Origin of the sequence: Photobacterium leiognathi (assembly GCF_030685535.1) — a bacterium.
Classification (GTDB): domain Bacteria; phylum Pseudomonadota; class Gammaproteobacteria; order Enterobacterales; family Vibrionaceae; genus Photobacterium; species Photobacterium leiognathi.
Window position 1 is genome coordinate 2,998,915 of the sequence record NZ_CP131601.1, and the last position, 57,671, is coordinate 3,056,585.

53 protein-coding genes (2 of these 53 only partly in view) are annotated in these 57,671 nt (G+C 43.7%); 32 read left to right on the plus strand and 21 right to left on the minus strand.

Translation table 11 applies throughout. The features are described 5' to 3' along the window. The 4 genes in view from frdA to frdD are tightly spaced (at most 10 nt apart) and all read left to right on the plus strand, a layout consistent with a single transcriptional unit that may run on beyond the window. Nucleotides 1–2, plus strand: partial view of a fumarate reductase (quinol) flavoprotein subunit gene (gene frdA / locus Q7674_RS20580; RefSeq protein WP_045065591.1) — a 2-nt sliver only. It extends 1,822 nt beyond the left edge of the window; only 2 of the gene's 1,824 nt are visible here; its start codon lies off the left edge, out of view; the stop codon is cut by the window's left edge — 2 of its three bases fall inside, at nucleotides 1–2. Next, the gene (locus Q7674_RS20585) at nucleotides 2–742 is read left to right on the plus strand and encodes a succinate dehydrogenase/fumarate reductase iron-sulfur subunit (RefSeq protein ID WP_045065588.1); all 741 of its coding nucleotides are present in this window, start codon (nucleotides 2–4) and stop codon (nucleotides 740–742) included. The genes frdA and Q7674_RS20585 overlap by 1 nt, the downstream gene beginning before the upstream one ends. 2 nt (nucleotides 743–744) lie before the next feature. After that, complete coding sequence (frdC, locus tag Q7674_RS20590; RefSeq protein WP_008986074.1) at nucleotides 745–1,128, plus strand: fumarate reductase subunit FrdC; 384 nt, start codon at nucleotides 745–747, stop codon at nucleotides 1,126–1,128. A gap of 10 nt (nucleotides 1,129–1,138) precedes the next feature. Next, entirely contained in the window at nucleotides 1,139–1,501 is a 363-nt protein-coding gene (gene frdD / locus Q7674_RS20595) for a fumarate reductase subunit FrdD (protein WP_008986073.1), read from the plus strand. Nucleotides 1,502–1,656: 155 nt separating this feature from the next. Here frdD and efp read toward each other — a convergent pair whose 3' ends face one another. Beyond that, nucleotides 1,657–2,223: an elongation factor P gene (efp, locus tag Q7674_RS20600; RefSeq protein WP_008986072.1), complete on the minus strand. Its 567-nt coding sequence runs from the start codon at nucleotides 2,221–2,223 to the stop codon at nucleotides 1,657–1,659. A 33-nt stretch (nucleotides 2,224–2,256) separates the two neighbouring features. Here efp and epmB point away from each other — a divergent pair, with 33 nt between their 5' ends. The 3 genes from epmB (at nucleotide 2,257) to Q7674_RS20615 (ending at nucleotide 5,529) form a co-directional block, all read left to right on the plus strand. Next, nucleotides 2,257–3,279, plus strand: a complete 1,023-nt coding sequence (gene epmB / locus Q7674_RS20605) for an EF-P beta-lysylation protein EpmB (RefSeq protein WP_045065586.1) — start codon at nucleotides 2,257–2,259, stop codon at nucleotides 3,277–3,279. A 439-nt stretch (nucleotides 3,280–3,718) separates the two neighbouring features. Next, nucleotides 3,719–4,621 (plus strand): 30S ribosomal protein S6--L-glutamate ligase, encoded by a 903-nt coding sequence (rimK, locus tag Q7674_RS20610; RefSeq protein ID WP_008986070.1) that lies wholly within the window; start codon nucleotides 3,719–3,721, stop codon nucleotides 4,619–4,621. A 458-nt stretch (nucleotides 4,622–5,079) separates the two neighbouring features. Further along, nucleotides 5,080–5,529 carry a hypothetical protein gene (locus tag Q7674_RS20615; protein ID WP_008986069.1) on the plus strand — a complete coding sequence of 150 codons (450 nt, stop codon included), beginning with the start codon at nucleotides 5,080–5,082 and terminating at the stop codon, nucleotides 5,527–5,529. A 1,073-nt stretch (nucleotides 5,530–6,602) separates the two neighbouring features. Here Q7674_RS20615 and Q7674_RS20620 read toward each other — a convergent pair. The 4 genes from Q7674_RS20620 to Q7674_RS20635 form a co-directional block, all read right to left on the minus strand. Then, nucleotides 6,603–6,905: an Ea8.5 family phage-derived protein gene (locus Q7674_RS20620; RefSeq protein ID WP_045065584.1), complete on the minus strand. Its 303-nt coding sequence runs from the start codon at nucleotides 6,903–6,905 to the stop codon at nucleotides 6,603–6,605. Between the two features lie 36 nt (nucleotides 6,906–6,941). After that, nucleotides 6,942–8,630 carry a group II intron reverse transcriptase/maturase gene (gene ltrA / locus Q7674_RS20625; protein WP_305423240.1) on the minus strand — a complete coding sequence of 563 codons (1,689 nt, stop codon included), beginning with the start codon at nucleotides 8,628–8,630 and terminating at the stop codon, nucleotides 6,942–6,944. Between the two features lie 1,516 nt (nucleotides 8,631–10,146). Beyond that, the gene (groL, locus tag Q7674_RS20630; protein WP_023932144.1) at nucleotides 10,147–11,790 is read right to left on the minus strand and encodes a chaperonin GroEL; all 1,644 of its coding nucleotides are present in this window, start codon (nucleotides 11,788–11,790) and stop codon (nucleotides 10,147–10,149) included. Nucleotides 11,791–11,831: 41 nt separating this feature from the next. Beyond that, the gene (locus Q7674_RS20635) at nucleotides 11,832–12,122 is read right to left on the minus strand and encodes a co-chaperone GroES (protein WP_005372610.1); all 291 of its coding nucleotides are present in this window, start codon (nucleotides 12,120–12,122) and stop codon (nucleotides 11,832–11,834) included. Nucleotides 12,123–12,330: 208 nt separating this feature from the next. Between Q7674_RS20635 and Q7674_RS20640 the strand changes: the two genes are divergently transcribed. Further along, the gene (locus Q7674_RS20640) at nucleotides 12,331–13,698 is read left to right on the plus strand and encodes an MATE family efflux transporter (RefSeq protein ID WP_045065581.1); all 1,368 of its coding nucleotides are present in this window, start codon (nucleotides 12,331–12,333) and stop codon (nucleotides 13,696–13,698) included. Between the two features lie 81 nt (nucleotides 13,699–13,779). Here Q7674_RS20640 and Q7674_RS20645 read toward each other — a convergent pair whose 3' ends face one another. Continuing rightward, nucleotides 13,780–14,295: an FxsA family protein gene (locus Q7674_RS20645; protein ID WP_305423242.1), complete on the minus strand. Its 516-nt coding sequence runs from the start codon at nucleotides 14,293–14,295 to the stop codon at nucleotides 13,780–13,782. A 450-nt stretch (nucleotides 14,296–14,745) separates the two neighbouring features. Between Q7674_RS20645 and aspA the strand changes: the two genes are divergently transcribed. From aspA to Q7674_RS20675, 6 genes are all read left to right on the plus strand, one after another. Continuing rightward, complete coding sequence (gene aspA / locus Q7674_RS20650; protein WP_008986065.1) at nucleotides 14,746–16,209, plus strand: aspartate ammonia-lyase; 1,464 nt, start codon at nucleotides 14,746–14,748, stop codon at nucleotides 16,207–16,209. A gap of 130 nt (nucleotides 16,210–16,339) precedes the next feature. After that, a complete protein-coding gene (locus tag Q7674_RS20655) occupies nucleotides 16,340–17,647 on the plus strand; it encodes an anaerobic C4-dicarboxylate transporter (protein WP_305423244.1) in 1,308 nt (435 codons plus the stop codon). 166 nt (nucleotides 17,648–17,813) lie between these two features. Continuing rightward, complete coding sequence (locus tag Q7674_RS20660) at nucleotides 17,814–18,365, plus strand: thioredoxin fold domain-containing protein (RefSeq protein WP_305423246.1); 552 nt, start codon at nucleotides 17,814–17,816, stop codon at nucleotides 18,363–18,365. 173 nt (nucleotides 18,366–18,538) lie between these two features. Continuing rightward, complete coding sequence (locus tag Q7674_RS20665; protein WP_008986062.1) at nucleotides 18,539–19,174, plus strand: response regulator transcription factor; 636 nt, start codon at nucleotides 18,539–18,541, stop codon at nucleotides 19,172–19,174. A 205-nt stretch (nucleotides 19,175–19,379) separates the two neighbouring features. After that, nucleotides 19,380–19,646, plus strand: a complete 267-nt coding sequence (locus Q7674_RS20670) for a DUF4212 domain-containing protein (protein WP_008986061.1) — start codon at nucleotides 19,380–19,382, stop codon at nucleotides 19,644–19,646. A gap of 11 nt (nucleotides 19,647–19,657) precedes the next feature. Then, entirely contained in the window at nucleotides 19,658–21,361 is a 1,704-nt protein-coding gene (locus tag Q7674_RS20675) for a sodium:solute symporter family protein (RefSeq protein WP_045071167.1), read from the plus strand. Between the two features lie 88 nt (nucleotides 21,362–21,449). Here Q7674_RS20675 and Q7674_RS20680 read toward each other — a convergent pair whose 3' ends face one another. Then, complete coding sequence (locus Q7674_RS20680; protein ID WP_369526322.1) at nucleotides 21,450–24,896, minus strand: PAS domain-containing hybrid sensor histidine kinase/response regulator; 3,447 nt, start codon at nucleotides 24,894–24,896, stop codon at nucleotides 21,450–21,452. 244 nt (nucleotides 24,897–25,140) lie between these two features. Next, nucleotides 25,141–26,313, minus strand: a complete 1,173-nt coding sequence (locus Q7674_RS20685; RefSeq protein WP_045065577.1) for a 3-phenylpropionate MFS transporter — start codon at nucleotides 26,311–26,313, stop codon at nucleotides 25,141–25,143. A gap of 388 nt (nucleotides 26,314–26,701) precedes the next feature. Here Q7674_RS20685 and acs point away from each other — a divergent pair, with 388 nt between their 5' ends. The 10 genes from acs to fis all read left to right on the plus strand — a co-directional run bounded on the left by acs (nucleotide 26,702) and on the right by fis (nucleotide 37,417). Next, nucleotides 26,702–28,651, plus strand: a complete 1,950-nt coding sequence (acs, locus tag Q7674_RS20690; protein ID WP_045065575.1) for an acetate--CoA ligase — start codon at nucleotides 26,702–26,704, stop codon at nucleotides 28,649–28,651. A 497-nt stretch (nucleotides 28,652–29,148) separates the two neighbouring features. After that, nucleotides 29,149–29,601: a type II 3-dehydroquinate dehydratase gene (gene aroQ / locus Q7674_RS20695; RefSeq protein WP_008986056.1), complete on the plus strand. Its 453-nt coding sequence runs from the start codon at nucleotides 29,149–29,151 to the stop codon at nucleotides 29,599–29,601. Between the two features lie 27 nt (nucleotides 29,602–29,628). Further along, nucleotides 29,629–30,108, plus strand: a complete 480-nt coding sequence (gene accB, locus Q7674_RS20700) for an acetyl-CoA carboxylase biotin carboxyl carrier protein (RefSeq protein WP_305423250.1) — start codon at nucleotides 29,629–29,631, stop codon at nucleotides 30,106–30,108. Nucleotides 30,109–30,122: 14 nt separating this feature from the next. Further along, the gene (gene accC / locus Q7674_RS20705; protein ID WP_008986054.1) at nucleotides 30,123–31,466 is read left to right on the plus strand and encodes an acetyl-CoA carboxylase biotin carboxylase subunit; all 1,344 of its coding nucleotides are present in this window, start codon (nucleotides 30,123–30,125) and stop codon (nucleotides 31,464–31,466) included. A 138-nt stretch (nucleotides 31,467–31,604) separates the two neighbouring features. Further along, on the plus strand, nucleotides 31,605–32,993 hold the full coding sequence (locus Q7674_RS20710) for an IS4 family transposase (protein WP_305424176.1): 1,389 nt from the start codon (nucleotides 31,605–31,607) through the stop codon (nucleotides 32,991–32,993). A gap of 182 nt (nucleotides 32,994–33,175) precedes the next feature. Further along, nucleotides 33,176–33,457, plus strand: a complete 282-nt coding sequence (locus Q7674_RS20715) for a YhdT family protein (protein WP_023932135.1) — start codon at nucleotides 33,176–33,178, stop codon at nucleotides 33,455–33,457. Beyond that, nucleotides 33,450–34,907, plus strand: coding sequence for a sodium/pantothenate symporter (gene panF / locus Q7674_RS20720; protein WP_045065659.1), 1,458 nt, complete (start codon nucleotides 33,450–33,452; stop codon nucleotides 34,905–34,907). Before Q7674_RS20715 ends, panF begins: the two co-directional genes overlap by 8 nt. A gap of 163 nt (nucleotides 34,908–35,070) precedes the next feature. Next, nucleotides 35,071–35,955 carry a 50S ribosomal protein L11 methyltransferase gene (gene prmA / locus Q7674_RS20725; protein WP_023932133.1) on the plus strand — a complete coding sequence of 295 codons (885 nt, stop codon included), beginning with the start codon at nucleotides 35,071–35,073 and terminating at the stop codon, nucleotides 35,953–35,955. 176 nt (nucleotides 35,956–36,131) lie between these two features. Further along, nucleotides 36,132–37,097 carry a tRNA dihydrouridine synthase DusB gene (dusB, locus tag Q7674_RS20730; RefSeq protein WP_305423252.1) on the plus strand — a complete coding sequence of 322 codons (966 nt, stop codon included), beginning with the start codon at nucleotides 36,132–36,134 and terminating at the stop codon, nucleotides 37,095–37,097. Nucleotides 37,098–37,120: 23 nt separating this feature from the next. Further along, on the plus strand, nucleotides 37,121–37,417 hold the full coding sequence (fis, locus tag Q7674_RS20735) for a DNA-binding transcriptional regulator Fis (protein ID WP_005372656.1): 297 nt from the start codon (nucleotides 37,121–37,123) through the stop codon (nucleotides 37,415–37,417). An 83-nt stretch (nucleotides 37,418–37,500) separates the two neighbouring features. On the opposite strand, the gene Q7674_RS20740 is transcribed toward fis, so the two are convergent. The 3 genes from Q7674_RS20740 to malX form a co-directional block, all read right to left on the minus strand. Next, nucleotides 37,501–39,138: a methyl-accepting chemotaxis protein gene (locus Q7674_RS20740; RefSeq protein ID WP_045065658.1), complete on the minus strand. Its 1,638-nt coding sequence runs from the start codon at nucleotides 39,136–39,138 to the stop codon at nucleotides 37,501–37,503. A gap of 307 nt (nucleotides 39,139–39,445) precedes the next feature. After that, nucleotides 39,446–40,621: a MalY/PatB family protein gene (locus Q7674_RS20745; RefSeq protein WP_045065657.1), complete on the minus strand. Its 1,176-nt coding sequence runs from the start codon at nucleotides 40,619–40,621 to the stop codon at nucleotides 39,446–39,448. A gap of 73 nt (nucleotides 40,622–40,694) precedes the next feature. Continuing rightward, a complete protein-coding gene (malX, locus tag Q7674_RS20750) occupies nucleotides 40,695–42,275 on the minus strand; it encodes a maltose/glucose-specific PTS transporter subunit IIBC (protein ID WP_305423254.1) in 1,581 nt (526 codons plus the stop codon). 286 nt (nucleotides 42,276–42,561) lie between these two features. On the opposite strand from malX, the gene malI reads away from it, so the two are divergent. After that, complete coding sequence (malI, locus tag Q7674_RS20755) at nucleotides 42,562–43,587, plus strand: Mal regulon transcriptional regulator MalI (RefSeq protein WP_045065655.1); 1,026 nt, start codon at nucleotides 42,562–42,564, stop codon at nucleotides 43,585–43,587. 68 nt (nucleotides 43,588–43,655) lie between these two features. Here the strand turns inward: malI and ppnP are convergent, their stop codons facing one another. Then, complete coding sequence (ppnP, locus tag Q7674_RS20760) at nucleotides 43,656–43,937, minus strand: pyrimidine/purine nucleoside phosphorylase (protein WP_305423256.1); 282 nt, start codon at nucleotides 43,935–43,937, stop codon at nucleotides 43,656–43,658. 170 nt (nucleotides 43,938–44,107) lie between these two features. Here ppnP and Q7674_RS20765 point away from each other — a divergent pair, with 170 nt between their 5' ends. After that, the gene (locus Q7674_RS20765) at nucleotides 44,108–44,308 is read left to right on the plus strand and encodes a hypothetical protein (RefSeq protein ID WP_008986044.1); all 201 of its coding nucleotides are present in this window, start codon (nucleotides 44,108–44,110) and stop codon (nucleotides 44,306–44,308) included. Here Q7674_RS20765 and zntR read toward each other — a convergent pair whose 3' ends face one another. Continuing rightward, entirely contained in the window at nucleotides 44,309–44,773 is a 465-nt protein-coding gene (gene zntR, locus Q7674_RS20770; RefSeq protein WP_305424178.1) for a Zn(2+)-responsive transcriptional regulator, read from the minus strand. It lies immediately after the preceding gene. Nucleotides 44,774–45,014: 241 nt separating this feature from the next. Here zntR and purH point away from each other — a divergent pair, with 241 nt between their 5' ends. Further along, complete coding sequence (purH, locus tag Q7674_RS20775) at nucleotides 45,015–46,607, plus strand: bifunctional phosphoribosylaminoimidazolecarboxamide formyltransferase/IMP cyclohydrolase (RefSeq protein ID WP_045065653.1); 1,593 nt, start codon at nucleotides 45,015–45,017, stop codon at nucleotides 46,605–46,607. Nucleotides 46,608–46,725: 118 nt separating this feature from the next. Beyond that, nucleotides 46,726–48,012 carry a phosphoribosylamine--glycine ligase gene (purD, locus tag Q7674_RS20780; protein WP_305424180.1) on the plus strand — a complete coding sequence of 429 codons (1,287 nt, stop codon included), beginning with the start codon at nucleotides 46,726–46,728 and terminating at the stop codon, nucleotides 48,010–48,012. 67 nt (nucleotides 48,013–48,079) lie between these two features. Here purD and Q7674_RS20785 read toward each other — a convergent pair whose 3' ends face one another. Together Q7674_RS20785 and hupA are read right to left on the minus strand one after the other, a co-directional pair. Beyond that, entirely contained in the window at nucleotides 48,080–48,766 is a 687-nt protein-coding gene (locus tag Q7674_RS20785) for a DUF1481 domain-containing protein (protein ID WP_045065650.1), read from the minus strand. A gap of 44 nt (nucleotides 48,767–48,810) precedes the next feature. Then, the gene (gene hupA / locus Q7674_RS20790; RefSeq protein WP_008986039.1) at nucleotides 48,811–49,083 is read right to left on the minus strand and encodes a nucleoid-associated protein HU-alpha; all 273 of its coding nucleotides are present in this window, start codon (nucleotides 49,081–49,083) and stop codon (nucleotides 48,811–48,813) included. 226 nt (nucleotides 49,084–49,309) lie between these two features. Between hupA and Q7674_RS20795 the strand changes: the two genes are divergently transcribed. Next, nucleotides 49,310–50,371 carry a CNNM domain-containing protein gene (locus tag Q7674_RS20795; RefSeq protein ID WP_023932122.1) on the plus strand — a complete coding sequence of 354 codons (1,062 nt, stop codon included), beginning with the start codon at nucleotides 49,310–49,312 and terminating at the stop codon, nucleotides 50,369–50,371. A gap of 57 nt (nucleotides 50,372–50,428) precedes the next feature. On the opposite strand, the gene brnQ is transcribed toward Q7674_RS20795, so the two are convergent. The 3 genes from brnQ to Q7674_RS20810 all read right to left on the minus strand — a co-directional run bounded on the left by brnQ (nucleotide 50,429) and on the right by Q7674_RS20810 (nucleotide 52,910). Then, on the minus strand, nucleotides 50,429–51,736 hold the full coding sequence (gene brnQ, locus Q7674_RS20800; protein ID WP_305423258.1) for a branched-chain amino acid transport system II carrier protein: 1,308 nt from the start codon (nucleotides 51,734–51,736) through the stop codon (nucleotides 50,429–50,431). Nucleotides 51,737–51,849: 113 nt separating this feature from the next. After that, complete coding sequence (locus tag Q7674_RS20805) at nucleotides 51,850–51,972, minus strand: hypothetical protein (RefSeq protein ID WP_023932120.1); 123 nt, start codon at nucleotides 51,970–51,972, stop codon at nucleotides 51,850–51,852. A gap of 350 nt (nucleotides 51,973–52,322) precedes the next feature. Further along, the gene (locus Q7674_RS20810) at nucleotides 52,323–52,910 is read right to left on the minus strand and encodes a YjaG family protein (RefSeq protein WP_008986036.1); all 588 of its coding nucleotides are present in this window, start codon (nucleotides 52,908–52,910) and stop codon (nucleotides 52,323–52,325) included. A gap of 67 nt (nucleotides 52,911–52,977) precedes the next feature. Between Q7674_RS20810 and Q7674_RS20815 the strand changes: the two genes are divergently transcribed. Both Q7674_RS20815 and Q7674_RS20820 read left to right on the plus strand, forming a co-directional pair. Next, nucleotides 52,978–53,889: a D-2-hydroxyacid dehydrogenase gene (locus Q7674_RS20815; protein ID WP_045065646.1), complete on the plus strand. Its 912-nt coding sequence runs from the start codon at nucleotides 52,978–52,980 to the stop codon at nucleotides 53,887–53,889. 32 nt (nucleotides 53,890–53,921) lie between these two features. Then, nucleotides 53,922–54,503 carry a uracil-DNA glycosylase family protein gene (locus Q7674_RS20820; protein ID WP_107229707.1) on the plus strand — a complete coding sequence of 194 codons (582 nt, stop codon included), beginning with the start codon at nucleotides 53,922–53,924 and terminating at the stop codon, nucleotides 54,501–54,503. A gap of 67 nt (nucleotides 54,504–54,570) precedes the next feature. Here Q7674_RS20820 and hemE read toward each other — a convergent pair whose 3' ends face one another. Both hemE and nudC read right to left on the minus strand, forming a co-directional pair. Further along, nucleotides 54,571–55,638: a uroporphyrinogen decarboxylase gene (gene hemE, locus Q7674_RS20825; protein WP_305423259.1), complete on the minus strand. Its 1,068-nt coding sequence runs from the start codon at nucleotides 55,636–55,638 to the stop codon at nucleotides 54,571–54,573. A 125-nt stretch (nucleotides 55,639–55,763) separates the two neighbouring features. Further along, complete coding sequence (gene nudC / locus Q7674_RS20830; protein ID WP_305423260.1) at nucleotides 55,764–56,534, minus strand: NAD(+) diphosphatase; 771 nt, start codon at nucleotides 56,532–56,534, stop codon at nucleotides 55,764–55,766. Between the two features lie 150 nt (nucleotides 56,535–56,684). Between nudC and Q7674_RS20835 the strand changes: the two genes are divergently transcribed. Further along, entirely contained in the window at nucleotides 56,685–57,170 is a 486-nt protein-coding gene (locus Q7674_RS20835; protein WP_008986031.1) for an Rsd/AlgQ family anti-sigma factor, read from the plus strand. A gap of 168 nt (nucleotides 57,171–57,338) precedes the next feature. On the opposite strand, the gene rpoC is transcribed toward Q7674_RS20835, so the two are convergent. Next, nucleotides 57,339–57,671, minus strand: partial view of a DNA-directed RNA polymerase subunit beta' gene (gene rpoC, locus Q7674_RS20840; RefSeq protein ID WP_008986030.1) — the final stretch only. The gene runs 3,885 nt beyond the window's last position; 333 of the gene's 4,218 nt are visible here — the last part of the coding sequence; its start codon lies off the right edge, out of view; its stop codon occupies nucleotides 57,339–57,341.

A 57,671-nucleotide genomic window follows, 5' to 3' on the forward strand; every position in this document is an offset into this window, starting at 1 on the left:
AATGTCAGCAAATCGCATTCAACTGGTTGAAATTCTGCGTTATGACCCAGCAAAAGACGCAGAACCGTACCTTGAGAAATTCGAAGTACCTTTCAATGAAACCATGTCTGTTCTTGATGCACTTGGTTACATTAAAGATCACCTAGATAAAGATCTGTCTTACCGTTGGTCTTGTCGTATGGCTATCTGTGGCTCTTGCGGCATGATGGTAAACGGTGTGCCAAAGCTCGCTTGTAAGAGCTTCTTACGTGACTACCCTAACGGCGTGAAAATCGAGCCATTAGCGAACTTCGCGATAGAGAAAGACTTAATTGTTGATATGACGCCATTCATTGAGCGTCTTGAAGCAATCAAGCCATACATCATTGGTAACGATCGTACACCGGAAGACGGTACGAACCTGCAAACGCCTGAGCAATTAGCAAAATACAAGCAATTTGCTGGCTGTATCAACTGTGGCCTGTGCTATGCCGCTTGTCCTCAGTTTGGTTTAAACCCAGAGTTTATTGGCCCTGCTGCGCTAACCCTTGCTCACCGCTACAACCTTGATAGCCGTGACAATGGTAAAGATGAGCGTATGGAGCTTATCAATGGTGAAAACGGTGCTTGGGGTTGTACATTCGTAGGTTACTGTTCTGAAGTATGTCCTAAGAGTGTTGATCCAGCTGCGGCTGTTAACCAAGGCAAAGTGGAATCTTCTAAAGATTTCGTTATTACAATGATCAAACCAATGGAGGCATAAGGATGAGCAACCGTAAACCTTACGTTCGTGAGATGAAGCGTACATGGTGGAAAGACAGCTCTTTCTATCGCTTCTACATGATCCGCGAAGCAACTGTACTACCTCTGATCTTTTTTACTATCTGCTTAACATTCGGTTTAGGTAGCCTAGTTAAAGGTCCTGAAGCATGGCAAAGCTGGCTAAACTTCATGGCAAATCCAGTGGTTATTCTACTGAATATTCTTGCCCTAGCAGGTAGCCTGTTCCACGCCTTTACCTACTTCAACATGATGCCGCAGGTAATGCCTATTCGCATCAAGGGTAAGAAACTTGATAAGAAAATTATCATTCTTGCTCAGTGGGCAGTGGTTGCTGTTATTACCTTGTTTGTTCTTGCAATAGTTTAAGGAGTCCGTCGTGGTTAATTTACATCCTAAACGTTCTGACGAGCCAGTTTGGTGGAGTCTGTTTGGTGCTGGCGGTACTTGGTTTGCAATGATCACGCCAGTCACTGTTTTAGTACTCGGTATTTTGGTTCCACTTGGCGTGATCAGCCCTGAAGCGATGACTTATGATCGCGCTGCTGATTTCGCAACAAGCTTTATCGGTGCGCTATTTGTTATCGCAACCCTGTCGCTACCAATGTGGCATGCAATGCACCGTGTTCACCACGGTATGCATGATTTAAAAATTCATGCAGGCGTTGTTGGTAAAGTCGTGTGTTACGCATTAGCGTTTTTAATCACTGCGCTATCGATCATCTTCGTCTTCATGATTTAATCAAAAGACGCGCTTAAAAAGCACCGCTAGTCGGTGCTTTTTTATTATCTGAACAACGTGCCCTTCCCTTAACTAGGCTCACTAACAGGCACAAAAAAAGGCCGCTAATGCGACCTTCTTTCTTCGTTAACTTAATAACGATATAAACCCGTTAATTACTTAACACGGCTTACGTATTCACCTGAACGAGTGTCAACTTTGATCACTTCGCCAATAGCGATGAATAGAGGTACACGAACAACAGCACCAGTGCTTAGTGTTGCTGGTTTACCGCCAGTACCTTGTGTATCACCTTTAAGACCAGGATCTGTCTCAGTTACTTCTAGCTCAACGAAGTTTGGTGGAGTAACAGCGATTGGGTTACCGTTCCAAAGTGTTAGCGTACAAGTGTTGTTCTCAACTAACCACTTAGCATTCTCACCAACAGCTTTAACGTCAGCAGCGATTTGCTCGAACGTTTCGTTGTTCATGAAGTGGTAGAATTCACCGTCGTTGTATAGGTAATCAAGATCAGTATCGATTACGTCCGCAGCTTCAACTGATTCACCTGATTTGAAAGTCTTCTCAAGAACTTTACCAGAAATTAGTTTACGGATTCGTACGCGGTTGAACGCTTGGCCTTTACCAGGCTTAACAAATTCGTTTTCGATAATGACACATGGTTCATTATCTAGCATAATTTTCATTCCGCCGCGGAATTCATTGGTGCTGAAAGACGCCATTCTAATCCTCTTAACATCTTCGAGTTGTATTTAATGTCGCATATCATACCCCTAAACGCGCCATCTGTTGAGCAAAACTGGCTGAATGATCTATCGAATGCGATATCTGATCCATTTACTTTACTAAAATTGCTCAAAATTGATCCCACACCATGGGAAAATGGCCTCGCTGCAAGGAAGCTGTTTGCGCTCCGTGTTCCATTGAGCTTTGTTGATAAAATGGAAATCGGCAACCCTTATGATCCACTTTTACGCCAAATTTTACCGTTAGCGCAAGAATTCGAAGTGCACCAAGGTTACTCTGTCGATCCGCTTGAAGAGCAGCAAAACGAAATCCCTGGTTTACTGCATAAATATCACAACCGCGTTTTACTGATAGTAAAAGGTGGTTGCGCCGTTAACTGTCGCTATTGTTTCCGTCGCCATTTTCCTTACAGCGATAACAAAGGTAATAAACGTCAGTGGCAACAAAGCCTTGAGTACATTGCAGCGCACCCTGAAATTAATGAAGTGATTTTATCTGGCGGCGACCCGTTAATGGCAAAGGATCACGAACTCCAATGGCTGATTGAACATATCGCAGCAATCCCTCATATCAAGCGCCTGCGTATCCACAGCAGACTGCCTGTAGTGATCCCTAATCGTATTACCGATGCATTATGCCAAATACTGGCAGAGACGCGTCTACAAACGATTTTGGTCACTCATATTAATCACGCTAACGAAATCGATGATGCGCTAAAAACAGCAATGCAGAAGCTAAAACAAGCCAATGTCACCTTACTGAACCAAGGTGTACTGCTAAAAGGCGTTAATGACTCGGTAGCAGCGCTCACCGATCTCAGTGAAACCTTATTTGATGCAGGTATTCAGCCTTATTACCTCCACGTATTAGACCGTGTACAAGGGGCGGCGCACTTCATGGTCGATGATGAAATCGCACGCCAATTAATGGCAGGCTTAATTACCAAGGTATCTGGTTATTTAGTCCCTAAGCTCACCCGAGAGATCGGTGGACGAGCAAGTAAAACGCCCCTCGATTTACTGCTTGAATAGACAATAAAACAGCAACTTAAAGAAAAAAGACGATTATATCGTCTTTTTTTTACCCCCAAAGCCTACACCGCTCACCTTTAAATAACTTTAACACCTAAAAGGTGACCACCAACGCGCGATAACTAAAAATAACACTACAAACCTCATATAACTCATTGAATTAAAATAAAATAAATTCAATGTACAGCTTTTACAGGAAAACACAAACAAAGCATAAGTACAACAATGTTACTTTTAATGACATCAAAAAGAACATAGTATTCTTTTTACTTTCTTAATAAATAAAATCACTCCATATCATTAAAAAAATTCATCTTCACGGCTCTCGATTTTTTAGCGTTTTAAGCGCATAGTCGCCGCTCATACAGCAACCTTTTATTTTAAGTTCGCCAAACTTTAGGTTGCTGACTATCTCTTTTTATTTGTCGCGAGTAACGCAATGAAAATTGGCATTTTGTCGCAAAACGCTAACCTATACTCTACCCGTCGCCTTGTTGAAGCCTGTGAACAACGAGGACATGAAGCCGTTATTATTAATGCGCTACGCTGTTATATGAATATCAACTCTGTGAAGCCTTCTATCCATTTTGAAGGTAATGATTTAACAGGGTTTGATGCCATCATTCCTCGTATAGGATCTGACATCACTTTTTATGGTTGTTCAGTACTGCGTCAGTTTGAAATGATGGGCGTTTTTCCAGTAAACCAATCCATTGCGATTTCGCGCTCTCGTGACAAACTGCGCTCACTACAACTATTAAGTCGTAAGGGTGTTGGCATGCCAATTACAGGCTTTGCCAGTAAGCCTGATGATGTACCCGATCTGATCAAAATGGTCGGTGGTGCGCCACTGGTTATTAAGCTGCTTGAAGGTACACAAGGCATTGGTGTGGTATTGGCTGAAACACAAAAAGCCGCTGAAAGCGTGATTGAAGCTTTTATGGGGTTAAAAGCGAATATCATGGTGCAGGAATACATCAAAGAAGCTGGCGGTGCTGATATTCGTTGTTTCGTTATCGGTGATAAAGTCATTGCTTCAATGAAACGCCAAGCAGCTGAAGGGGAGTTTCGCTCTAACCTTCACCGTGGTGGTAGCGCCTCACTAATCCGCATTACGCCAGAAGAGCGTAAAACGGCCATTGCAGCAGCAAAAGCGATGGGGTTAAGCGTGGCAGGTGTTGACTTACTGCGTTCTAATCGTGGTCCACTGATCATGGAAGTGAACTCATCACCAGGCCTAGAAGGGATTGAAGCTGCGACAGGTAAAGACATTGCAGGCATGATCATCGAGTACATTGAGAAAAATGCCAACAAAAACAAAAGATTCCAATTAAACCAGTAACATAATAAAGCAGTCTCTTATTGATAACACAAGAGGCTGCTTTTACCGCCGCCAAAGATCAGCTTTTCCTGTCAAATACAGCAAAAACATGCACAAATCACACTGCTAAACAAAAGCCTTCCTTGTAAATCATAACCTATTGATTATAAACGCTTTAAAACCGTACAGCTTTTTAAGCTTTTTTCCAGGCAAACTAACTCATTAGTGACATGGCAACCCAAATACCAACCTTTACTATTGACAGTAATGTTAGTAAGTGACAGCTTATTGAGTGCGTAATAGCCATAACTTAATAAGTCGACTCTTTTGCAACCGTTTTAATACGCAACGCCGAATAAATGTGATCCTCAGAACACCCTGTTACTCATACACAGATAAATACTATCGACCAGCCTTAAATTACGTTAACGTAACTCATCACAACATAATGATCAGAAGAGAAATCAAAGGATTAAAGCATGACCGATTTTACCTATGGCGTTGTAATGGTAGAAGATGACCAGCCATTTGATATGGGGAAGGTAAATACTCAGGACGTTCCAGAAGAGGCCGTAGCGACATATATTCAAATTATCGAACAGTTACTTAAACAAGACAGCCAAGGTAAACAATATGCGGGTTTAGGCTTTGAAGGGGCAGAAAAGCTAGCGTTCAGTGCACTACCTGTCGAAGAGCACGATAAAATTGCCACAGGATTAGTCTATAACCCAGACAATAACGGCGAAAACTTAGTATTAGTCGGACGTGTCTTTTTTAGCATTAAAGAGCGCTCAGTCTCTTTTAACATGGAAACCAATGCAGATGATGTCTTAGTACAAGGTGATGAAGACTTACGTGGCTTTGTTCAGTCTTTTATTGTCTGCTTTATGGCGGCTTGGGTTGAATTAAATAAAGCGCATCTGGCGTAATAGTACAAACAACAATACCTCTGATATAGATAATCAGGGGTCTTGCTTTTATCTTTCCATAAAAAGACCTCCCTCTTATCTCCTGTTATCAACAAGTCAGAAACTACACCGCCTTAAACCATCAAAAATGTACAGCAATATACAGATAGAACAGCTTTTTCCCGCACATCACCAACAAAAAACTAAACACAGACCCACATCCGAACTTAAAGTGTTGATTTATAATAACTATTTATGTTGTACAGCTTTTCACGCTTTTTACCCGATAAACTCCGTACAAGAGAGACCTATCAAGAACCTGATCTCACAAAAAGTCATCACAACGAATACTTAACCTTATGGAGTTACTCGCAAAAAGAACCAAGCGAGAAAGCCTGTAATCAACTTAATAAAAATAACAATTGATAACCGCAACACAAGCGATCATATAAATTATAATTAAATAGCTAAAAGCTGAATTATATATTCATTTGTATGTTTTTCACAAAATACAAAATAGTAACCTTTATGTTATTTGTCAAAATAGAGATGAGAAGATAGCAAATACAAATCTAGACATTAATTTTGTTAATTTATATCTAAAATGCAAAATTAAGTCATAAAGCAGTACAACAAAAATTAACTTAGTTTTTATCAACACTTGCTCGAATTTGGATTTTGTTTATAACCTTATTCTAGCTCACAAAGAGTACAGCTTTGGAGGTAGTAATCAGCTAATAGGTGTACAATTTCTCAATTTTTAATTGGAACGAATACACAATACATAAACTATTGTTTTTATTAGATTTAATTTATGTACAGCTTTCTGAGGAATATTCCAAGTAAACCATGTACAAACATAACAACAATATCGCGGTTTAGATCCCGTCTTTTTTCAGGTATAAAAAAGCCGAGCATTACGCTCGGCTTTAAGAATAACTTAGAGAAGATCTCTAACGTTATGAATGGCTGTCGGGTAGCAGTAGTGTATTGCTACAACCACCGCCCCCTAAGAACCGTACGTGCGAGTTTCCCCGCATACGGCTCAAGTCTTTATAAGCCCGCACTTGCGCACGAGCCAGCAACGGGTGACATTAATCATCACCATACATTTTATCGTGACAATAGTAGCAGCAGTCCGCAGCGTGGTCTCCTGATTCCACTGTATCCTTGATGGCGTCTGTCATCTCTCGCCTAGACTCGAAGAGATCACTTACCTCTCCTGAAGTGTATAGTGTGTTACCTAATCTGTAGGCGTCTTCTATATCTTCATCACCTTGGAATACCGTGCTTTCACAATACTCGCATTGTTGGAGAACTCCTGCTCGTATCGCAATATCGGTGGCTACGCGAAACTTATCCTCTACTTCTTCCATATGTCTTTTGATAATACTCATTAATTACTCCTAGCATGTTCAACGCAGGATCTGATATTAAACCCGATCACTATGTATCGCTGTGAAGTAACCATCGTTATGTATTTTTCTATGACAATTAATATGCAACATCATCAAATTCGAGCTAACGTCCGTGCCGCCATCCACTCTTCTGACTATATGGTGAATATCCCATTCATCTTCCGAATTGAACTGTTGGTGACACACCGCACATTTGTAGTCTTGTCTTTCGACAATCTTCCATAGCTTCCAGTTACCCGCCAAAGATTTCTTCAATCTTTGCATCTTCAGACGTTCAAAGTATTGTTCATCCTCCGGTAAGTAACAATTCGCTGTTGCCCTAATTTTCACATGTTTATCGACTTTCACTCTCGCTGCACTCAACAAGCGGTAGTGACCGTCTTCCCCTTTCGGTTTCGGTGCGCTGAATACCCAGTTTCTGTCGCCCACTGTTTTAAAGTATTTGTCTTTAATCCAGCGCTTACGGCGATTCAAATGTATTCGGCGGCACCACTGCCACAACATTTTCCAGATCCTGTAATCGATATATTTGAATGTCTCACTCGCACATACCCAGCGATGGTAGTTACACCACCCTCTGATCATCGGATTCAACTTCGCTATCACCGCTGAAGCTGGCACCGTTTTATGGCTGTTGAGATAATCTCGTATACCGCGCAGAAAGCTCTTCACGTTTTTCTTTGACGGCTTAATTAACATCTTACCGTCGTATTTACGCAAATTCTGCCCGAGAAAATCGAACCCGTCGTCTATGTGCGTGATCAGCGTTTTTTCTGCTGACAATTGCAATCCCCGTTCTGCCATAAAGGCTTCAACTATTGGTAAGACCTTATCTTCTAGTAGCTCTTTCGAGATCCCCGTGATGATAAAGTCATCTGCATAACGCACATAATTAACCTTAGTTTTGTAACTGGCTTTCGTGTTCTTCTTCCCGAAGTGGGATTCGAGCACCGTTTCCAGTCCGTCTAAGGCCATATTAGCGAGTACAGGTGATATAATCCCACCTTGCGGTGTACCCGCCTCCGTCGAGTTAAACTTCCCAGATTCCATGAATCCAGATTTCAGCCACTTCTTGAGTATCGCCTTATCCAAAGGAATATTGGCGATAAGCCAATCATGGCTGATAAAGTCAAAACACCCTTTGATATCACCCTCTAGTACCCAACGGGCACTAGTCTTACGACTGAGGTTCACGAAACATTGTTCGATCGCATCAGCACAAGAGCGATTTGGGCGAAAGCCATAGCTGTTTCGATCCGCCGTGGTTTCCGATATGGGTTCAAGAGCTAACAAGTATAGTGCCTGCATTGCTCTATCACGCATGGTTGGTATTCCCAACGGTCTACGCTGGTAATTAGCTTTAGGAATATAGACTCGCTTCATCGGTCTGGGCTTATAACCTTTACGCGTCAGCTGATCTATGGCTCCCCACTTCAAAACCGGAGTGTTCCAAATTTCTCCATCAACACCCGGGGTGTTTTTCCCTCTGTTTTCGGTGACACGCCGAATGGCTATCACCTTGGCAGCAAACGAACGAGTTAGCATGCGTTGCAGCTTTTTAACCTGTCTCCAATCAGATTTTAGTGTTGCTTTCGCGATCCTTACCTGTAGCCCCCTCACTCTATGGTGCATCAGTTCCCAGTTAATACTGTGCCAATGCTCCGCCGAGTGGGAGAATGCAGGTAATACGGAAAAATTACTCATCTTGCTCTTCTCCTAGTTGGGCGAACCAAGATCCTAGAGAAAAGACAGAATTATCCCTAGAGGGATAAAATAGCCTTCATCCCTCAGGGTTTAGTTCGAGTTTAACGTCTAAACGTATGTTTGGTGGCTTTACCTGTTTTCACACGATTAAAGACCAGAAAGAAGTCAGCCCGCTTTCACGTGAGGCAAATTTTGAACCTCTATTTCTACCATTACAGTAGAACATTCGCTTTTTCCTTCGTCCTTTACTCTCTTATCCATCAGATCATCTTACGAATCACCTGCCAACAAGGGCGGATAGTAGGGCTTACCGAGTTCCCATGTCTGTACAAAAAATAACTTAGGTGCTGTCTATTCATAGGTGGCTTATAAGCAGTGTATCCCTAGATGTAAAAGAAATAACTATGCCACATACCTTTTGGTTTAAGCGTATCAATACATTTCGCTTAGTGCGGTTGACGGTGTTTAACAACAGTTCACATGTGTTCACCTTATTATCTAGCCTAGCCTCTAAACCTATTGTATTTAGGTTGTCTTAATAAGAACTCACGTTCAATATTAACTGTTTGCACAGGAGTACATTGTTAGGAAGCTTCAGACAATTTGTTACCAAATTTGCCCTATCCCTAGGCTACGATTGACTGCACTATCGGTTCGATAGTTTAACTTCGAACAATACAGACAAGAGCTTAAGTCGTGACTGTCTAAGTTGGTTGTATGATTGGTTAGATCATATTTGGGGAATATTTCTATAAGAATTAATACAGGCTAAGATCAAAATAAACCAAGTAATGATTTTAAGCTTCTCAACATAGAAATATGATTACTGGTGTGGATGGATTTCCATAGTATTTTAGTTTCTCAGTCGAGAAATTAATATTATTGCAGTTAGCAATGTATGAGGATGATCAACTTAAAAGCTTAGGTGTTCCAGATCATCACCTAATTTAGTTTATGAAATACATTAAAAATATCGCAATAAAACCTTAGAGCAGATATGCATCATAATCAATCGATTAAGTACATATTTTGTGATTTAAGTCTTATAGAAAGAGAGCTCTCTGAATCTACTCAATATAATTAACCTTGGATATCAACAGATAACAAGATAACTAAATGCGTAAATATATGGTTAGACTGATATTTAAAACCTATCAAATCTTGTTCCATTAAGAACAGCTTCATTTCAATCGACAATTTATAGATATCTTAATATCAAAATTAATTAGATATAAGAATATTATGACAAAGTTCATGCCATTAGAGGGATTATGGAGAATCCAGATAATATAAATATTCTAAAAAAAACTTAGAAATTATATAGAGTTGCATTACGCAGGTAGTGTTTTAATCAGCTGAAAGCTTGAGTGTTTCAGATTATCACTCAATTCGGTTAGTCAATGAGGTGTTAACCTCATTGACTACCTTAGGCTAGTGGCGATTAATTTTCAACCACTAGAGCGAGAGTCCATTCAAAAGTTTGAACTGGATCTCAGACAGCACGACTCTCGTCGCACTACATCATACCGCCCATGCCACCCATACCGCCCATGCCACCCATATCTGGCATTGCAGGTGTATCAGAAGGCTTATCAGTTACCATCGCTTCTGTTGTGATCATAAGACCAGCTACAGATGCTGCGAACTGAAGTGCTGAACGCGTTACTTTTGTTGGGTCTAGGATACCCATCTCGATCATATCGCCGTACTCGCCAGTTGCCGCGTTGTAACCGTAGTTCGCATCGCCAGCTTTAACGTTGTTAGCAACAACAGATTCTTCATCACCAGCATTCTTAGTGATTTGACGAATAGGAGCTTCCATCGCACGAAGTGCTACGCGAATACCTACGTTTTGCTCTTCGTTATCACCAGTAAGACCAGCTACTTTAGATGCCGCACGGATTAGTGCTACACCACCACCCGCTACAACACCTTCTTCAACTGCTGCGCGAGTTGCGTGTAGTGCATCTTCTACGCGGTCTTTCTTCTCTTTCATTTCAACTTCAGTTGCAGCACCCACTTTGATAACAGCTACGCCGCCAGCAAGTTTAGCTACACGCTCTTGAAGTTTTTCTTTGTCGTAGTCAGAAGTCGCGTCTTCGATTTGTTGACGGATTTGCGCTACACGACCTTGAATCATCGCTTCTTCACCAGAACCGTCGATGATGGTTGTTGTTTCTTTAGTGATAGTGACACGCTTAGCTTGACCAAGATCTTCTAGCTGAACTTTCTCTAGCTCTAGACCGATTTCTTCAGAAATCACAGTACCAGCAGTTAGTACTGCGATATCTTGTAGCATTGCTTTACGACGATCACCGAAACCAGGTGCTTTAACAGCAGCCACTTTCACGATACCACGCATGTTGTTCACAACAAGTGTTGCTAGCGCTTCACCTTCAACGTCTTCTGCAATGATAAGTAGAGGACGAGATGCTTTCGCAACGCCTTCTAGTGCAGGAAGCAATTCACGGATGTTAGATACTTTCTTATCAACCAATAGGATGAATGGGTTCTCTAGATCAACAGAGCCTGCTTCTTGGTTGTTGATGAAGTATGGTGATAGGTAACCACGGTCGAACTGCATACCTTCAACAACGTCTAGTTCGTCTTGAAGTGCTTGACCTTCTTCAACAGTGATAACACCGTCGCGGCCTACTTTTTCCATTGCTTCAGCAATTAGGTTACCTACTGTCGTATCAGAGTTCGCAGAAATCGTACCTACTTGCGCGATTGCTTTGGTATCTGCACATGGTACAGATAGTGCTTTTAGCTCTTCAACAGCAGCAACAACGGCTTTGTCGATACCACGCTTAAGATCCATTGGGTTCATGCCAGCAGCAACGGCTTTCAAACCTTCTTTAATGATCGCTTGTGCAAGTACAGTCGCTGTTGTTGTACCGTCACCAGCAGCATCGTTCGCTTGTGATGCTACTTCTTTTACCATTTGTGCGCCCATGTTCTGGAACTTGTCTTCCAGCTCAATTTCACGCGCTACAGATACACCATCTTTAGTAATAGTTGGTGCACCAAATGATTTGTCTAGTACAACGTTACGGCCTTTAGGACCTAATGTTACTTTTACTGCGTCTGCTAGAATGTTTACACCCTCTAGCATTTTAATTCGTGCGTCGTTACCAAATTTAACGTCTTTAGCAGCCATCTTGCGTTTCCTTTCTTAATTTTTAATTCGAGGTGATCGGATTATTCAACGATTGCCATGATGTCGTTTTCAGACATGATTAGAACTTCTTTGCCGTCGATCTTTTCAGTCTTAGTGCCGTAGCCTTCAGCAAAGATAACAGTGTCGCCAACTTTAACGTCAAGTGGCTGAACAGAACCGTTTTCTAAAATACGACCTTTGCCTACTGCAAGTACTTTGCCGCGAGTAGATTTTTCAGCAGCTGAGCCAGTTAGTACAATACCGCCCGCAGACTTTGATTCAACTTCTTGGCGCTCAACGATAACGCGGTCGTGTAAAGGACGAATATTCATCGGTCGTCTCTCCTGATAATTGGTAATTTCCATACGTGAAGTACAGCCAAACATCTGTTTGGTGACTTTTCTATTACCTAAACATGTTGGGTCAAAGAAGTCAGAACCCAAGGCTTGAGGTCATTTTTTTTCATTATTTATTTGAGAACTTTTGCCCGATCACATTCTTTGCATTAGGGTATGCATGCATCCTTACAATGAGACCGTCATGGAAACCAACACCAAGCTCGATAAACACGGCTTATTATCCGATCCGATCCCAGATGCGCTGATCCGTTTAGCCGTTCCTATGTTGTTCGGCATGATCGCTATTTTGATGTTTAATCTGGTTGATACATTTTTTATTTCTTTACTCGGCACCAATGCGTTAGCCGCAGTCAGTTTTACTTTTCCCGTTACCTTTGGTCTGAACTGTATCACCATGGGAATGAGTGTTGGGATCTCCACCAGCATTGGACGTTTGCTCGGAAGTGGTGATACCAAAAGTGCAGCGAGGCTTACCACGCATGGTTTACTGCTTGCCGTTATTTTAATGGTGTTAGGCTCAACCGTTGGTTGGCTAACAATCGATCCACTCTTTTCCTTAATGGGCGCCAGTGCGGATTTACTGCCAATCATCCACGAATATATGACTGTGTGGTACATCGCTATCCCCTTATTGGTGATCCCAATGACGGGTAACAGTGCAATACGCGCCACAGGAGATGCGAAAAGCCCAGCGAAGATCATGATCATGGCAGGCCTTATTAATGGCATTCTCGATCCTTTATTGATCTTCGGTTATGGCCCATTTCCAGAGCTCGGGGTGAAAGGGGCGGCAATTTCCAGTGGTATTAGCTGGGCTGTCGCATTAACAGCGTCACTGTATTTGCTTCATCGCCGTGAAAAACTGCTAACTGTGCCTGTTTTTCGCAAATTAAAAGCCGATTGGCAGCAAATATTACAAATTGGCGCACCCGCAGGGCTTTCTAATGCACTAAACCCGCTATCCAGCGCACTGTTGATGACACTACTTGCAGCACAAGGCACCGCATCTGTGGCGGCATTTGGCGCAGCAATGCGTATTGAATCAATTTTGGTGATCGGCATGATGGCGTTAGGCTCGGCATTAATGCCGTTTATGGCGCAAAACCTTGGTGCCAAGCAACCCGAACGTGCTTTTAAAGCCTTGTTTACTGCAATGCGCTTTGCGATTTTGTTCCAATTACTGATCTTTATTGCCATGGTGCCATTGAGCATGCCATTGGCAGCACTATTTTCTCAAGACGCCACCGTACGAGCACAGCTATGGCATTATTTATTGGTTGTGCCAGCCAGTTATGGCTTACAAGCAGTGTGTATGTTGTTGATCAGCGCACTGAATGCCTTACATAAAACCGTTAATGCATTAATTTGGAATCTACTGCGTTTGTTTGGTTTCATGCTGCCAAGTGCATGGCTAGGAAGCCTTTATTACGGTACTGAAGGGCTATTTATAGGGATTGCGATTGCTAATATCATTGGTGGTCTTGGTGCTTATTTATATGCGCGACGATTACGAAAATCGACGATATTAGCGACATTTACCTCTTCATAAAATATGAATAGTGTGAATATAAAAAAGGCAGCGAACGCTGCCTTTTTTATTAATAACTTTTTATATGTGTTGAATAAAGACTTACTTTAAACGTGGATTTTTAGGGTTATCATTTTGATCATCTTTACGTTCAAACTCACCATCAAACACATCACCATTGTCATTATGATGATTAAATGGCCCTTGCGAATGACCACCAAAATCAGAATGGAAACCACCACCAAATTGATTAAAGTTACTCTGTACTTTCACTCGCTGCATTAATTGTTGTGCTAACTTCGCACGAAGGTGAGGCAGTAAAATACACATACCTAAGGTGTCCGTCATAAATCCAGGTGTTAATAGTAGAACACAAGCAACCGCCAATAGCACACCTTCAACAATTTCTTGTGCTGGCATTTCGCCTTGCTGCATCTTGCTTTGCACAGACATCAATGTCGCCAAACCTTGACTGCGCACTAATGATGCACCAACCACAGCGGTGATAAAGACCAACATCATGGTCGGCCAAAAGCCTAAAAAGCCGCCCACTTGAATAAATAAGCCAATCTCAATCATTGGCACAGCGATAAATAGCAGCATTAATATCGGGAACACGACGAACCTCTTCTTTTCTATGTCTTCTTGTAAGCCCAGTCCGACTGAGCAACAAGCTACAGTATTGCATGTTTGTGATTTAAATACCGAGCCAAGAACGATAAAAAATCGTTAACAAATGATTCCGTATTTAAATTTGAATATTGTCGAAAAAATCAGATACTCCATCTGAGCAGTTGTTCATATTTTGTTATTTACCTTCATTTTCTATCAGATTCACCCTCTGTTTATTAACAACTTTTGTGAGTTCGATCGCGTTTCCGTGCAAATATTTACAGGTCGTTTTAAAAAGTGATCTGGATTATGTTTTTAGGCAATCAGGGGAGTATTATCAGCATCAATTAAGGTGTCAGGTACGATCATCTTGCTTCAACTTAGCGAAACGGATTCTTTGCTTAAATAGTTGGCTTATTTATTGATTTTATTAAAAGATTCCCAAAGGGCTATATTATGTCTCAGATGATTGATCTTGAAAAAAATAATGAAGCAACACTGAATGTTGCAACTCGAATCGAAGAAGATCTTCTAGGTGAGCGTCACGTTCCTGCTGACGCTTACTGGGGTATCCATACTCTACGTGCAATCGAAAACTTTAATATTTCTAGCACGACTATTTCTGACGTACCTGAATTTGTTCGCGGCATGGTTTTCACTAAGAAAGCAGCTGCTATGGCTAACAAAGAATTAGGCGCAATCCCTTCTGAAGTGGGTAACTACATCGTACAAGCATGTGATCTTATTCTAGAAACAGGTAAGTGCATGGATCAGTTCCCATCTGATGTATACCAAGGTGGTGCGGGCACTTCTGTTAACATGAACACCAACGAAGTGATTGCAAACCTTGCTCTTGAGCTGATGGGCAAAGAGAAAGGCGAATATGACATCGTTAACCCAAACGATCACGTCAACAAATCACAGTCAACTAACTGTGCTTACCCTACTGGTTTCCGTGTTGCTGTATACAACAGCATCATTAACATGCTTGAAGCACTGGACTACCTAAAAACAGCCTTCGATGTGAAAGCAACTGAGTTTGCTAGCATCCTGAAAATGGGTCGTACTCAGCTTCAAGACGCAGTACCAATGACGGTTGGTCAAGAGTTCCACGCTTACAGCGTATTGCTAAAAGAAGAAATTAAGAACCTTCAATACACAGCGCAACTGCTACTTGAAGTAAACCTAGGTGCTACAGCTATCGGTACTGGTCTAAACGCGGCTACAGGTTACCAACACCTTGCAGTTCAACGCCTTGCAGAGATCACAGGCTTACCAGTAACACCTGCTGAAGATCTGATTGAAGCAACGTCTGACTGTGGCGCTTACGTAATGGTTCACGGCGCACTAAAACGTACTGCGGTGAAACTATCTAAGATCTGTAACGACCTACGTCTACTGTCTTCTGGTCCTCGTGCTGGTTTGAACGAAATCAACCTACCAGAAATGCAAGCAGGCTCATCTATCATGCCTGCTAAAGTAAACCCAGTTATTCCTGAAGTGGTTAACCAAGTTTGCTTTAAAGTGATCGGTAACGATACAACAGTTACTTTTGCAGCAGAAGCTGGTCAGCTTCAGCTAAACGTAATGGAGCCAGTGATTGGTCAAGCTCTGTTTGAATCAATCAGCCTACTTAAGAATGCATGTATCAACCTACGTGATAAGTGCATCGAAGGTATCACTGTGAATAAAGACGTATGTGAAAGCTACGTATTTAACTCTATCGGTATCGTAACTTACCTAAACCCATTCATTGGTCACCACGAAGGCGATATCGTTGGTAAGATCTGTGCAGAAACAGGTAAGAGCGTACGAGAAGTGGTTCTAGAGCGCGGTCTACTGACTGAAGAGCAATTAGATGATATCTTCTCTATCGAAAACTTAATGCACCCTCAATACAAAGCGCAGCGCTACAGCTAAGCGTTTCGCTCTCTGAGAAATAAGCGGATTTTCACTTGAGGATCCGCTTTTTTTTGTGAATTTTTTTGTTTTTACCTCATCTTTTTTATTTTTAACTTATATTTTTAACTTTCAAACAGGAAAAAAATCTATGACGGGAATAGAACTCTTTGTCGTACTTGCCTTTATCTTTTTAGGGGCAAGGATCGGCGGTATCGGTATTGGCTTTGCTAGTGGTGCAGGTGTCATTGTGTTGTCATTGGTACTCGGTGTACCCACCAGCCAATCATTCATCCCTGTTGATGTGATCTTAATTATCATGTCAGTGATCACCGCCATTGCCGCAATGCAAGTCGCTGGCGGTATGGACTGGTTAGTTCAGCTGGCAGAAGATTTCCTTCGTAAAAACCCTAAACGTATTACCTTCTACGCACCTATCGTAACTTACTTAATGACAGTGATGGCAGGTACTGGACACACAGCATTCTCAACCCTACCTGTGATTGCTGAAGTTGCAAAAGGTCAAGGCATTCGCCCTTCACGTCCCCTTTCTATCGCTGTTATCGCTTCACAAATCGCGATCACCGCTTCCCCAATTTCTGCAGCCGTTGTGTTCTTCTCAGGTATTCTTGAGCCTATCGGTGTGAGCTACATTACTCTGCTTGCTATTTGTATCCCAACTACCTTTATCGCTTGTATGGTTGGCGCATTCGTCGCGAACTTCATGGGTTGTGAACTAAAAGACGATCCTATTTACCAAGAGCGTCTAGCCAAAGGATTAGTGAGTGAAGAAAACACCACTCGTCGTGAAATCAAACCTGAAGCAAAACGCGCAACATACATTTTCCTAGCTGCGATTATTTTCGTGGTGTGTTACGCAGCGGCGATCTCTCACTCTATTGGCTTGATTGAAAACCCAACTCTAGGTCGTAACGAAGCAATCATGTCGGTGATGCTAACAGCAGCTGCAGCAACAGTTTGGTTATGTAAGATTGATGCATCAAAAATTGCATCAGCACCAACATTCCGCTCAGGTATGACAGCATGTATCTGTGTACTAGGTGTGGCATGGCTTGGCTCAACATTTGTTAACGCACACGTTGATGGCATTAAAGAGTTTGCCGGCTCACTACTTAGCGATTATCCATGGATGCTAGCGCTGATCTTATTCTTTGCTTCAATGCTACTGTACTCACAAGGTGCAACCACCACCGCACTGATGCCAGCAGCATTAGCCATTGGTGTCGCACCACTAACAATGATTGCTTCATTTGCAGCAGTAAGTGCGCTGTTCGTACTACCAACGTACCCAACGCTACTTGCAGCCGTTGAGATGGATGATACTGGCTCAACGCGTATAGGTAACCTTGTGTTTAACCACCCGTTCTTTATTCCAGGTGTGGTCACTATTTTCACTTCTGTCGCACTTGGTTTTATCTTCGGTGGCTTCTTACTGTAAGCACAACCTGCGATACTGACTTAAAAAGATTGCTCTCGGGCAATCTTTTTTTTGTCCTAACTTTGACATACCCGACGCCAATAATAAGAATTTCTTGCTAAGCTGATAGCACATTCCAGACACAAGAGTTATCACTATGATGTTATTAACGAATTACCCGATAATCATGGCTATAACGATAATTTGCATTCTCTTATCTTGCGTCACCCTTTGGTTTATTTGCCGCCATCCTATCCCTTATAAAGGACTCTACAGTATTGGGCTTGGGATCATCATCGGTCTTTGTTCTATTTTCCTCTTTACCACCATCAAACATTTAGAGCGCCAAGCAAGCCTAACTCCAACGCCAACCTTTATTGCCGTTCACTCTATTGATGATTTGGAATTAGCCTTAGCAGAAGCTGCAAGCCAGCACCAATCGATACTGTTAGATGTCACTGCCGATTGGTGTACCCCTTGTATCGCTTATAAAAAAGAAATTTTTCCTGCACCTGAAGTGGCTAAACAGCTCAATCAGTACACCTTATTAGAAGCGAATGTCACAGCCAATACCCCACAAGATCTGGCATTAATGCAACAGCTCAATGTCATTGGTTTTCCAACCTTATTGTTCTGGGATAGCAAGGGAGAAGCAGCTCCCCAAGCACAAGTTACTGGCTTTATGGATGCCAATGACTTTAGTGAACATCTCCGCCAACAAGCGCTACACATCCAATAATCATTGCACCCAATATCCTTATAAAAATAGGCGCATTTAACAAAAAACTGTGCTGAGTTACACGCAAGACGAGCGAGAGAGGATCAATATCTGATCTTTATGGTATGAAAATTGCGCAGTCATATTTGCCATGCTAGCGTTAGCCATATTAATAACAAAAATAAAGTACTGCTATGGAAGCTCAGCACACTATCGTTATCGCCGATGATCATCCTCTGTTTCGAAATGCCCTGTTCCAATCTGTCCACATGGCGATTAGCGGTGCAAACCTTCTTGAAGCAGATTCACTCGATTCATTGCTCTCTCTCCTCGAAAAAGAGCCCGACGTTGATTTACTGTTACTCGATCTAAAAATGCCCGGTGCCAATGGCATGTCGGGGCTGATTCAATTACGCCAACAATACCCAGAGCTTCCTACGGTGGTGATCTCTGCCAGTGAAGAGGAAAAAGTGATCCGCCAAGTACATAGTCATGGTGCATTTGGTTTTATTCCTAAATCCAGTGATATGCGTGCGCTGATCTCAGCATTAAATCAGGTATTAGATGGCGAACCCTTTTTTCCTGATAACATCAGCGAAAATAATCAGGCTTACCGTGATTTAGCCGATAAAATTGCCACGCTTACACCACAGCAATACAAAGTATTAGGCATGTTATCTGACGGGCAACTCAATAAGCAGATCGCTTATGATTTGAATGTCTCTGAAGCGACAATTAAAGCCCATATGACAGCGATATTTCGCAAGCTTGATGTTAAAAATCGCACCCAAGCCGTTATTTTGCTCCAGCAACTCGATCTCGATGAGTGAAACGTTAGACTTTAGGCTAACAATGATCTGCATTTAAAAGTAAAAAGCGATTTATTACTCACAAAAACGCCCAAATATGGGCGTTTTTGCTTTTTTAGCCTCGACTAAAGTTGCACTGATAGAACGGAGTTTCATTGCTATTGTTTCTTTTGCAACAATTTATTAACAATAGATTTCGTATTAATAATGCGTGAAGGAGATAACAATGGCGTTCGCATCCAAGGAGCAAGCTCAGGCCTATTGGAAACAAAATCTCAGTATTATGGGATCGCTACTCGCAATCTGGTTTGCCGTGTCATATGGCGCGGGGATCTTATTTGTTGATGCCCTTAATACCATTCAAATTGGTGGCTTTAAATTAGGTTTCTGGTTCTCACAACAAGGCGCTATCTATACCTTTGTTGCCCTGATCTTCGTTTATGTGGTTCGCATGAACGCACTCGATCGTAAATTCAACGTGCAAGAAGATTAAGGAAAGCGAATATGGATATTCAAACTTGGACCTTTATTTTAGTCGGCATTACCTTCGCCCTGTATATCGGCATTGCTATTTGGGCTCGCGCAGGCTCAACCAGTGAATTCTATGTGGCAGGCGGTGGTGTTCACCCTGTCGCTAACGGCATGGCTACCGCAGCGGACTGGATGTCAGCGGCATCATTTATTTCTATGGCAGGGATCATCTCGTTCATTGGCTATGACGGTGGTGTTTACCTGATGGGTTGGACTGGCGGCTACGTCCTCCTTGCCCTTTGTCTTGCTCCTTATTTACGAAAATTTGGCAAATTCACGGTGCCAGATTTCATCGGCGATCGTTACTACTCTAAAACTGCCCGCATGGTGGCTGTGTTCTGTGCCATTTTTGTTTCATTCACTTATGTAGCAGGCCAGATGCGTGGGGTTGGTGTGGTATTCGCCCGTTTCCTCGAAGTTGATATCAACATGGGGATCATCATAGGGATGGGGATCGTGTTCTTCTATGCCGTGATGGGGGGCATGAAAGGGATCACCTACACGCAAGTTGCTCAGTACTGTGTGCTTATCTTTGCCTTCATGGTACCAGCAATCTTCACCTCTCTGATGATGACAGGATCGCCTATTCCACAGTTTGGCTTGGGTTCAACCGTCAATGGTTCTGAAACTTACCTACTTGAAAAACTCGATGGCTTAACCACTGAACTTGGCTTTACCGCCTACACAGATGGCTCTAAGAGCATGGTTGATGTGTTCTTTATCTGTGCCGCATTGATGGTAGGTACCGCAGGTCTACCACACGTGATTATCCGTTTCTTTACTGTACCAAAAGTAAAAGACGCTCGCGTATCAGCAGGTTGGGCATTAGTCTTTATCGCTATCCTTTACACCACGGCTCCTGCTGTTGCGGCCTTTGCTCGTGTCAATATGATCGATACGATTAACGGCCCAGAAATGAAAGGTGTCCCTGCCGAGCAAGCCCCTAGCTGGGTGAAAAACTGGGAAAAAACAGGCCTAGTGGCATGGGAAGATAAGAACAACGACGGCAAGATGTTTTACTCAGGCGATGATCGTAATGAGATGACCATCAACCGCGACATCATTGTATTAGCAAGCCCAGAGCTGGCGAAATTACCAAACTGGGTAGTGGCACTATTGGCAGCAGGTGGTCTTGCAGCAGCATTATCAACCGCAGCAGGCTTACTACTGGTTATCTCTACGTCCATTTCACACGATTTATTGAAGAAAGGCTTTAAGCCGAACATGACCGATAAACAAGAGCTACTCGCCGCCCGAATAGGTGCAGCCATTGCGATTGTCGGCGCAGGTTACTTAGGTATTAACCCACCAGGCTTTGTGGCGCAGGTAGTAGCCTTCTCCTTTGGCTTAGCCGCAGCCTCTTTCTTCCCTGCGATTATTCTTGGCATTTTCTATAAGAAGATGAATAAAGAAGGTGCAATTGCAGGCATGATTTCAGGTATTACTTTCACTGCAGCTTACATTATTTACTTCAAGTTTATTAATCCTGCAGCAAGTACACCTGACAACTGGTTCTTTGGTATTAGCCCTGAAGGCATCGGTACATTGGGTATGTGTCTAAACTTTGTTGTTGCCATTGTGGTGAACAAGTTTACCGCTGAAGTCCCTAACGATGTGCAAGAGATGGTGGAATCTATCCGCTTCCCTCAAGGCTCAGGTGCAGCCCAAGATCACTAAGCAACTCATCACTTCTCCTTAGCTATACTTCCCTAGCTTTTGCGGAGTCCTTTGGACTCCGCCTTTTTCTTTCTTTTCTTTCCCTAAATTAGGCTTCCACTTTTAAACATTGGTTTAATACCGAGCGTAGCTTCAACGGTTTGACTGGCTTACTAATAAAACCAAAGCCATGAGCTCTAATAGATGCCTGATTATCTGTCATCCTATCTGCGCTTATCACCACCCCTTTAAAACTATCACCAAGCCTTAAACGACATTGGAGTAACACCTCCAGCCCTGTTTGCTGATTCTCTAAATGATAATCGCTAAACACCACATCAGGTTGCCATTGGTTCTCTAACGCATTCATTGCCTCAACCAGATTTTCAGCCAATTTCACCTCACAGCCCCAACGCGCCAATAAGGTTTCCATGCCTAATAAAATATCGGTTTCATTATCGATACACAGCACTTTTAATCCGGCTAATGGGGCTTTTGTCTCGCTAACTAATGGTTTTGTCACAGCTAACATTGCTGGGTGACCAATTGGTACTGACAGCGAAAACACCGTGCCACGTCCTTGCCATGAGCGTAAATCCAATGGGTGATCTAATACCCGTGAAATACCACGCGCAATTGCCAGCCCAAGCCCTAAGCCATGCTCTCCACCAGTTTGCTCAACACGGGTAAACTCATCAAAAATATTAGCCTGTTTTTCGGCCGGGATCCCCGGCCCGTTATCCCACACTTCAATGTGAAGACGTGATCCTTTGCGTCTTACCCCCAATAGCACTTTGCCATGAGGGTTATAACGAAAGGCATTGGTTAGAAAATTCTGCAATGCGCGACGTAACAGCTTGGCATCAGAAATGATCACCGCATTACTACTCACGACATCAAACTCAATCCCTTGCTCTTTAGCTAAGGCACTAAACTCCGCCGATAAGGTATTGAGCACATCACTGACTTTAAACGGCACAATATGGGTTTGCAGTTTGCCTGCTTCTAATCGTGACACATCCAATAAGTCGCCGATAAGATCTTCAGCCGCCCCTAACGCACTTTCAATATGAGCAGCAAATCTTGCACTTTCTTTACCTTCTGCAACTTCTGTTAATGATGATGAAAACAAACGAGCAGCATTGAGAGGCTGCATTAAATCGTGGCTTACAGCAGCTAAAAAGCGGCTTTTCGATTGTGCCTGTTGCTCAGCTTGTTGGGTTGCTATCACCAAACGTCGGTTGAGTTGTTCTAACTGCTGGGTACGATCTTTTACCCGCGCTTCAAGATTTTCATTGGCCTCTTTCAATGCGATTTCTGCTTGTCTAAAAGCGGTAATATCACTAAAACTCATCACAAAACCGCCCCCGGGCATCGGATTACCTTGCACTTCGATCACTTGCCCATCAGGGCGAATACGTGATGACGTATGGGCGGTTCCTCGTTGTAAATGCTCAACCCGTTTAGCAACATGGGCTTCGGGATCGCCAGGGCCACACAAGCCTTGTTCAGCATTATGGCGAATAACATCTGTGATCGGACGCCCCACTTGAATCAAACCTGGAGGGAAGGTAAACAGTTCTAAGTAGCGTTGATTCCACGCAACCAAACGTAATTGCTTATCCACTACCGCAATGCCTTGACTAATGTGCTCAATTGCCCCTTGTAATAATCCACGGCTAAAATCAAACAACTCGGAAGCTTCATCGACAATGGTTGCGACTTCTTCTAACTGCATGTTTCTACCTTGCAGCGCAGAAGTAAGTACTAACCTTGCAGACGAAGCGCCAAAGACGCCAGCGAGTACTCTTTCGGTATGTCGGATCATGGCGGCAGAAGCTTGCTCTTGTGGTAACAGCCCTTCACCTTGCTGCTCTGAAAATTGGGCAAAAGCATGGCGAACTCGCTTTCTTCCTACAAAGCGGGACGCTAACATTTCAAGCTCAGCCACCGTGACGCGGGTTTGATACAAACTGCCATCTTCCGTTTCTGTCAGCGATGCGCCAACAAACGAGGCTGCTTGTAGCCGCTCTGTCAGAGATGATCTCGTCACTAAAGACACAGTGATAAACAAACTCAGATTTACGCATAAGCTGAGTAACATCCCCCAATCAACCGCGGATAAATGGCGTAAAATAGGTAACTGAGGCGAACTTAATAACCACAATAGAACGTTACTTTGCGCATCTCCCGCTAGCATGCCTGTTTGGCTCATCATGGTGATCAGCCAAATTATCATCCCGCCCATCAGTCCTGCATAGACGCCTTTCTTATTACCAAAGCGCCAATAAATTCCTCCAAGCAAAGCAGGAGAAAACTGAGCAATTGCGGCAAAGGAGAGTAAACCAATCGCAGATAGCGACTGTACGTTATCAAGCACATGATAAAAGCCCCAAGCTGCCAGAAGTAATAGCGCTATTAGCACACGTCGAACGTTAAGTAGTAGCCCTGAAAAAGCAGCAAAATTACGCTGCCCAATCCGTACTCGACGCAACATCAGCGGCATGACTAAATCATTAGAGATCATGATCGCCAGCGCGATTGTCGATACTATCACCATGCCTGTAGCGGCGGATGCACCTCCAATAAATGCCAGCAATGCGATGGCGTTTGCATCTTGCTGTAACGGCAAATTGATCACGTAAGTATCGGCAGAAATATTAGGGAGTAATTGCTGCCCTACAAGCGCAATAGGGATAACAAATAGCCCCATTAAGAAAAGATAACTAGGGAAAATCCAACGGGCTTTATGTAAGTCACTTTGACAGTGATTCTCTACCACTATGGTATGAAACTGACGAGGCAAACAGATAATTGCCGCCATAGTAAGCAGCATATGGATCAATAAACTGCCAATATTTAACGATGAGTAAGCAAGTGATTGCCAACCTACTACATCAAGCGATGATGAGGTTTGAAATAAACTTAGTGCAAAAATACCTACCGCGAGAAAAGCTATCAACTTGATGATCGATTCAAACGCAATCGCCATCATCATGCCCCGATGGTGCTCGGTAGAATCAATATGTCGGGTACCAAATAAAATCGTAAACAAGGCTAGAGCGCCCGAGACAATCCAAGTGGTATCTAGCCCTTCTTGACTAAAGGTTTGACCAAAATCTGGCGCAATAAGATCAAGCCCAAGGGTGATACCACGCAGCTGTAGGGCGATATAAGGCAATATCCCCACTACCGCAATCACGGTTACTAGCATGGCTAACCCTTGGGATTTGCCATAGCGAGCAGCGATAAAATCCGCAATCGAAGTAATGTGTTCACGTTTAGCGATCAGGATCAATCGAGCCAGCACTTTCCAGCCCAAGGTAAACACAATAATAGGTGCTAGATAGATAGGTAAAAAGGACCATAAATCACGACTGGCTTGCCCAACCGTGCCGAAGAAGGTCCAAGAAGTACAATAAACCGCGATAGACAAGCTATATATCCATGGGCGCCAACCTGATAGCCATTGGCTTTTTTTATCGCCGTACCATGCAATGGCAAATAATACTCCGAGGTATAACAACGATACCGCTATAACCACCCATCCCTGAATCATGATCCGCTATCCTTTTCCACGTCAATAAGTCACTGTAACCAAGTTGTTACAACAGACTCAATCGCGTCAGATCACAGATCTCTCAGTAAGATACTGAGCATCAACTTTTTATCCTCAAATAATAAAAAAGCGCAGCCAATATGACTGCGCTTTAAACATATATACCCAAGCGACTTCAAGATGCCTGATTCATAGCGAGGTCACTGAGTTGAATTCACTTGGGTATAAAAGTAAGTAATTACTATGCTTTACTTGCTTGGTATTCAGTGGCTGCTTGCTGAGTCGGTGTCATACGAATAAAGAAAACAGGGAATGCCATTGCCGCCATAACCCAAAACACATTTGCGCCCCAACTTCCGTACATCCAACCACTAGCAGAAGTTAAAATTACCATCACCGCCCCTAACGGGATCGCATTATAGAGCGACTGCAATGCCACGGAATGGCTGTTAGGTTGTTGCTGGATATAACGGATAGCTGCAAGGTGAGCCGCAGCAAATGTCACACCATGTAAAGCCTGCACCGGAAACATCAGCCATTGATCAGTTAAAGTTGCCATTAACCCCCAACGTACCATCACCCCAAAGGCGGCTAAACGGAACATATTGTTCACTGACCAACCAGCAAATAAGCGCTTACTTACTAGGAAGACCATGACTTCAGCAACAACGCTGAAACTCCATAAGTAACCAATTACTGATTCGTCAAAACCAATCTTTTGCCAATAAATCGAGCTAAAGCCGTAATATGCCGCGTGACTACCTTGTAATAAAGAAGCAATAACGAGCAACTTTATCACCGCACTATTGCGTAAAATGCCCCATAACGCTGGGCGCACTTGCTCAGCACTGCCCTCATCGACAGGCATAATGGCAGGGTTACGCGCAGCCATGATTTGCGAGAAAGCTAAACCTGATAATGCCACCCAAGGAATAATGTCGGCACCATAGTGATTTGCCAATAAGCCGACAATGGTAGAGCCAGCAATAAACGCAATCGAACCCCAAAGGCGAGTACGACCATAATCCAATAGCCCTCCTTTGGCATAATGATTCACGATCGCATCAGAGATAGGCACGATAGGCCCTGCAGATAAGTTAAAGAGGATGGTGACAGCCGCTAATGCCCAAAGGTTACCACCACAAACGATATAGATAATGCAGGCAACGAGGCCGAGCAGAGTAAAGCCTCGAAGTGCCGGAATGAGATGTTCAACTTTGTGAATACGTGGTGTTATCACTAAGTTCGCAATACAGCGAACGGCAAAACCTAAACCAAGTAATAAACCAATATCAGAGTCATTCACTCCAATGTGTTTGAACCAAATCGCCCAAAATGGCAGATACACGCCATATGAGAAGAAAAATCCCCACAAATATTGTGAGCTCCAACTATAAGGTGAACGGTTAAACATAGGCATCTCGCACAAAGGTTGAATAAAAAATCAACATATTATGGCGCATATCTCGCCTTAAACTAATGGGATAACGCAATTCATACCCAACATCCGCATAACGTTACTCAAATTTTGCGACACACATCTCAATTAAGTTTATCTCTACAGGGTTTGCAGCAAGAACGGACAACACTGCACAAACTGTCATGAAAAAAGCATGTAAATCCCATTTCCACCCTTTGATCCAGCTCTCTCATCCTAAAGTCTAATTGTAGACAAACTCTAAATGGCACAACGTATACACAGCACAAAACAACTATAACAAGTCAGTTTGCTTACCCTTACTTATAACAATCGGCTAAGTATGCAGGGAGCATCAGAAGTATAAGAACTCAAGGAGAATAAGATGAGTGAGGTTCATGTTTATCCGGTCAATGAGGCCATTGCAAAAACAGCTCATGTGAATGAAGAGCAATACCGCGAGATGTACCAACAATCGGTGATAAACCCTGAAGGTTTTTGGCGTGAACACGGTCAAATTGTTGATTGGATGAAGCCATTCACCAAAGTCAAAAATACCTCATTCGATACAGGTCACGTCAGCATCAAATGGTTTGAAGACGGTGAGCTAAACGTATCTGCTAACTGTATTGATCGCCACTTAGCGACCAAAGGTGATCAACCAGCTATCATCTGGGAAGGTGATGATCCAAATGATGATGCAACCCTCACCTACAATGAATTACACAAAGAAGTTTGTCAGTTTGCTAATGCCCTAAAGAGCCAAGGTGTTCGTAAGGGTGATGTTGTTTGTCTTTACATGCCAATGATCGCAGAAGCGGCAATCGCAATGCTGGCATGTACCCGTATCGGTGCTGTTCACACCATCGTATTTGGTGGTTTCTCACCTGAGGCACTTGCGGGTCGTATTATCGATTCAAACGCTAAAGTCGTCGTTACCGCAGATGAAGGCGTACGTGGTGGTCGTGCGGTTCCACTCAAGAAAAATGTTGATGATGCATTAGCTAGCCCTGATGTAACAACCGTAGAGAAAGTGGTTGTCTTTAAGCGCACAGGCGGTGAGATTGCATGGCAAGACGATCGTGATGTGTGGTGGCACGAAGCAACAGCGGTTGCCTCAACACATTGTGCGCCGGAGCCAATGAACGCAGAAGATCCCCTATTTATTCTTTATACCTCAGGCTCAACAGGTAAGCCAAAAGGTGTGCTACACACCACAGGAGGCTACCTTGTTTACGCCACCATGACTTTCAAATATGTTTTCGATTACCAAGAAGGTGATGTGTACTGGTGTACTGCCGATGTCGGTTGGATCACAGGTCACAGTTACTTGGTATACGGACCACTGGCAAACGGTGCAACCACGGTACTATTTGAAGGTGTACCGACTTACCCATCAACTAGCCGCATGAGCGAAGTGGTTGATAAGCACCAAGTGAACATTCTATACACAGCGCCGACTGCTATTCGTGCATTAATGGCAAAAGGTGATGAAGCAATCCAAGGCACTAACCGCTCATCACTGCGCATTATGGGCTCTGTGGGCGAGCCAATTAACCCTGAAGCATGGGAATGGTACCACCGCACTATCGGTGATAACCGCTGCCCTATCGTTGATACATGGTGGCAAACAGAAACGGGCGGGATCTTAATTACTCCACTGCCGGGTGCAACCGCGCTAAAACCAGGCTCTGCGACACGTCCATTTTTTGGTGTTCAACCAGCATTGGTCGATAACGTAGGAAACATCCTTGACGGTGCAACAGATGGTAACTTGGTGATGACCGATTCATGGCCGGGTCAAATGCGTAGTCTATGGGGCGATCACGAGCGTTTCGAGCAAACCTACTTCTCAACTTTTAAAGGTATGTATTTCACTGGTGACGGTGCTCGTCGTGACGAAGACGGTTACTACTGGATCACTGGGCGTGTGGATGACGTACTGAATATCTCAGGTCACCGTATGGGCACTGCAGAGATTGAATCAGCATTGGTTGCTTTTGATAAGATAGCAGAAGCGGCGATTGTTGGTGTTCCACACGAAATTAAAGGCCAAGCTATCTACGCTTACATCACATTAAATGATGGCGAGATCCCAAGCGCAGAGCTTCATAAAGAAGTAAAAGATTGGGTACGTAAAGAAATCGGCCCAATCGCGACACCGGATTTCCTACACTGGACAGATGCACTACCAAAAACCCGTTCAGGTAAGATCATGCGTCGTATTCTTCGTAAGATCGCAACAGGCGATACGGCAACACTGGGTGATACTTCAACCCTTGCCGATCCAAGTGTGGTTGAGCGCCTGATTGAAGAGAAACAAAAAGTGATGTAATCACACTTTATAGCTTCCACCCTAAAGACCGCCAAGTGCGGTCTTTTTTTTATCATTTCGCTAATTTTATCGATTTAATTCAGCAATCCACCAGCTTCACTCATCTAAAATACGCCACCAAGATCACAATGTAGAATAAATCGACAACAATATTGTTGGTTTATTCATCAGATTTTCGCTACTACTGTCACTGTATTTCCGTCTTGTGAGAACAAGATGAATATATAAAGAATTATCACTAAATTCTTACACTTAGTTGCGGGAACTTGTCGTAAGATAAAACATCTAATTCTGACTAGTCACTCAACTACAGCTTACACGTGTTCGCACAAAAAAGTGGTGATTAGACCAGTATTTTGCTGCGATTTGCGGTGAATTCTCTATAATTGCTCAACAATGAACGTTTAGCAGTAAAGAAACGGACACACGGAAACAAAATTGCATAAGTCTGCAAGTTGTTAGAGTTTAACCTCATAAACAAGTGAAAATACGTCAAGATGTCGACCGTTAAACGAATTTTATTAATCAATGGGCCTAATTTAAACCTGCTCGGTCTTCGCGAGCCAGGTCATTACGGTCATCAAACGCTCACTCAACTTGTTGATGGGCTCACTGCTAAAGCTACCCAATTAGGGGTGGCGTTAGAACACATTCAATCCAATGCGGAGCACGTATTGATCGATGCTATCCACCAAGCTTACGGTAAGGTCGATTTTATCATCATCAATCCTGCTGCCTTCACGCACACTAGCGTTGCAATCCGTGATGCGCTACTCGGTGTCGCTATTCCATTTATTGAAGTGCATTTATCTAACGTCCACGCCCGTGAACCCTTCCGTCATCACTCTTACCTTTCTGATAAAGCAGTAGGTGTGATTTGCGGCCTCGGCCCTGACGGTTATGAATTCGCCCTGAATGCAGCAGTACGTCGCCTGCATGCAGACAGCTAACTGAACAATATAAAAAGAGAAATATAAATGGATATTCGTAAGATCAAGAAGCTAATCGAGCTTGTAGAAGAATCAGGTATTGCTGAGCTAGAAATTTCTGAAGGTGAAGAGTCAGTACGCATCAGCCGTAGCGTTGCACCAACAGCTGTAATGCCACAGCAATATGCAGCAGCACCTGTTGCTCCAGCACAGCCTGCAGTAGCACAACCAGTAGAAGCACCAGCAGCCCCTGTTGCGACAGCTCCAGCAGCAGAAACCGCTGCACCTGTAGCTTACCACTCTGTACTTTCTCCAATGGTGGGTACGTTCTACCGCTCTCCAAGCCCAGAAGCGAAATCATTTGTAGAAGTGGGTCAATCTGTAAACATCGGTGACACGCTATGTATCGTTGAAGCGATGAAGATGATGAACCAAATCCAAGCAGACAAAGCTAGTAAAGTTGTCGCTATTCTTGCAGAAGACGGCGATGCGATTGAGTTCGATCAGCCTCTTATCATCATCGAGTAATCGAGGCTCTGGCTATGTTAGATAAATTAGTAATTGCGAACCGAGGTGAAATTGCACTTCGTATCCTACGCGCATGTAAAGAGCTAGGTATCAAAACTGTAGCGGTTCACTCCACTGCAGACCGCGATCTTAAGCACGTTCTACTTGCTGACGAGTCAGTGTGTATTGGTCCTGCTCGCGGTATCGACAGCTACCTAAATATTCCACGCATCATTAGTGCTGCTGAAATCACAGGTGCTGTAGCTATCCACCCTGGTTACGGTTTCCTGTCAGAAAATGCTGACTTTGCTGAGCAAGTTGAGCGTTCTGGTTTTATTTTCGTGGGTCCTAAAGCTGAAACTATTCGCCTAATGGGTGACAAGGTTTCTGCTATCACGGCAATGAAAAAAGCAGGCGTACCTTGTGTACCTGGCTCTGACGGCCCTCTTGATGACGACGAAGCGAAAAACAAATCTTTCGCTAAGCGTATTGGCTACCCTGTGATCATCAAAGCCTCTGGTGGCGGCGGCGGTCGTGGTATGCGTGTAGTTCGTGGCGAAAACGAACTAACAGAAGCAATCGCAATGACCCGTGCGGAAGCAAAATCTTGTTTCAATAACGACATGGTTTACATGGAGAAATACCTTGAAAACCCACGTCACATTGAAGTACAGGTTTTAGCTGACGGTCAAGGCGGTGCGATCCACTTAGGTGAGCGTGACTGTTCTATGCAGCGTCGTCACCAGAAAGTGGTAGAAGAAGCACCAGCGCCGGGTATTACCGAAGAAATGCGTAAATACATCGGTGAGCGTTGTACTCGTGCATGTATCGAAATCGGTTACCGTGGTGCGGGTACGTTTGAATTCCTATACGAAAACGGTGAGTTCTACTTCATTGAAATGAACACCCGTATTCAGGTTGAACACCCAGTAACAGAAATGGTCACTGGCGTTGATTTGATCAAAGAGCAATTACGTATTGCAGCAGGTCAACCACTGTCTTTCAACCAAAGTGATATTCAAATTCGTGGTCATGCTATCGAATGTCGTATCAACGCAGAAGATCCAGAGCGTTTCCTACCTTGCCCAGGTACTATCGAGCGTTTCCACGCGCCAGGTGGTATGGGTATTCGTTGGGAATCTCACATCTACACAGGTTACACAGTACCGCCTTACTACGATTCAATGATCGGTAAGTTGATTGCGTACGGTGAAAACCGTGATGTTGCGATTTCTCGCATGCGTAACGCACTAAGCGAAATGATCATTGATGGTATTAAGACTAACGTACCGCTACAACAAGCGATCATGGCAGACGAGAACTTCCAAAAAGGTGGTGCAAACATTCACTACCTAGAGAAGAAACTTGGTCTTCAGTAAGCCCAGCTTACTGCGCTAAAAGGCTACCTTCGGGTCTGTCTCTTATACACAAATCCCTAAGCCAATGCTTGGGGATTTTTTTGAACTAATTTTATGTTTCATGATCTGATCATCTAAGCAATGATAAGGATGATTATGATGACCTATATAGAACCAACGCTTTGGGCTCAAAAACAATTCGGTCAAGCCGATCTTAATGACCCAAGACGCACTCAAAGACTCGTTGCTCTAGCTACCTCTCTGGCTGAACAACCTGGTATCCCTATCTCAAAACTCATCATCTCCCCAGCCGATATGGAAGGGGCTTATCGCTTTATTCGTAATGACCAAATCAAAGCAGAAGATATTGCAGAAGCTGGATTCTATGTCACAGCACAAGAAGCTTTTGAACAACAAACACTGCTTGCATTGGAAGATACCACTTCTCTAAGTTACTCACATCACAGCATACAAGATACACTCGGGCATTCCAATCAAGGTAATCGACACCGAGCAATGTTCGTTCATTCAACGTTGCTTTTTGCTCCCGAAACTCACACTGTAGTTGGTTTAATCGAACAACAACGCTGGACCCGAGATATTGAAAAACGTGGTCAAAGACACCAGCACGCAACTCGACCATACAAAGAAAAAGAAAGTTATAAATGGGAACAAGCATCTCGCCATGTTGCAGAGCGACTAGGCGAGAAAATGTCAGAGGTTATTTCTGTGTGTGATAGAGAAGCCGATTTATTCGAGTACCTCACTTACAAGCACGAGCAACAACAACGATTTATCGTTCGCTCAATGCAAAGTCGCTGTATCGAGGAGCATGATAATCGTCTTTATGACTACGCTTCCAAGTTGTTATCAGCAGGAAGCAAAGAGCTAAAAATACCGCAAAAAGGCGGTCGTAAGTCTCGCACGGCTCATCTAGACATCAAATATGCTCCCGTGACACTTAAGTCTCCCGCTAATAAAAAAGAGTTCGATAATATCTCTCTCTACTATGTTGGATGTATAGAGCAAGGTGAGAGTGACGACAAGCTCGCATGGCATTTACTGACATCAGAGCCTGTAACGAACAAAGAGGAAGCACTTAACATCGTCAGTTATTATGAGCGTCGTTGGCTGATAGAAGATTTTCACAAGTCTTGGAAAAGTGAAGGCACGCAAGTTGAACAACTGAGAATGCAAAGTAAAGATAACTTAGAAAGGCTCAGTGTTATTTTGGCATTTATTGCTACTCGTTTACTCCAGTTAAGATTTATGAACGAATCTAAAGAGTTATCTAGTAGTTGTTGTGAACGGGTGTTAAAAGGTAAAGCGTGGAAGCTTATGTGGTTAAAATTAGAGAAGAAAAAACTGCCCAAAGAAGCACCAAATATATCGTGGGCTTACAAAAGTATTGCACGGTTAGGTGGTTGGAAAGATACCAAGCGGACGGGTCGCGCTTCTGTAAAGACATTATGGCAAGGATGGTTTAGGTTACAAACCATCCTTGAAGGATATGAACTAGCTAAGTATCTTGAACACAATGACTTGTGATCAAGAGACAGACCTTCGGGTAGCCTTTTTGTTTACTACCGCCTTTCGAACCCTGAGGATTGATCTGTTCACATGGCATAAAACGGTATCTTTTGCCACAATAGCCCACCTTTTTTGACCAAACCTACTGTTCACTACACTGTATTGAGTAGTAACACTCTTGATAACACTGGAGATACAGCATGAAAACGCTCTCAGCACGTTATCGCCAAGCCCATAAAGAGGCTTATTGGGCGATAGCCCTAGCGTTAGCTTATTTTCTATGGTGGTACGTATCCGCCTACGGCTTAGCACCTGCTATCGGTGATCTAAGTATGCCAACCTTGTATTTTGGCTTCCCACTCTGGTTCTTGCTGTCATGTATTGTCGGCCCAATCCTGTTTACTGTACTTTGCGGCGTGATGGTGAAAGTCGTCTACCGTGATCTCCCTTTAGATATTAACCACGACGAACCTGATGAATAGCCAACTGATCATCCCGATAGTGCTTTATCTTGCGGCCGTGTTCGCAATGGCACTCTATACCCGACGTTTTCAAGGTAAAGGCAACTTCCTGACCGAATATTTGGTCGGTGGTCGCAGCATGGGCGGCTTCGTGCTTGCAATGACCCTTGCCGCAACTTACGCCAGTGCCAGTACCTTCATCGGTGGTCCCGGTGCGGCTTATAAAATGGGATTAGGCTGGGTATTACTTGCCATGATCCAATTACCAGCGGCATGGCTTACCTTAGGTGTACTGGGTAAAAAATTTGCCATTGAAGCCCGCCGTCATAATGCACTCACACTTAATGACATCTTATATGCCCGCTATAAAAACCGTGGTGTCGTCATTTTTGCTTCACTGTCATTACTGCTCGCTTTCTTCGGTACCATGGTGGTGCAATTTGTCGGCGGTGCGCGATTACTGCAAACCGTGACAGGTTTATCCTATATGCATGGCTTGATGATCTTTGCGATCACTGTCGGCCTCTACACCACAATAGGTGGCTTTAGAGCGGTAGTCATGACAGATACCCTGCAAGGTTTGATAATGATCATCGGTACTATCGCCCTGCTGGTCGGGATCGTCCATGCTGGCGGCAGTGTAGGTGCTTTGGTGACCAAGTTACACGATATTGATCCAGCATTGATCACTCCGTACGGCCCAAATCACTTCCTTAGCCAACCCTTTATGCTGAGCTTTTGGATTTTAGTCTGTTTTGGTGTGATCGGTCTGCCTCATGCCGCAGTTCGTTGTATGTCTTACAAAGACAGTAACTCACTGCACAAAGGCATGGTGCTGAGTACCATCATGGTGGCACTACTGATGTTTGGTATGCACTTAGCAGGGGCATTAGGCCGAGCTATCGTGCCAGATATCGCAAGCCCCGATCAGATCATGCCAACCTTAATGGTCACCGTACTACCGCCAGTGGTTGCTGGGATCTTCTTAGCTGGTCCAATGGCAGCGATCATGTCGACCATCGATTCACAGTTGATCCAAGCCTCTGCAACACTATTAAAAGATTTATATATCAACTATATCAATCCAAGCATTGCGACTAACGAACACGCTGAAAAACGCCTGCCTAAGTTATCACTGTGGGTTACCGGTATTTTCTCTGGCTTAGTATTTATCGCTGCGATGAATCCGCCCGATATGATCATCTGGCTGAACCTATTAGCCTTTGGTAGCTTACAAGCAGTATTTCTCTGGCCGCTAGTATTGGGCTTATACTGGAAAAAAGCCTCTGCAACCGGTGCGTTTGCTTCCATGGTTGTAGGATTAAGTAGTTATATCATTCTGTCGTTTAGCAAGCCGGATATGAATGGTGTACATGCCATTGTTCCTACACTGATTTTAGGTCTACTGGCTTTCATCATTGGTAGCTACGCAAAACCTACCAAGGTAGAAACTCCGCAATTGAGCGACTAAAAGCGTCTATTTAGCGCGAAAAACTCGACTACATTAAAGATAGTGCCATTCGGTACTATCTTTTTTTTATCCCTAGAATGGCATCAGATAATGGGGATTGGTGAAATTTCATGCTAGACTGCGCCCCCTATGTTCAAGTAGTCACAAAATAAGCGAATAAACCATGCCTTGGATTCAAATTAAACTGAACGCAACTGCAGAGAGCGCAGAAGCAATTGGCGACATGCTAATGGAAGAGACTGGTGCTCTGTCTGTCACTTTCCTTGACGCACAAGACACGCCAGTGTTCGAGCCCATGCCAGGTGAAACCCGCCTTTGGGGTGATACCGATGTAATTGGTTTGTATGATGCTGAAGCCGACATGGATTTCGTGCTGAACATGCTAAAAAACAGCCCACTAATTGCTGATGATTTCGCTTACAAAATCGAGCAGTTAGAAGATAAAGACTGGGAACGTGAGTGGATGGACAACTTCCACCCAATGCGTTTCGGTCGCCGCCTATGGATCTGCCCAAGCTGGCGTGAAGCTCCAGAGCCAGATGCGGTAAACGTACTACTAGACCCAGGTCTAGCATTTGGTACAGGTACTCACCCAACAACGTCACTGTGTCTTGAGTGGTTAGACGGTCAAGATCTAACGGGTAAAACCGTTATCGATTTTGGTTGTGGTTCAGGCATCCTAGCCATTGCTGCACTAAAACTCGGTGCGGCAAAAGTGATCGGTATCGATATCGACCCACAAGCTATCTTGGCTTCTCGTGATAATGCTGAGCGTAACGGCGTATCTGAGAATCTAGAGCTATACCTACCTAAAGATCAGCCTGAAGGCATCCAAGCCGACATCGTGGTAGCAAACATCCTTGCAGGCCCACTACGTGAGTTATCACCTGTGATCAAGAGCCTGATCAAAGATGGCGGCGAGCTAGCGATTTCTGGCGTACTAGAAAGCCAAGCAGAAGATGTATCGACTTACTACAGCGATGAACTAGCGTTAGATCCAGTTCAAGCGCGTGAAGAATGGTGTCGTATCTCAGGCCGTAAGGCATAATCAGCCCATTTTTAGGGCGCGTCCGCTGATTTTTATTTATAAAATAAAACGGTCAATTGATTGAAAATCATACGATTTTAAAAAACAAAATCATCATGCTCAATTATTGGCCTTTTCAGCAGAGCAAAAAATGCGTAAAATGCGCGCCCTTACTGGCACAGTCAGGTAGAGACATTTTGCAAATCGGTCCTTATCAACTTAAAAACCAGCTGATAGTCGCGCCTATGGCGGGTGTGACCGATCGGCCATTTCGTGAGTTATGCCTTCGCTACGGTGCTGGCATGGCTGTTAGCGAGATGATGTCGTCGAACCCAGATCTATGGAAGACGTCTAAATCGCTCAATCGTATGGTTCATGAAGGTGAATCAGGTATTCGTTCGGTTCAGATCGCAGGTGCTGATCCAAAGTTGATGGCTGAAGCTGCACAATTCAGTGTTGAAAACGGTGCGCAAATCATCGATATCAACATGGGTTGCCCAGCAAAGAAAGTAAACAAAAGATTAGCAGGCTCTGCGCTACTGCAATATCCCGATCTTGTTGAAGACATTCTTCGCACCGTCGTTGATGCAGTGGATGTTCCGGTAACGCTGAAAACGCGAACCGACTGGGACCTAGAAAATAGAAACTGTGTCGACATAGCCAAACTCGCGGAACAGTGTGGCATTCAAGCTCTCGCCCTTCATGGTCGAACCAAAGCTTGTATGTACAAAGGTGAAGCGGAATATGACTACATCAGAGCGGTGAAACAAGCCATCTCGATCCCGGTTATCGCTAACGGTGATATCGATAGCCCAGAAAAAGCGCGCTTTGTACTCGATTACACGGGTGCCGATGCTCTGATGATTGGCCGACCTGCACAAGGGAAGCCGTGGATTTTTCGCGAAATCCACCATTACTTAACAACTGGTGAACACCTCGCTGCACCATCGATTGATGAGGTTAGCGAAATAATGCTAGGGCATGTTCAAGAACTCCACCAGTTCTACGGTGAATACCTAGGACTGCGCATTGCACGTAAACACGTGTCTTGGTACTTGAAAGAGCATGCACCTGCAGGTGATTTCCGCCAGACCTTCAACGCAATCGAGGATGCTCAACAGCAACTTGATGCGCTGCAAGGCTACTTCGAAAACGTTGCATAAATACTAGAAGAGCTTACAGAATTATGTTCGAACAAAATCTGACTTCCGAAGCGTTAACAGTAACAACTGTAACTTCACAAGACCAAATCACACAGAAACCTCTACGTGATTCAGTGAAGGCATCCCTTAAAAACTACCTTGCTCAATTAAATGGTCAGGAAGTCGACGATCTGTACGAGCTTGTGCTTGCAGAAGTTGAACAACCACTACTAGATACAATCATGCAGTACACTCGCGGTAACCAAACTCGCGCAGCAACCATGATGGGTATCAACCGTGGTACGCTACGTAAGAAGCTAAAGAAATATGGCATGAACTAAGACTTTACCGTCTTTGTTTGTGATAAAAAAGCCATCCCTGTTTATGCAGGCATGGCTTTTTTATTATCTTAACGTTAGGTGTTTTAATGCAGTTTAAAGCGCTGAATCGTTACCATCAGATCTTCTGAGATTTGATTTAGTTCCTCGCTTGATGATGATAACTGGCTCGACTCTGAAGAGAGCGATATCGAGCTGTCGTTCAAGCTCGCGACATTTTGATTAATGCAATTTACAGTTAATGACTGTTGCTCTGTCGCCGCTGAGATCTGCTCGTTCATTCCCTGAATGGCATGGACCTCTTCCACAATCATATTCAATGCTTCACCAGCAGATGCCGAAATTGTTGAGGCATTTTGCGCTTTCTCTGCCCCTTTATTCATCACACCTACTGCTTTCTCTGCCCCTTCTTGCAGCTTTTCAATAATGGTTTGGATTTCAACAGTAGACTCCTGTGTACGCTGTGACAGCGTTCTTACCTCATCAGCAACCACAGCAAAGCCTCTACCTGCTTCGCCAGCACGGGCTGCTTCTATGGCAGCATTTAACGCTAATAAATTGGTTTGTTCGGCAATGCCGCGGATAACCTCTAGTACGGTATCAACATTACGACTATCTGTGGCTAATTGAGTAATCACCTTACTGGCTTCACCAATATCTAGCGCCAGCAATTGTGACTCTTCAATATTGCGCTGGATAATCGCTTTACTAGCTTCGGTTTGTTTTGCCGCTTCAACACTAAAGTCACTGGCATCTACCGTTCTTCCTGCGATTTCTTCAACCGCAGTAAGCATTTCACTCATTGAGCCCACCAGCTGATCGGTATCTTCTTTTTGCTGATTGAGATTGGAATCAACCGACAACACAGATTGGGAAAGGCAACGGGAAGATTGAGTAAGCTGAGAACCAGCATCACTGATGCTATGCATAATGGTCTGTATAGAGCTAACAAAGCGGTTAAAGTGTTTAGCTAACGCGATTAATTCTGGGCTACCTTCTTCTTTTAAGCGTTGGGTTAAATCACCTTCTCCCACAGAAAGATCACGCATCGCAGCTACGGTTTTGTTTATTGGCTGAGTAATACTGCGAATGAAGAACACCATAAACAGTGACAATATCACCAAGATCACGGCAACATTGATAAATGATAACCACTGGGTTTCTTGAATGTCTTTATTTAATGCTTTGATGTTAATCCCTGCGCCAATCATCCAGCCCCAAGGGTGAAAATAATCTGCATAACTGGTTTTTAGAATCAATTGATTGGGATCGGATGAAGACTTCCACATGTAATCAACAAAGCCGCCCCCTTGCTTACCGACGCTATAAAGCTCTTCCACAAAGCGTCGTCCATTGCCATCTTCTAATGAAAGAATGTCTGTTCCCATCATCTCATCAAAGCGTGTGGCAATTTGATAGCCTTCTCGGTTCCCCCCGAAAATATAATTACCACCGTCAAAGCGCATGGCATTGATTGCTGCTAATGCCTGCTTTTGCGCTTCTTCTTCGCTTAATGTGCCATTGGTACTAAGGGTGTGATAATGCTTAACCACGCCAACGGCACCTTCAACGATCTGTTTAATACCGCGCTCATAATTGGCACGCATGTGTTGATTGGTCGAAGAAATATTTAAGACAGAAATGGTAATAAGACCAATGGCAAAAAGCAGCCAGATGATCCAAGCTTTAGCACTAATAGAAGCATGTGTGAGTGATAGATTCATAGAACCTCCCTATTCTACTTATGACGTTTAGTCGTGAAATACTTTCTCTATAACGCACAAGATCAATTAGGTTCTAAACAGCTTAAATCAACACGTTAGGTGTGATTAACTAGATATCAACCTTGCTAAATAGCTTTACTATAATGCTTTCTCATTAGATAAATGTTTAAATTTGAATATATGCGCAACGTGTCATAAATATAGGTAACTGATATAACACTCAATCTCTTAAAATAAGCACGCAATAGACACAAAAAAGCTCCGCCGTCGCGAAGCTTTCTTATTATTATCAACCATAGATAGATATTTATTTTGTCACGTCATGCAACGCGCTGATCAGTGCTTGTAAGCCCGTTTCAACTTTACTTCGCGGACATCCGACATTCAGTCGTACATAGCCTTGTCCTTCTTTGCCATAGGTATCACCACGCATGATTGCCACTTTGTAATGACGAATTAAACGTTGCTGTAACGCATCCATATCGACATTCAGTGGCGTTAAATCAATCCATGCTAAATACGTCCCTTCTGGCACTTGATAATTAAGCTCAGGAAACGCCTGATTAAGCAGCTCTGCCACATAACATAGGTTTGCTTGCAGGTAGTCTTTTAAACTATCTAGCCACGCTTCACCTTGGTTATAAGCGGCAATATGCCCAATTATCCCAAGGATCGAAGGTGACGATAGACCATGAGCGGCTTTTAATTGCGTCAGGTAACGATCACGCACCTCTGCATTAGCGATAAACGCATACGCTCCTGTTAACGCTGGGATATTAAATGATTTTGAGCCCGATGAGACTAACGCCCAGTTATCATCAATCGCGACTTCAGACCATGGAATGTAATCGTTAAATGCCATATCCATGTGGATATCATCGGAGATCACTTTCACATGATGCTGCTGACAGATCTGCGCCATACGCTTGAGCTCATCGCGGGTCCATACTCGCCCTGTTGGGTTTTGGGGGCTACACAACAGCAAAACCTTACATTCAGCTTTAGCCGCTTGTACTTCGAACTGTGCCCAGTCAATTTCATAACTGCCACCCGCCGTTTTTAATAATGGGCTGGTTAGCATTAAAAGATCATTGGCCGCTAGCATATTACCAAACGCATCATAGGCGGGAGTGTGAATAAGCACACCTTCACCTTGCTTGGTCCACTGCATCACTAATTGAGAAATGATGTAAATCACTGAGGGGCCATAGACAATATGATCGGGATTGATTTGGCTATGATAACGACGAGCAAACCAGCCTGTGATCGCTGATTTAAAATCATCATGGTTCCATCGGCTATAACCAAACACTCCATGCGCTAAGCGCTCAGATAACGCTTGTTCAATACAGGGAGCAACGGCGAAATCCATATCAGAAATGGTAAACGGCAATAAATCAGCTTCACCAAAGCGATCTTCAACATAATCCCACTGCGTGCAGTAGCTACCATAACGGTTTACTGGGGTCGAAAAATCAAACATAACACCCTCGAATACAAGTCAAAATACAGAGAATTAAAAACAACAAAGCGGAGCACAAGGCTCCGCTATTTGATTATGCCGAGGCTGGCATTAAGCCTTGGATTTCATTTTTCACCATGTGAACCTGAGGTCCAATCACCACTTGCAGGTTATGTTCATCTAACTTCACCACACCAAGTGCACCATTCGCTTTTAGTACCGCATCGTTAACCAAACTCATGTCATTGACCGATAGACGTAAACGAGTAATACAGTTATCAAGTGAGGTGATATTCGCAGCACCACCTAGCGCTTTAAGAATAATGTCACCTTTGTAGCCTGTGGTTTTCTCAACATCTTCAGCGAACGCTAATTCATCTTTCACTTCAGCCACTTCACGACCCGGTGTTTTAAGGTTGAAGCGCGTGATAGCAAAGCGGAACACGCTGTAGTACATCACAAACCATACTGCTGCAACGACAGGCACAAGGTACCACTTAGTTGCTGTGCCTTGCAGCACACCGAAGATCAAGAAATCAATAATATTGCCGTCAGTATTACCAATGGTTACACCCAGTAAGTGCATCGCCATAAAGCCAATGCCCGTTAAGATAGCGTGAACAAAGTACAGTGCAGGAGCGACGAATAGGAACAAGAACTCTAGCGGCTCAGTGATGCCACCGACGATACATGCCACCACACCAGATAATAATAACGCTTTTACTTTGCTACGATTTTCAACACGCGCACAGTGGTACATTGCCAATGCTGCGCCCGGTAAACCACCAAGGAATGCTGGCATTTTACCTTGTGATAAGAACGATGTTGCCGAATTAGAGAAACCATTGGTGGTTGAACAAGAAAGCTCAGCGTAGAAAATATTCAGTGCGCCACTTACCGTGTTACCACACACATCCATGGTGCCACCAGCTTCAGTAAAACGAACCAGTGCAACAAGAATATGGTGCAAACCAAATGGCAGTAACAGACGCTCACCAGTACCGAATAGGAATGGACCAAATGGACCTGAGTGAGAGATCAGACTACCGATACCATTAATCCCCATTGCAAAATATGGTAAAATAAGTGGGACTAATAGACCCACGACACCTAATGTTAGCGTGGAGATAATTGGTACAAAGCGAGCACCACCGAAGAAAGCTAATGCATCAGGCATTTTATAGGTATAGAAGCGAGCATGTAATTTCGCCACGATAATACCGACGATCACCGCCCCTAAAATACCGGTATCAATCGACTCAATACCTAGGATCGATTTTACACCGTAGGCTTTTTCTTCTGTCGCATTGCCCAATACACCAGCGACCGTCAGATAGAAGTTAATCGATAAGTTTAACGCTGCATAACCAACAAAACCAGCAAAAGCAGCCACGCCTTTCTCTTCACGGGCTAAGCCTAATGGGATCGCCACCGCGAACATAATAGGCAAGTAGATGAACGCGACTAAACCGATTTTAGTCATCCACATAAACAGCAGTTGCAACACGGTATTATCAAGAAACGGCATACTTTCTTTCACCGCCGCACTTGATAACGAGCTACCAATACCGAGTAAAATACCTGAGAACGCCAGCAGTGCTACAGGCAGCATGAAGGTTTTTCCTAGACTTTGGAAGAATTCCCACAGCGTTGTTTTATTTGCAGATTTAGACATTATCGTCACCTAATCACAGATTTATCTTCGTCAAAAACAAAGTGGTAAAACGTTTTATCACTTTGCTGAAAAAAAACGTCGACGAAGATGAGCTCTAAACTTCTGCCAACGCTTTTGCTGAATCACGAAATAAATGATAAAACGTTTTACCAAGTTTTATCTGTATACAGATCACGGAACATATTTCGAATGAAAAGCCATTTTCAAAAATGTGATCCTGTTAATATCTAAACCACAGAGATAACGTTTTATATTAATAAATAAAAACAGGGTAATTAACTAACGAATGGCGAAGTTAACCAAAGTAAAAATCACCGATGTCGCTGAATATGCGGGGGTTTCCGTTTCAACCGTCTCTCTGGTACTCGGCAATAAAGGTCGAATATCAGAATCAACTATCAATAAAGTCAATCAAGCGGTTGAAGCTCTGGGTTATGTGCGAAATAACGCTGCAGCCAACTTACGATCCAATCACTCCAATTTGATCGGTTTGATCTTAGCGGATATTACCGATCCGTTTTATAACGAAGTCACCGCCGGATTAAGTGCTGAACTGGAAAAGCACGATCATATGTTGTTTCTCGCCCAATCTAATCATCAAGCCAATAAGTTGATCCAATGTGTTCAGTCAATGATCCAACAGGGTGTCGCAGGCATTGCCTTTAGCCCAGTGCGAGAAGCCACCAGCCAAGTGCTTAATATGGCAAAACAAGCCGGTATTCCTGCGGTATGTTTAGCTCGGGCTGCTGTTAATAATGATGTCGACTATATAGGTCCAGATAACAGCCAAGCTGCGGTACTCGCAACCCAACATTTAATCAAGCAAGGTCATCGCCATATTGCGTATGTGGGAGGATTTTGTGATTCGTTAACCCGTGCCGAGCGCATTGGCGGCTATTGCACCACGTTAATGCAATACGGATTACCGTTTAAAAATGAATGGGTTGTTGAAACAGGCAATAATCAAAGCCAAGCAGCCGATTGTGTTCAACAACTACTGACTCAGCATCCAAAAATCACAGCGCTATTATGTCATCGTCCAGCGATCGCACTGGGTGCGATATACGGTATTCAACGAGTCGGTAAAAGTGTCGGAAAAGATAACTATATTGGTCAGCAAGTAGGATTAATTGGCTTTGATGACACGCCAGAGGCGACGTTAACTCAACCAGCATTGACCATGATCAGCTCCCCAACAAGGCACATTGGCGAGAAAGCGGCACAGCGATTACTGGCAAAAATGACGAATGAAACCGATGATGTTCAGCGTCTGATCTTACCGCCAAAGTTGATTGAACGAGGCTCCGCCTGATCTGTTTTACATACTCTAAAAAACAAAAAAGCTCCGCCGTAGCGAAGCTTTTTGTTACTTACTTGCGATTATAGGTAATCACAAAGATAAGCTGTCGTTTCTAACACTTTCACGTTAAATGAACTGTCACCAGGGACTTCAAAGTCATCACCTGCGTTGTAAGTTTCCCAATCAACATGGACAGGAAGCTTAACAATCAGCGCACCTTTCACCACAGTCATACGCTCTGGTGCTGCTGTACCAAAGGTGTATTCACCTGGTGCCATAACACCCACACTTGCATGATCGCCAGCAGACTCAAAACCTACTGATTTTACTTGATCATCAAAATATTCATTCACTTTTAACATCGACTTTCCTTATCTCTAATTCGTGTTATTGATTGGAAATTATCACAAAATTTCGCAATGCCCTAATGAAAAATAGCGCCCTGAGTCGAGATATTCATGACATGAATTTAACTTGGTTCGTGTTAAAAAAACGCTACACTAGGCATCAGAATTTTATTGAGGGATCTCAGATGTTAAATAAACGCGTTTTAACAATCCTGCTGATAGCTTCATTGCCATTAGTAGGTTGTACCAGCAGCGACAAGCAAAATATTAAAGATGGTTTCACTGAAATTGGTCATGCGACACGTGACGCAACCCGTGCTACTGGTCATTTCTTCCGTGATACCACTAAAGATGCGATCCATAACGCGAAAGAAGCAACCAAGTAATTAACGCTCAGGTTTCTCGTGCCTTGAACAACATGACTCACTAGCAGACTCATTCACATCATTGCTATCGTTCAAGGCACCTAAAATCGAGCAATGACTCGCATCATCATCCACATGACCACAACACGCATCGTTGATCTTTTTTAATGCTTTGCGAATTCGGGTTAACTCTTTTATTTTCATATCGACTTCATCGAGCTTAGCCTGAGTGATCGCTTTTACTTCCGCACAACTATGCTGACTAGCTTCTAAGCGAATATCAAGCAGTTCGCGAATTTCATCCAAACTTAGCCCTATAGATTTAGCCCGCAAAATAAATTTCACCCGCGATAAATTATCTTCGCTATATAAACGATAACCACTGTCACTTCGCCCAGCTGATTGTAGTAAATTATTTTTCTCGTAAAACCGTAATGTATCGCTACTGACCTGACACAACTTCGCTAATTGACCAATTAAATACATCGCCATCTTGCTGCTATCTCCTGCAACCAACCACAAAAGCAAACGTTTGCGTAATATTCCTATTCATGTAAAATAACGGTCACATTACGCACAATGACCCTTATTGATAAATCGCTATTGCCGTCACCACCTCTTGGTAGATGTGATGAAACTTAGGATATTTCCCAACACCAATTCAGATGATATTGGCTTGGTATTGGGAAATATTCTATTCACCGTGTAATTAAAAGAGATAGTAGCAATGGAAAACGCTCGTCCTATTCGCCGTGCGCTGATCAGCGTATCAGACAAAACAGGTATTGTGGAATTCGCACAGGCTCTTGCCAACCGCGGCGTAGAAATCTTATCTACTGGCGGTACCGCTCGTTTACTTGCCGAGAAAAACATTCAAGTCACTGAAGTTTCTGATTACACCGGTTTCCCAGAAATGATGGATGGCCGTGTTAAAACTCTTCACCCGAAAGTACACGGTGGCGTATTGGGCCGTCGTGGTACCGATGATGAAGTGATGGAAACACACGGCATCAACCCTATCGATATGGTAGTCGTTAACCTTTACCCATTCGCAGAAACAGTAGCTAAAGCTGGCTGTACCTTAGAAGACGCTGTTGAGAACATCGATATTGGTGGGCCAACAATGGTACGTTCTGCAGCGAAAAACCACAAAGATGTGACTATCGTGGTTAATGCACATGATTACGATCGTGTACTTACTGAAATGAGCGCGAACGATGGTTCGCTAACGCACGCAACCCGTTTTGATTTAGCGATTTCTGCATTTGAACACACTGCCGCTTACGACGGTATGATCGCTAACTACTTCGGTACTATGGTGCCATCATACGGTGACAATAAAGAAGGTGATGAGGAATCGAAGTTCCCACGCACTTTCAACCAACAGTTCGAGAAAAAACAAGACATGCGCTACGGTGAAAACAGTCACCAAGCAGCAGCATTCTATGTTGAAGCCAACCCACAAGAAGCCTCAGTAGCAACAGCGACTCAGCTTCAAGGTAAGGCGCTATCATACAACAACATCGCAGATACAGATGCGGCACTTGAGTGTGTGAAAGAGTTCGACCAACCAGCATGTGTGATTGTAAAACACGCAAACCCTTGTGGTGTTGCACTCGGTGCTAATCTGCTTGAAGCATACGATCGCGCATACAAAACAGACCCAACCTCTGCTTTTGGCGGCATCATCGCATTTAACGGCGAGCTTGATGCAGCAACGGCACAAGCAATTGTTGATCGTCAATTCGTTGAAGTGATCATCGCACCAAAAGTATCGGCAGAAGCGGCAGCGGTTGTTGCAACCAAGAAAAACCTACGTCTACTTGAGTGTGGCGAATGGTCAACAAAGACAACAGGCTTTGACGTTAAACGAGTAAACGGTGGTTTACTGGTACAAGACCGTGATCAAGGTATGGTATCACTCAACGATTTAACCGTCGTTACTAAACGTCAACCAACAGAAGAAGAGCTACGTGATGCACTATTTTGCTGGAAAGTAGCGAAATACGTGAAATCAAACGCGATTGTTTACGCCAAAGGTAACATGACCATTGGTGTAGGTGCAGGCCAAATGAGCCGTGTTTATTCTGCGAAAATTGCGAGCATTAAAGCTGCTGACGAAAACCTAGAAGTCGCAGGTAGTGTGATGGCATCTGATGCCTTCTTCCCATTCCGCGATGGCATTGATGCAGCGGCAGAAGCTGGCATTACTTGTGTTATCCAACCAGGTGGCTCAATGCGTGATGACGAAGTAATTGCCGCAGCCGATGAACACGGCATGGCAATGGTGTTTACGGGCATGCGTCATTTCCGTCACTAATTCAGCAAGGCGTTAACTTCGGTTAGCGCCTTAGTCTTCTATTGAATCAATAAAAGTGTGCTGTGATATCGTCTATGCTTAGGGCGTTAAAATTATTACTGCACTCAAAGGGAACATGATGAAAGTACTGATCATTGGTAACGGCGGCCGTGAGCACGCACTAGGCTGGAAAGTTGCGCAAAACCCGCAAGTAGAAACAGTATTTATTGCACCTGGTAATGCAGGTACAGCATTAGAGCCAAAGTTAGAAAATGTGGCGATTGGCGTTGAAGATATCGCTGGTTTAGTTGAGTTTGCGCAAAACAACCAAATTGCGCTGACGATTGTTGGCCCTGAAGCACCTCTAGTTATTGGTGTGGTTGATGCCTTCCGTGCAGCTAAATTGCCAATTTTTGGCCCAACAGAAGCAGCAGCTCAGCTTGAAGGCTCTAAAGCATTTACTAAAGACTTTCTGGCACGTCACAACATTCCAACGGCGGAATACCAAAACTTTACTGAAATCGAACCTGCTCTTGCTTACCTAAAGCAAAAAGGCGCCCCGATTGTGGTAAAAGCAGACGGTCTAGCGGCAGGTAAAGGCGTGATTGTCGCAATGACTGAGCAAGAAGCAGAAGATGCTGTTCGTGATATGTTAGCTGGCAATGCTTTTGGCGAAGCTGATCACCGTGTCGTTATCGAAGAATTCTTAGACGGTGAAGAAGCTAGTTTCATCGTAATGGTAGACGGTAAAAACGTTCTACCTATAGTCACCAGCCAAGATCACAAGCGTGTTGGTAATGGCGATACAGGCCCTAACACTGGCGGTATGGGTGCATATTCTCCAGCTCCTGTTGTTACACAAGATATCCACGACCGTGTAATGAAAGAAGTGATCTACCCAACCGTTGAAGGCATGACAGCAGAAGGTGCACCTTATACAGGTTTCCTCTACGCAGGCCTGATGATCATGAGCGATGGCACCCCAAAAGTGATCGAATATAACTGTCGCTTTGGCGATCCTGAGACCCAACCTATCATGCTACGTATGCAGTCTGATTTAGTTGAGCTATGTTTAGCGGCTATTGATGGCAAGCTAGATACCGTTGAGTCTAAGTGGGATCCACGCGCTTCTATCGGTGTTGTTTTAGCAGCTGGCGGCTATCCAGCAAGCTACAACAAAGGTGATGTGATTTCAGGATTGCCTCAACAAGAAGTGGCTGGCGAGAAAGTCTTCCACGCAGGCACAACGAACAATCAAGGCGATATCGTCACTAACGGTGGTCGTGTGCTGTGTGCAACGGCAATGGGTGACTCGGTACTTGAAGCGCAGCAACGCGCTTATGCACTGGCAAAACAAATCTCATGGGATGGCATGTTCCACCGTGATGATATTGGCTATCGTGCTATTGCTCGCGAGCAACAATAAACCCGCTCTTCCCCCTAGAGTACAAAAACGCGCTGTCTTAAGCGCGTTTTTCTTTTCTATCAGAGAATTAATCCGCTAATTCAATCAGCTTTGGCGCATACAAACAGCTATGACCGTGTATCTGCGATAAGACTTGTTGAACAGTTAATTGTCCCTGACTCTCTTTGCCTATTGCTGCCCAGTAACCATTTGGCGCAGAAGATGCTAATAATGCAGGTTCGGAAACACGTAACGGTTGATGTGTTGTGCAAGACATTAACTGCTGCTGTTGCCAATAGCCTTGTACAAAATGTTGCTGCTTTCTGTCTAATCTTGCTATTCGCTGGCGTAATAGATCGCTGCGTTGCTTTAATATCGCAATCTCACTCATAGTGACAGGTAAGACATGATCGGCTTCTTTATAGCGTTGAAAAACAGCTAAACCTTGGCTATCAAACCGCAATTGCAATGAAAATGGCACTAACTGACCATCTACTCGCTTTGTTCCCCGCTGTAACAGCGTTCTAAGCTTCCCTGACTGCCATTGATAGTCACTTTGATAATAACCTTGCTTCTCAGTGTAAATACACTCACCAAGTCGCTCCGGCTGGTTTTGACGTGATGAATACCAATAAACAGTGGTGGTATCCGCACTATGCTCTGCCACATTTATTGTAGTAATAGGAAGTACAGTCTTGTCGGCGAGGTTGCTAGCGATACACCCTGAAAGGGCGAAAGGGAGAAGAAATATAAGAAGTGATGAAACTCGAGACATAAAAAAAACCGCCAGACGAGATACTCATTCTGGCGGAATCACAATTACTTCAATGCATCTTTGAGTGCTTTACCAGCAACAAACGCAGGAACGTTAGCTGCAGCAATTTGAATTTCAGCACCTGTTTGTGGGTTACGGCCAGTGCGTGCTGCACGGTGGTTTACTTTAAATGTACCAAAGCCAATTAGTTGAACCTGGTCGCCTTCTTTTAGCGCATCAGTAATGCCGTCAAGAGTTGATTCCAAAGCTGCTTTAGCTTGTGCTTTAGATAGATCCGCTTTTTCTGCGATCAGGTCAATCAGTTGGGTCTTGTTCATTAGGTTTCCCTTCTAAGGTTTTTCGTAAGACGGGACAACTCTAATTCAAAAGAAGCCCGTGTGGCAAAGGTTTGTCTGCTTTAATCGACTCAGGTGCGGACTCTTTAACCACAATCTGAGCGCAAGTTCACAAAATGTTACTAAAAACCACATGAAAACAGTTGTATTTATTCTGCCCAACCCCGATTAATATAACGAATATTCGCTAATTTACTGATAGGTTGACATGGTACTCCTTACGATTTACATCACCGTTGCGATTGGTGTTTCGTTTATTTGTTCCGTATTAGAAGCGGTATTGCTTAGTATTTCACCAAGTTATATCGCCACATTACGTCAGCAAAACCACCCCGCTGCGGCAAGACTGACGGCATTAAAAGACAATATTGATAGGCCGTTAGCCTCTATTCTGACGCTAAACACAATTGCTCACACCATTGGTGCTGCAACAGCAGGCGCACAAGCCACTATCGTTTTCGGTAGCGAATGGCTAGGTGTGTTCTCTGGTGTATTAACCATTGGTATCTTATTGCTGTCTGAAATTGTGCCAAAAACCATTGGTGCAACTTACTGGCGTCAACTTGCACCACTAACAGCAAGCATGTTGCGTTGGATGGTACTTCTACTCATTCCATTAGTATGGGTTTCTGAGCAAATTACTCGCCGCCTATCGCGTGGTCATGAGCAGCCAAAACTGCGTGACGAGATCTCGGCAATGGCATTGCTTGCGCACGAATCAGGTGAACTAGGTGAAGGTGAATCAAAGATCCTTGCTAACCTACTTCAATTCCGCGATGTGAGCGTGACGAAAATCATGACACCGCGCCCGGTACTATTCCGTGTTGATGCTGAGCAAACCATTAATGAGTTTTTATCTAAGCACAAGAATAGCCCGTTCTCTCGCCCACTGGTTTACAGCGAGCAAAGCGACAATATAGTTGGTTTCGTACACCGCTTAGAACTGTTTGCAGAAAGCCAAGCAGGCAAAGGTGGTCAAGAGCTTGGTGCGCTAATGCGTCCACTTCCAGTGATCATGAACAACGTAAGCGTACCAAAAGCATTTGAACGCCTAATGCAAGAACGCTCTCAGCTGATCTTGATCGTTGATGAATACGGTACAGTGCAAGGTCTGGTGACGCTAGAAGACATCTTCGAAAGCCTGGTAGGTGAAGAGATTGTCGATGAAGCAGATAAAAACACCGACATGCAGCAACTGGCTTTCCAACGTTGGGAAAAGTGGAAGAAAAAGCACGGTGTGATTCAAAACAATGATGAAGAAGAAAAGTAATCATTAAATATAAAAAAGGGACCTCAGGGTCCCTTTTTTGTTATCGCTTAAATCTGATTAACACTCTTTGGCAAGCGTTCGACGTCCTGCAGTAGCACGATGCATCACCAGCCCAACCACCAGCGTCATCACTGTCGGTAAAATCCAACCCGCATAGTAATGGTATAGAGGTAAGTTAGTCTCTAATACCTGATCAATATGCGCTGGCATCGCTTCAAGAATATGCGTCGCATCGATACAGCCAAACACCAATGCAACCGCTAGCGTTGCTAATACCATATTTTGTGATAACTGATGGCGTAGCGGTGCAATCAACAATAAAGCAATCGCAATTGGATGTAATGCCACAACCACAGGCAAAGTCACTTTCAATAGCTGTGATAAGCCAACATTGGCAATAATGCCTGATAGCACCAAAATCACAATCACGCTTTTTCGGTAAGTCACTGGCTTAAACGTACGGCTGTAGAACTCACTGCCAGCCGTTGTAACACCAATGGCGGTTGTTAAACACGCCAGCACTAAAACAACACCTAATAATAACGTGCCAAACATACCAAAGTGGTGATTAGTGAACGCCGTTAAGATCTCGCCACCGTTAGCGAAATTCAAACCCAGATCGGCACTGGTTACGCCAATATAAGCCAGTGATAAATACACTAACGCCATTGCACTTGAATACATTAATGCTGCAATTAAGGTGTATTTGGCAATCGCTTTTGGCTCTTTAACGCCCATTCCTTCAATGGCACGGAAAATCACCCAACCAAAGCCAATCGAGCCAAGTGCATCCATGGTCATGTAGCCTTGTGTTAGCCCTTCCGCCATTGCGCCTTTCACATAAGCGCCTGTCGACTCTGTCACATAGCCCGATGGGGATAACAGCGCCGTTACTGCCATCACACCTAGAATCGTTAGCAATACCAGTGTTAGCCATTTACCTAAAGTGTCCACCAGCTTACCTGGGTAAAGCGAGAATAAAATGGCAATAGCACAAAAAGCGATAGAGAAAGGAATAAGACCTGCATCGCCCATAAAAGGTGCCAAGCTAAACTGGTATGCCACGGTAATGGTACGCGGAATAATAAACGCAGGACCTATTACGATGAATAACATTACCCAAAAGCTTGTCGCCAATGGTTTAGGTAGTGCTGCGGTTAAATTATCAGAGCCTCTTACCCAAGCAACAATCACCAGTGCAATCGCAGGTAAACCGACACCTGTGAGCAAAAAGCCCATCATGCCACTTAGGAAATTATCGCCCGCTTGATACCCTAAAAAGGGAGGGAAAATTAGGTTACCTGCGCCCAAATACATGGCGAAGGTCATAAAGCCTAAGGCGGCTATATTGCGTGCACTTAACATAGTATTCCTTTGATTGTGACTTTCAGCTTGGAGGAAGCGAGACGGGAAATGTATCAAAGGCCTATCAGCTTCTTCTCAAGCTGACAGTAATGTTTAGATATAAGCTGCCAGCTCTAAATACGTTTTAGAGAGAGCATGAGGAGTTGACGAGTATTGTCTGCACACATTGCATATTGTGCAGTGATATTACAGCCACAGAAACAGGTAACAAATGTCATTGCTGATTGTGTATGCATTGTCCCTCCTCGTGAATAAACCATTATTGCCATAAACAATGTGCTACGGCGCTGTAATGTTATAAACGGCTATGGGATCGAATTACAATAGCCAAAATAAAATAAGTGGAATGGTGCAAACTTAAACCACCAAGCAGTGATATCCACTGGTTTTCAAACAAAAAACCAGAACTATAAACTTCACAAGTAGGAAACAACTCAGAACAAAACAAAAACAATTGCTGGTTTTATAATCTTTTCTGCGATATTTTGCTTATATATCGAAATATATTTCGGTGATAAATAAATCACTTTTCCCTAGATACAAAAAAAGAGCCCTCAGGCTCTTTTTTATAAATAGAGAACGTCGCTTACAGCTCGATACCAATGTTACTCACTGGTTCATCACGTAGTTCAGCACGTAGGTCTTTGATCAGTTCAATATCGCGTGTTTCCGCTTCTTTTAATGCACGGAAGATAGCCCACTGGGTATCCCACTCTGCACATACCGCTTCATTTTCTTTTTGATTATCGTTAGTGATTTCAATACCCGTTTGCGCGTATTCTAAGTTCGCTACAGTCTCAACCGACAGCGCACTTAATTTGATCACTGTTTCCATCATCAGATCACGATCTAGCATTGCGTGAAGAAGATCCGCCAATGCCACACATGCATCAATTGCAGGGCTTACTGCATAAATATCAAAATCATCTTCACTTGGAACCATATCTTCTAGTTTCTCTAGTTGGTTCTCAAAGTTGATCTTGGCATTTTTAACCGTCAGGATTTCCCAAATACTGTCTAGGATCACTCGATATTTATGTGAATCCGCAAACTCCGTTTCTGCACAGAAAAACACGTAGTTTGGATACATGCGTTCACATAAAGACACCATAAAAGTCAGGTGCTGCCATGGTTCTAATTTTTCTAAACGTAACTGGATCGGATTTTTTAGCATGGGATAATCTACAGTAGTGATTTGGGGTGAAGTTTACTTGATAAACGGATAAGGCAAAAGGAAAAGCATGATCAAAGTTTCAGTAATATCTAAGCAACAACAACGTTATACCGAATTATTGGCACAAGCCCAGTTACCGGATCTTTGCTTAACCGAGGATCCTTCGCAAGCTAGCGTAATTCTAGCGGATCCTCCTTTGATCGCAAACCAGCTCCATCAATTATCCCAATTAAAATGGTTACAATCGACATTTGCAGGTATTGACGCTTTAATCCAACCAAACTTACGCCAAGATTATTTGCTCACCAACATTAAAGGCTGTTTTGGTCACTTGATTGGGGAATATGTGATTGGACAATGCCTTAACCACTATCGCCATTTCCCACAATACCAACAGCAACAACAGCAAGCGCAGTGGCAACCCATCCCATACCTGTCATTAAGCGCAAAAACCATGGTAATAATCGGCACAGGCAGTATCGGTTGCACCTTAGCAACTATCGCAAGTGCCTTTAACTGCCGCGTAATCGGGGTTAATCGTAGCGGTAAAAGCCCTTCTAATGCATTTGAAACCATTTACCCAATAACGGAGTTACGTGATGTACTAACGAATGCCGATATCATTGTTTCAACCTTGCCTGCTACCCCGCAAACCTACGATATTTTCAGCAGCAATATCTGGTCAGGGTGCCATCAAGCGCTCTTTTTCAATGTCGGTCGCGGAAATACGGTAATTGAAAACGATCTCATCAAAGCGCTTGATGCTAATCACTTAGCTCATGCCTATTTGGATGTATTCAAACAAGAACCACTCCCTGAAGATCATCTGTTTTGGCATCATCCAAAGATCAGCATCACGCCACATATTGCAGCAGAAAGCTTTCCAGAACAGGTCGTTGAGATATTTAAAACCAATTACCTACGCTTCCACCAGCAACAAAAGCTAGATTATCTTATTGATTTCAAAGATGGATATTAAAAATGCAACTATTTTTGAATGGTAATATTTAAATGACACAATTTGATAACTTACGAGATCTCATTAAACGCTGCGAGATCTGCAAAGATCACCTTGAGCCGCGCCCAGTGATTCAATTTAGCCCAAATGCCAAGCTATTGCTTATCGGGCAAGCACCGGGATTAAAAGTTCATCAAACAGGGATCCCATTTAATGATCCTAGCGGTGATCGCCTGCGCCAGTGGCTAGAGCTGGATAAAGATACCTTTTATAACCCAGAGCACATTGCCATCATGCCGATGGGATTGTGTTATCCAGGAAAAGGCAAAACAGGGGATTTACCACCTCGTCCAGAGTGCGCACCGCAATGGCACCAGTCTGTACTCGATCTCATGCCAAATATAGGAATGACGTTACTGATCGGGCAATATGCACAAAACTATTACTTACCCAATAAGCCAAAAACGCTCACAGAAACCGTACAACACTGGCAGCAATGGGCACCACGTTATATTCCGTTGCCTCACCCATCACCTCGCAATGCAATTTGGCTTAAAAAGAATCCGTGGTTTGAAGCTGATGTCGTCCCTTATATTCGCCAATACGTCCACCAGCATTTAGCCGCCAACAATTAATCTTGAGATATAAAAAAACCCACGCAATCACGTGGGTTTCTTTTTCAATCACATCGCTGTGTTGATATTACTTGTGGTACGGCTTAGATAGCTCATGTACGGCATCAACAAACACACCTGCATTCTCAGGCGGTACATCTAAGTGGATACCGTGACCTAGGTTAAATACATGGCCTGTACCTGCATCACCAAAGCCTTCAAGGATAGAAGCAACTTCTTGGCGAATACGCTCAGGTTGTGCGTAAAGGATAGAAGGATCCATGTTACCTTGTAGAGCCACTTTATCACCGATACGACGTTTCGCTTCCGCGATGTCAATCGTCCAGTCTAGACCTACGCCATCACAGCCTGTTGCTGCGATTTGCTCAAGCCACATGCCGCCATTTTTAGTAAATAGCGTCACAGGCACACGACGACCATCGTTTTCACGAATTAAGCCATCAACAATCTTATGCATGTAACGTAGCGAGAACTCGTTGTAATCACGCGGCGTTAATACTCCGCCCCAAGTATCAAAGACCATCACAGCCTGTGCACCTGCTTTGATCTGTGCGTTTAAGTATTCGATAACGCTATCTGCTAGCTTATCTAGCAATAAGTGCAGTGTTTGTGGCTCTGCGTACATCATCTTTTTGATCTTAGTGAATGCCTTAGAGCTACCACCTTCAACCATGTAAGTTGCCAACGTCCATGGGCTACCAGAGAAACCAATCAGTGGCACTTCACCTTGTAGATCATGACGGATTTGACGCACTGCATTCATTACGTATTGCAGTTCACCTTCAGGATCAGGTAAACCGATCTTTTCAACGTCTGCTTTGCACTTGATCGGACGTTGGAATTTAGGACCTTCACCGACTTCAAAGTACAAGCCAAGACCCATTGCATCAGGAATCGTCAAGATATCTGAGAACAAGATAGCGGCATCAAGCGGGAAGCGCTTAAGCGGCTGTAGCGTTACTTCACTTGCTAACTCAGCATTCTTACATAGCGACATAAAGTCACCCGCAACACTACGTGTTTCACGGTATTCTGGTAGATAACGACCTGCTTGGCGCATCATCCATACTGGTGTGTGATCAACAGGCTGCTTTAACAACGCACGTAGATAGCGGTCATTCTTTAATTCGCTCATTTGAGACTCCATGGGTAAATTCTGCGCTTATTGTATCATTCATTACTTAGAACAAAAGAGAGCATATCTTATTCTATTAATAGGGAATAACGATACGATAACACGTTAAGTCTGATTGTTATTAATTACAGGTTAGTCGCTGGAACCGACAATGTATGCTCGATTAATCGACGTGCTATCGTCCCTTGTGGCGGAAGTGGCGGTAAATGCTCCGCATCTGCCCATATTGCATCCGTTAACTCTTCATAATCGGGCTTAATCTCACCACCCGCATAGTCAGCAATAAAGCCCATCATAAGGTTAGAAGGAAACGCCCACGGCTGACTACCAAAATACTGAATATTCTTAACCCTAATGCCTGTTTCTTCTAGCACTTCACGGGCAACACATTGCTCTAGGGTTTCATCGGTTTCAACAAAGCCCGCAATCACCGTGTACATACCGGTTTTATGGCGAGGATGCTGCGCCAATAAGATCTGATTCTCTTTACGTACCGCGACAATAATACAAGGCGATACGCGAGGATAATCCATTGCGCCACAGCCTTGGCATTGCATTGCTAATTGATCTGAGTGTAACTCTGCCTTACTGCCACAACACCCACAAAAGCCTTGTTGGCTTAACATGTAAGATAACTGCAACGCACGACCTGCCAGATTAAAAAGCATCGGATCAACATTGAGTAATTCCCGTAAACTATAAAAGTTATCAGCTGGAACATCCGCTTTCGCCTCTAACCAATAAACAGGATACTCATTAAAAGCCCCGATAACTCGACACGATAACGCATGTTCACCACACCAAGCAGGATCTCGCAATGGTAGCGCCTTATTTTCGAGCCAGATCTTTCCATTCTGAATAATGCAGCAATATGCCAAATTCTCATTTTTTAACATTTTTATTACTTTCTTCCTTGCAGGAGCTATTAATTACTGGCAATCTAAAGTTGAAACGAAGTAGTTATCCGAATAACGAGATCTCTTTATAAAGAGAAGGATCAAAGTCTATCGCTTTCACGATACAGACAAGATCATGAGGACGTGCTCATGCTTAGTAAATTCGAACAAGTCAAAAAAGAATGGGGCGGTCATAATGACGTCATTGATCAATGGCTGATGATGCGTCAACAACTGCTTATCGATTACTGTAAACTTGCAGGTCTTTCCCCAACCGAAGCGGCAAAAAACCGCCAACTTCCAACCGCATCTCAACTGACGTTATTTAATGAAGCCCTTGTTGATTACATTTCAGCAGGTCACTTCAAAATTTACGATAGCGTAATGGAACGCTGGCATCAAACAGGTTATTCACCTACCGAAGAAATTTCTGCACTCTACGCCAAAATTACCCTAACCACCGATCCACTACTCAATTTCCATGACCGATACCATTCAATAAAGGATGATGATCTGCTCACTCATTTTGATGATGATTTATCAAAAGTCGGTGAGCTCATGGAAATGCGCTTTGGGTTAGAAGATAAACTCATTGAGCTTATCAGCGATAGCTTATCCTGCCCACCAGGCGCGTAAAAAACACCACCTTAATATTGTGGCAGCAACGCCATGCTGCCACCTCATCGTTAATCCTCAATCTTTCTCTTGTCTTTATCATCCACCAGCCACCTATTGATATTGCTTTATTACAGGCAATAAAAAAGGCACCCCGAAGGATGCCTTTTAAATCAATCACGCTGAGAATTAATTCTCGTCGTTAAGACCTGCGTTTAGTAGCGCTGCAAGATCTTGAGAAGCTTGCTCTGCATCCACTTGTGGTGCTACAGGCTCAAGCTCAACGTCACGCTGCTGTTGACGACGTTGGTGGTAAGAGAAACCAGTACCCGCTGGGATCAGACGACCCACGATTACGTTTTCTTTCAGACCACGTAGGTCATCACGCTTACCAGAAACAGCTGCTTCTGTTAGTACGCGCGTTGTTTCCTGGAACGATGCTGCTGAGATGAATGACTCAGTCGCAAGCGATGCTTTAGTGATACCTAGTAAGTCACGAGAGTAACTTGCAGGTGTCTTACC

What these genes read in the sequence shown, in the direction of transcription:
- Q7674_RS20665 (WP_008986062.1), top strand. Translation starts at nt 18,539, where the DNA reads ATGGAAGCTCAGCACACTATCGTTATCGCCGATGATCATCCTCTGTTT.
- aspA (WP_008986065.1), top strand. Translation starts at nt 14,746, where the DNA reads ATGTCTCAGATGATTGATCTTGAAAAAAATAATGAAGCAACACTGAAT.
- Q7674_RS20715 (WP_023932135.1), top strand. Translation starts at nt 33,176, where the DNA reads ATGAAAACGCTCTCAGCACGTTATCGCCAAGCCCATAAAGAGGCTTAT.
- purH (WP_045065653.1), top strand. Translation starts at nt 45,015, where the DNA reads ATGGAAAACGCTCGTCCTATTCGCCGTGCGCTGATCAGCGTATCAGAC.
- brnQ (WP_305423258.1), bottom strand. Translation starts at nt 51,736, where the DNA reads ATGTTAAGTGCACGCAATATAGCCGCCTTAGGCTTTATGACCTTCGCC.
- Q7674_RS20675 (WP_045071167.1), top strand. Translation starts at nt 19,658, where the DNA reads ATGGATATTCAAACTTGGACCTTTATTTTAGTCGGCATTACCTTCGCC.
- Q7674_RS20670 (WP_008986061.1), top strand. Translation starts at nt 19,380, where the DNA reads ATGGCGTTCGCATCCAAGGAGCAAGCTCAGGCCTATTGGAAACAAAAT.
- Q7674_RS20740 (WP_045065658.1), bottom strand. Translation starts at nt 39,138, where the DNA reads ATGAATCTATCACTCACACATGCTTCTATTAGTGCTAAAGCTTGGATC.
- acs (WP_045065575.1), top strand. Translation starts at nt 26,702, where the DNA reads ATGAGTGAGGTTCATGTTTATCCGGTCAATGAGGCCATTGCAAAAACA.
- Q7674_RS20835 (WP_008986031.1), top strand. Translation starts at nt 56,685, where the DNA reads ATGCTTAGTAAATTCGAACAAGTCAAAAAAGAATGGGGCGGTCATAAT.
- Q7674_RS20585 (WP_045065588.1), top strand. Translation starts at nt 2, where the DNA reads ATGTCAGCAAATCGCATTCAACTGGTTGAAATTCTGCGTTATGACCCA.
- Q7674_RS20765 (WP_008986044.1), top strand. Translation starts at nt 44,108, where the DNA reads ATGTTAAATAAACGCGTTTTAACAATCCTGCTGATAGCTTCATTGCCA.
- Q7674_RS20805 (WP_023932120.1), bottom strand. Translation starts at nt 51,972, where the DNA reads ATGCATACACAATCAGCAATGACATTTGTTACCTGTTTCTGTGGCTGT.
- Q7674_RS20635 (WP_005372610.1), bottom strand. Translation starts at nt 12,122, where the DNA reads ATGAATATTCGTCCTTTACACGACCGCGTTATCGTTGAGCGCCAAGAA.
- epmB (WP_045065586.1), top strand. Translation starts at nt 2,257, where the DNA reads ATGTCGCATATCATACCCCTAAACGCGCCATCTGTTGAGCAAAACTGG.
- rimK (WP_008986070.1), top strand. Translation starts at nt 3,719, where the DNA reads ATGAAAATTGGCATTTTGTCGCAAAACGCTAACCTATACTCTACCCGT.
- panF (WP_045065659.1), top strand. Translation starts at nt 33,450, where the DNA reads ATGAATAGCCAACTGATCATCCCGATAGTGCTTTATCTTGCGGCCGTG.
- Q7674_RS20620 (WP_045065584.1), bottom strand. Translation starts at nt 6,905, where the DNA reads ATGAGTATTATCAAAAGACATATGGAAGAAGTAGAGGATAAGTTTCGC.
- Q7674_RS20745 (WP_045065657.1), bottom strand. Translation starts at nt 40,621, where the DNA reads ATGTTTGATTTTTCGACCCCAGTAAACCGTTATGGTAGCTACTGCACG.
- prmA (WP_023932133.1), top strand. Translation starts at nt 35,071, where the DNA reads ATGCCTTGGATTCAAATTAAACTGAACGCAACTGCAGAGAGCGCAGAA.
- hemE (WP_305423259.1), bottom strand. Translation starts at nt 55,638, where the DNA reads ATGAGCGAATTAAAGAATGACCGCTATCTACGTGCGTTGTTAAAGCAG.
- Q7674_RS20615 (WP_008986069.1), top strand. Translation starts at nt 5,080, where the DNA reads ATGACCGATTTTACCTATGGCGTTGTAATGGTAGAAGATGACCAGCCA.
- Q7674_RS20820 (WP_107229707.1), top strand. Translation starts at nt 53,922, where the DNA reads ATGACACAATTTGATAACTTACGAGATCTCATTAAACGCTGCGAGATC.
- ltrA (WP_305423240.1), bottom strand. Translation starts at nt 8,630, where the DNA reads ATGAGTAATTTTTCCGTATTACCTGCATTCTCCCACTCGGCGGAGCAT.
- fis (WP_005372656.1), top strand. Translation starts at nt 37,121, where the DNA reads ATGTTCGAACAAAATCTGACTTCCGAAGCGTTAACAGTAACAACTGTA.
- groL (WP_023932144.1), bottom strand. Translation starts at nt 11,790, where the DNA reads ATGGCTGCTAAAGACGTTAAATTTGGTAACGACGCACGAATTAAAATG.
- malI (WP_045065655.1), top strand. Translation starts at nt 42,562, where the DNA reads ATGGCGAAGTTAACCAAAGTAAAAATCACCGATGTCGCTGAATATGCG.
- Q7674_RS20685 (WP_045065577.1), bottom strand. Translation starts at nt 26,313, where the DNA reads ATGTTTAACCGTTCACCTTATAGTTGGAGCTCACAATATTTGTGGGGA.
- Q7674_RS20710 (WP_305424176.1), top strand. Translation starts at nt 31,605, where the DNA reads ATGACCTATATAGAACCAACGCTTTGGGCTCAAAAACAATTCGGTCAA.
- Q7674_RS20810 (WP_008986036.1), bottom strand. Translation starts at nt 52,910, where the DNA reads ATGCTAAAAAATCCGATCCAGTTACGTTTAGAAAAATTAGAACCATGG.
- hupA (WP_008986039.1), bottom strand. Translation starts at nt 49,083, where the DNA reads ATGAACAAGACCCAACTGATTGACCTGATCGCAGAAAAAGCGGATCTA.
- Q7674_RS20815 (WP_045065646.1), top strand. Translation starts at nt 52,978, where the DNA reads ATGATCAAAGTTTCAGTAATATCTAAGCAACAACAACGTTATACCGAA.
- nudC (WP_305423260.1), bottom strand. Translation starts at nt 56,534, where the DNA reads ATGTTAAAAAATGAGAATTTGGCATATTGCTGCATTATTCAGAATGGA.
- Q7674_RS20785 (WP_045065650.1), bottom strand. Translation starts at nt 48,766, where the DNA reads ATGTCTCGAGTTTCATCACTTCTTATATTTCTTCTCCCTTTCGCCCTT.
- Q7674_RS20655 (WP_305423244.1), top strand. Translation starts at nt 16,340, where the DNA reads ATGACGGGAATAGAACTCTTTGTCGTACTTGCCTTTATCTTTTTAGGG.
- malX (WP_305423254.1), bottom strand. Translation starts at nt 42,275, where the DNA reads ATGTCTAAATCTGCAAATAAAACAACGCTGTGGGAATTCTTCCAAAGT.
- purD (WP_305424180.1), top strand. Translation starts at nt 46,726, where the DNA reads ATGAAAGTACTGATCATTGGTAACGGCGGCCGTGAGCACGCACTAGGC.
- Q7674_RS20660 (WP_305423246.1), top strand. Translation starts at nt 17,814, where the DNA reads ATGGCTATAACGATAATTTGCATTCTCTTATCTTGCGTCACCCTTTGG.
- efp (WP_008986072.1), bottom strand. Translation starts at nt 2,223, where the DNA reads ATGGCGTCTTTCAGCACCAATGAATTCCGCGGCGGAATGAAAATTATG.
- zntR (WP_305424178.1), bottom strand. Translation starts at nt 44,773, where the DNA reads ATGTATTTAATTGGTCAATTAGCGAAGTTGTGTCAGGTCAGTAGCGAT.
- Q7674_RS20640 (WP_045065581.1), top strand. Translation starts at nt 12,331, where the DNA reads ATGGAAACCAACACCAAGCTCGATAAACACGGCTTATTATCCGATCCG.
- Q7674_RS20795 (WP_023932122.1), top strand. Translation starts at nt 49,310, where the DNA reads ATGGTACTCCTTACGATTTACATCACCGTTGCGATTGGTGTTTCGTTT.
- accC (WP_008986054.1), top strand. Translation starts at nt 30,123, where the DNA reads ATGTTAGATAAATTAGTAATTGCGAACCGAGGTGAAATTGCACTTCGT.
- accB (WP_305423250.1), top strand. Translation starts at nt 29,629, where the DNA reads ATGGATATTCGTAAGATCAAGAAGCTAATCGAGCTTGTAGAAGAATCA.
- aroQ (WP_008986056.1), top strand. Translation starts at nt 29,149, where the DNA reads ATGTCGACCGTTAAACGAATTTTATTAATCAATGGGCCTAATTTAAAC.
- frdC (WP_008986074.1), top strand. Translation starts at nt 745, where the DNA reads ATGAGCAACCGTAAACCTTACGTTCGTGAGATGAAGCGTACATGGTGG.
- ppnP (WP_305423256.1), bottom strand. Translation starts at nt 43,937, where the DNA reads ATGTTAAAAGTGAATGAATATTTTGATGATCAAGTAAAATCAGTAGGT.